Consider the following 50,516-nt stretch of genomic DNA (forward strand, 5'->3'; position numbering starts at 1 on the left):
AGCCGAACACGACCGTCTTCTCTTTCGAAAAAAGTGGTCTGCTCGAGAATGGATATCCCCATCAACTTGCACTCAAGGAGTTCACTCATCGGAAACGCATTCCGCCGGTCATCGGCGGCTAGAACGATCTCTTCGACTCTCATCCGCCGGCAGTAGTCTGCAAGGCGCCCTTTGGCAATATTTGCAACGTCTCTTTGCGGAAGCTGGGGCGTCTCCCTATTCGCCGGCATGAAGCCGGTAATCTTGAGCGCGCTTCCATGTTCGGTCTGCACGCTGCGGCGGATTGCACTGGCCGCCTTCCCAGCGCCAAGAACAAGCACCCGCTTGCGCAGACCTTGGACGTTTAGGACTCGAAAAAAGAGCGGACGTACGATCGAAACCGCAGCGACGGCCGTCAGGAGCGATACGAGCAGTACACTTCGGCCCGAGTAGAGGTCAGGAAACAGATAATAGAAGACAGCGAGACCGAGCCATCCGATCGCGAAAGCGGCTCCGAGCCGGAGACAAAACTCGCCAAGTCGTTGGGCGCGTTGGTACTGGTACAAGCCCATGGCGCTCATGCCTGTTACCATAAAAAAGGCGAAAACTACCGCTCGCGGCAGAACGTCGCCCATGTAGGCGTCGGCTTGGCCCAGGTCTCCAAAGCGAACAAGAGAGCCCGCGTAGAGACACGCGAAGAGCAGCATGCCATCGATCGCTGCTAGTAAAACGTACGGCAGTCGAACGTACTGCTTGAAAATCCTAATCGTCGGCATTTTTTCCCCGCATCACCCGAACATAAGGCGTGCATCTTCCCAATACGACAAATTCTGCCGCAGCACTCCCCTTCGGAGCCTCTGCGACCCCTAGACTAGCCCATTCCCCGACGGATAAAAGCCTAGGTACTGAAACAATTGTTACATCCCTACGACACTTCGAGACGAATGCTTACACAGGTCTATTAAACGAATGTGGCAGCCGAAAAAACACAGTCGACGGCGCACAATTTTTCGCTAAACTTCTGCCCTATTCATTTCGGGATGTACCCTAGAATGACCTCCCCCACAGCAATAGAAAACGCCCACCTTGCGGTAATCGGCCTCGGCTATGTCGGACTGCCATTGGCGGTTTCGTTCGGTCATCACTTCAATACCACGGGTTTTGACATCAGTTCCGACAGAATTGCTGAACTTCGCGCCGGTAATGACTCCACGCTCGAGGTCGATTCTGCAGAACTCGCTGAAAGTAAACGTCTCCGCTTCGCCGATTCCCTCAACGACTTAGAAGCCGCAGATGTCTACATCGTCACGGTCCCTACGCCAATCGACCACAACAAGCAGCCAGACCTCTCCCCCCTAGAGTCAGCCTGCCGCTCTATTGGAACCGTTCTGAGACCCGGGAACATCGTTATTTTTGAATCAACGGTTTACCCAGGTACCACGGAGGAGTATTGCGGACCGATTCTCGAGGAAGTGTCGGGACTGTCACTGGATAAGGACTTTTTCCTCGGCTATAGCCCGGAACGAATCAACCCAGGCGACAAGCAGCACCGAATTACCGATATCGTCAAAGTGACCGCTGGCTCAACGCCAGAAATCGCTAAGTATGTCGATGATCTTTACGGCACGATCATCAAAGCTGGAACGCACCTGGCCAGTTCGATCAAAGTCGCTGAGGCGGCCAAGGTGATTGAAAACACCCAGCGTGACCTGAATATCGCCCTCATAAACGAGTTGGCGCTGATATTTGATCGCCTGGACATCGATACCCTGGAGGTGCTCGAGGCCGCCGGGACCAAATGGAATTTCTTGCCTTTTCGACCAGGGCTGGTGGGTGGACACTGTATCGGTGTCGATCCTTACTATCTGACCCACAAGGCGCTGCAGGTTGGCTACCACCCCGAGGTGATTCTGGCCGGTCGTAAGCTGAATGACGGCATGGGCGTTCACGTCGCCAGCAAGGTGGTCAAGCTCATGACCCAGGCCCGTCGGCACGTATTTGGTGCCAAAATCCTGGTTTTGGGTCTCACTTTCAAGGAAAACTGTCCAGATCTAAGAAACAGCCGCGTTATCGACATCATCAACGAACTTCGCAGCTATAACGCCGAAGTTGACGTACATGACCCCTGGGTGGAACCGACCGCCGCGAAGCACGAGTTCGGTATCGATTTGCTACAGGATCCTCCGAAGGCGCACTACGACGCGATCATCCTGGCGGTCGCGCACAAGGAGTTTTCAGACTCGGGCATCGAAGCGTTGAGGGCTTTAGGCAAACCTGGGCATATCTTCTTTGACATTAAATCGGTTTTTCCGGCAGATCAGGTTGACGACCGCCTGTAGACGGTCGCAACATCGCTGACCTGGTAAATCCGTCAATCGGAGTCTTCCATGCGAATCCTGGTAACCGGCACCGCCGGGTTCATCGGCAGTCATGTTGCCCATCAGTTGCTCGACCGGGGCGATGAGGTGCTGGGTCTGGACAACGTTAACGACTACTACGAGGTCTCGCTGAAGGAAGCGCGCCTGGCTCGACTGCTGGACCGCGATGGATTTACGGAGGCACGAATCGCACTAGAAGATCGGGACGCTGTCGAAAAGGCGTTTGCCCACTTTCAGCCTCAGCGCGTTGTCCACCTCGCGGCCCAGGCGGGGGTCCGCTACTCGCTGGAAAACCCTCGCGCCTACATCGACACCAATCTGGTTGGGTTTCTCAACATCCTGGAGCCCTGCCGCCACCAGCAGGTTGAGCACCTGGTCTATGCTTCAAGCAGCTCGGTTTATGGCGCTAACACAAAGATGCCGTTTTCTGTGCATCACAACGTAGACCATCCGCTCAGCCTCTATGCGGCCACCAAAAAATCCAACGAGCTGATGGCCCACACCTACAGCAGCTTATTTGGCGTACCCACGACCGGCCTCCGGTTTTTTACCGTTTACGGGCCCTGGGGAAGGCCTGACATGGCGCTGTTCATCTTCACCCGCAACATCCTTGAGGGTAAGCCGATCCAGGTATTCAACCACGGTAAACACAAGCGGGACTTCACGTACATCGACGACATTGTCGAGGGCGTGGTGCGGCTAACCGACCACATAGCTGCCCCAAGCGATGCCTGGGACAGCAACGCCCCCGATCCGGCAACAAGCAAGGCCCCCTACCGAGTTTTCAACATCGGGAACAATCAGCCGGTCGAACTCATGCGATACATCGAGGTGCTGGAGGAGGAGCTAGAAAAAGAGGCTGAAAAGGAGTTCCTCCCGCTACAGCCTGGCGACGTCCCCGCCACCAGCGCTGACATTGACGCTCTATCCAATGCAGTGGGCTACCGCCCCGCCACTCCTGTCGAAACCGGCATTAAGAACTTTGTAGCCTGGTATCGCGACTACTACCAAGTCTAGCCGGCTAGTCCAGCCAGAATCGGAGCTGGTAGTAAGCCATTCCCACGACTTCGTGCAGTAGATGGTCGAGCCTGCCGACAGAGCGGTAATCCGGCAGCAACCCCCGCCAATTCTCAGTGACGTCTACGCCGACAGGGCAGACCTCAACGCCATGGTGAGAAAACGACGCGCGACTCCTTCGCATATGTAGCGCAGAGGTAACAAGCCAAACGACAGCTTCCTGAGTCTGTGGATGCTGCGCTGCTGCCTGAGCAGCCTGCAGCGTGTTCGCCGAGCCCGCCAAATCGACAAGTGCCGACTCCCTGCCCCACATTTGACTCACGCGTCGAAACACGGCGGCTTCTTGTTGTGTTCCGGATACCAAAATCGGCACATCGCCGTTTGACGCCGAAATTTCCAAAGCGTGCTCAAGGCGAAGTAGCGATTTGTGAGTGAGCGTCGAAAAACTACGGCTGCCCAGCGGCTTTCTCACCCCGGCTGGCAGGAGGACAATGATATCTGGACGGGTGTTCTGGCAAGGCAGCGGCGCGGCATACTCTGCCTCCCATAACCGCGTTATTCCGTACGCCACCGGCGGCGTCATACAAAGAAGGAGCAGGCCGATACAGAACGCCCCGAGAAATACACACCAGACTCTTCGCCTAAGGAGCCAACTCGCCAACGTGAGCGCAATCAGCCAAGCCAGCGGGTTGGTCATCAACAAGCGCACAGGCGCCGGCCCGGCTAGCCAGCCAGCTTACGCTGCTCCGCCAGCTTCTGCTCCCAGGCCAAAGCCGATTCAACGATCGTGGACAGGTTGTCGAACTGCGGCTCCCAGCCGAGCAATTCGCGCACCCGGTCAGCCTTTGCAATCAGCTCAGGCGGATCACCGGGCCGACGATCAACCTCGGTGATTTTGAGTCGTTTACCCAAGCTCTGCTCAACCGCCGCGATCACCTCGCGAACGGTAAAGCCGCGTCCGTAGCCGCAGTTCATCGTCTCGCTTTGGCCGCCCCGGCGCAGGTAGTCCAGCGCTCGCAGGTGGGCGTCCGCCAGGTCCTCGACGTGAATGTAGTCGCGGATGCAGGTGCCATCGCGGGTCTCGTAATCGGTGCCGAACAGCTTTACTTCCTGACGAATGCCCATGGCTAGCTCCGACAGCACCTTGATCAGCAAAGTGGCTTTGGGCGTGTTTTGGCCAATCCGGCCGTGAGGATCGCAGCCCGCGACGTTGAAGTAGCGCAGCACCACCGATCGCAGCTTGCCGGTTGCGCCCACATCTCGGAGCATCCATTCCGACATCAGCTTTGAGGTCCCGTAGGGGTTGATCGGAATCGTCGGCGTGTTCTCTGAGGCAATTCCGTCTGGCGGCATCCCATAAACCGCCGCCGTTGAGGAAAACACGAGCTGATCCACACCATGATCCACACAGCTTTGGATCAGATTGCGGGTCTGCATGGTGTTGTTTTCGTAATAGCGCAGCGGGTCTTCGACTGATTCCGGCACAATCGTGCGAGCAGCGAAGTGCATGACCGTATCAATGTCGTGCTCGCTGAAGATCCGGTCGAGCAGGGCCCGGTCGCCAACGTCTCCCTGAACCAGCTCGCCGTAGAGGACGGCGTGGTCGAATCCCGTCGACAGGTTGTCGAGCACCACCAGCTCCTGCCCGCGCTCGCCCAGCTGGCGCGCCACGTGGCTGCCGATATAGCCGGCGCCACCGGTGACGAGTACCTTTTTGGCCATCACAAAATCCCCCGTAAAGTCCGTTTACCCTAATAGTGTAGCTGTAGGAAAACGTTGCATGGCGTTCAGACTGTCAAAATTTCTTACGGGAGCAATTTGCCCCTCGCGCGCGGCTGGAACCGCCAACTACCGGCAGTGTCGTAACTGACTGTTACAGGATAAAATTAGCTCATGAGTTTTTTCCAGGAACTGCTGAAACGACGGGTGCCTCAGATCTGCGGCATCTACCTGGGCGCAATCTTCGCGGGCGTGGAGTTCACCGACATTATCGTCGAGCGCTACGGCCTGTCCGATCTGTGGGTCGACGGCGTGTTGATCAGCATGCTGACCCTGCTCCCGACCGTCATCATGGTGGCCTGGTTTCACGGGGCGCCGGGGCGAGACCGATGGCGGAAGCGCGAGCTGGTCGGCATCCCGCTCAATGTGATCATTGCTGGGGCCCTCGTGATGCTCCTGGCGCCCAAGCAACCGGTTGAAGCGGCCTCCCAGATCCGCACTGCCACCGACGAAAACGGTCAGACAGTGACGATGGAGGTAGCGCGCGCTGATCTGGTACGGCGAGTGGCAGTCTTTTTTCTCGATCCCGAGGGCTTCGACAGCGAGCAGCCCTGGGAATCCTACGCCGCGAGTATGCTGATTAAGGCTGGCCTGCGTGCAGACCCGTTTGTCGAGCCGTACTCTCTCTATAACCAGTACAGCAACGGCCTGATCTGGCGGCTGAAGCGCGCTGGCCATGTCAAGGGCCTCAACGCGCCCCTATCGCTGCTCAATGAAGTCGCGCAGAGCTACCACCAGGAGTATTTTGTCGCTGGCAGTCTTACCCCTCTGCCTGACGAGCGGTGGCGCGCCGACATCTCACTTTACCGCACAGAGACGTTGGAGCGGCTCACGCAGCTCACGCTGGAAGGTGACTCGCTGTTTTCAATCAGCGACAGCGCGATCGATGGAATCATCAGCAAGCTCGATCGTCCGAAGGACACCAACATGGTGGTGTCGCGGCTTCCGGCGAGCGAGCTTCTCACCAGCAATACCGAGGCGCTGCGGCTTTATGTTGAAGGCAGCAATGCGCTCCTGCTGAACAACGACTACGAAACGGCCCAGGCGAAGTGGAAGCAAGCGATCGAGCTCGACAACGGCTTCGCCGAGGCCTATGCGGATCTGGCGGACGCCCAGGGCAGCCAGGGCGATTATCGGTCGGCGCTGGCCAATCTGAAAGAACTCAATCGGCTGAGCCATAAGCTTCAGGAGCGGCGTCGGATTCTCATCAAGGCCTGGACCTATCAACTGCAGGAGCAGGAGGAAAAAGCAACGCGGGTTTACGAGATGTATACCGAGCTGGAGCCGGAGAAGGCACAGGCTTGGACCTCACTTGGGTACAACTACATGTGGACGGGAAACCGGGTTGAGGACGCGCGGCGCGCGTTTGAGAAGTCGCTTGAGCTCATGCCCAATCAGTATTGGCTGATCTATCAGCTCGCTGACATTTACCGTGTTCAGGGGGATACGGACGCTGCGATCGCAAAGTACAACGAATACCACGAGCTGCTGCCGACCACCTACCTGCCCATGGTCGCGATTGGGGATATCAAAACCGAGAGCGGCGATCTTGCGGCCGCGCAGGAGTTTTACGAGAAGGGCCAGCTCGCTCAAACCAACATGGTGACGCCCGTCATCAAGCTGGCCATGAACCAGGCGCGCCAGGGCCGGCTGGAAGAGGCCTTCGAGCTGTTTGAGGAGGCCGAATTTGTAGCTGAAGCGCCTCGCCAGCTCGCCACGCTCTACGCGGCGCAGTCGCGACTGTATTCAGCGCTGGGTCAACCAAAGGCAGCGCTCGACATGCTGAAGAGGCAGCTCAAGATGGAGGCGGAGACCCTAAATCGCGTGGACGCAATGGTCAATCACATGCGCAACCTCCAGCTCTACGTTTTCGCCGGCGAATCGGCCGAGGCAGAAGAATTTTTGGGCACCATGGACGACATGTTTGGCCCGCCCTTCGACTTCATTCCCCGTATTGGCTACATGATTCTGCGAATGGCTGAGGGCAACGTCGAGGAAGCCGCGGGACACAACCGATTCATCGCAAAAGTTCTTGAGAAATCGGGGCGCAAGGACCTGGAATACGTCACCGAATTCACGTTTGGGATGATTAAGCGGCGCGGTGGCGAGATCGATGAGGCGCTGCGACTGCTTGAAAATGCGGCCGACCTGTACCGCCAGTCGATTCAGCAAAACAACGATGAAGCAGAAGCTGAGTTCGTGCAAATCAGCATTGAACTCGCCCGAACGGCCATCATGGCTGACAAAGCCGAGCGGGCGCTTGCTGCCCTCCAGCCTTTACTCACCAGCTGGCCCTACCATCCGGAAGGCAACTGGCTGGCGGCACAAGCGCAGAAGCAGCTCGGCCGAAGCCAGGCGGCGGAGAAATCGCTCGCCATAGCGCGCGATATGTGGGCTGATGCGGAGGAAGGATTTGAGCTTGCAGAGGCCGCACGAGAGGGGCTGACTTCAGCAAGTCTTTGAGCCCTGCCATCGCCAACAAAGCTTCCCTGCCCTGAAGTCCAATAGTTCGGTATCGTCGCACGGCACCCTTCCCATGGATCCCAGAGCCTCTAATGCCCGACTCCTTTTCTGGCTTCTCCTTCTCGGATACATACTGTTTATCCTAAGCGCTAGCTTCTACTCGGCCGACTGGCAGCGCCTTGAGGCGCTTGACCCCAACAAAAATGGCCATGGGCTATGGTTCGGCGAGGAACTCTCCTTCCGTCGTCTCCGTGATATTGCAACAAACGTCCTCTTATATATGCCTCTGGGCCTGTTCACGGCGGTGGTGGTTTCGCTCGGGCGTAAAATCAGGATCACCAATCCAGCCATCGCAGCCGGCTTGGCGTTGAGTATCGCCATCGAGACCGTTCAGGCGTTTGTCGGGAGGTTCTCAGATCCGACCGACATCGTGAGCAACTCGCTGGGACATGTCCTGGGCTACGTCGTCATGATGATTTCCGTCAACCGTTTTCATCTCAGCCCACCCGTGTTGCTTGGACTCAGCTCAGATCAGAATGGCGCAAACCAACTGCAAACCCTGCAAGGCTTGCGTTTTCTTTATATCGCCATTTTTTACATCGTTGCCTTATTGCCGCTCGACTTTGCTGTCGGCCTTACCAACATTTTCCGCAAACTCCAGCCTGAGGCTGGCGGCGACCCTCGACTCATTTTGGATCTCCTCTACCACTGGAAGCAGCCAGGATTTCCGATCAGGTTTCTGACCTTGACGGTCCTGGCATACGTACCAGTGGCCCTTTTGACATCGCTCATCGATCAAGGCCGTGGTGTATTCAGCTTGTCCCGAACGGTTTTGCCGTGCGTCGGTTTAGCGTTGGCGACTGAGATCTCCCAGATATTTGTCGCAAGCGGACGCAGTGACGTGCTGGTCATTCCACTCGCTGCGGCCACCGGGTTGGCGGTTGGCCTGGCCGTAAGAGCTGCCAGGAAAAACTATCGCGCCCAAACCGACGCGCGGGGTCTCAGTCGATTCCTGATCCTGCTGATCGTCTGCTATCTGCTGTTCCTTTTCTCGCTCGCCTGGGCGCCCTATGAATTCGAATCACCTGGAACCTGGAAGCGAAAACTGCTGAGTGAAACAAACCTGATTCCGTTCCGCCTGCATTTCTCCAGCAGGTCGGTCGCAGCCGCGATCGATATCGTCCGAGAACTTGCGATCCTGGTGCCGCTGGGTGCGCTGATTGCACACTGGATGCAAACGGTCATTGGCTGTCAACGCTGGCTTGTGCGCGCCGCGGCAGGAGGAATTCTTGGGCTGGGCGTCGGTTTAGCTATCGAGGGGTCCCAGAGTTTGGTCGTGGGAAGATATATCGACGTTACCGATGCGCTACTCGCGGCAGCCGGCTGTATGCTCGGCTGCGTTGTTTGGAGTTCGTTTGCGCCGCGTGTCAGCTCTTCCCCTTCGATCGCACGAACCAAATAGCGCTAACCCTCTGGTCAAATATCGGGCACAGCAAGCAGAGTAAAAATGCTCATGCATACTCAACCGCGATCACTCACGGACTAGTTCGGGGCCAGCACCAGCTCAACCACCACCGTTTCGCCGCCGCTCAGCTCGACTAATCTTGGTTCGAGTACGTAAGCCCGCTGGATCAGTGATTCATCCGAAGCGGCCAGCGCAGACTTAATTGCAGAAGCGCGCGCGCTGGCTAGTTCGCGCAGGGCGTCGTCTGAGATTTCTATGGCATCCAGCAGCTGTTCTTCGACGGCGGCAAGGTCTGGCAGCGGTTCCGCGCCCTCCTCTTCTGTCGGCAGCGTGGGGAGTTCGCCGATTTGCGCCTGAAACGCCTCCAGCAGCGCACTGACTCCGGCTTCTTCATCCAGATCGGTGAGACCCAGGTCCGCTTCCAGGCGCTGTGCCTTCAGAGCCGGTGCATCCAGACCGCGGCTGGCGACGCCCGCGATGTCCAGGCGCAGCGTTGGGCGCTGCAGTAACGCTTCCGAGAGTTTTGAGAGTCGACCGGTGGCTTCGTCATCCAACTCGCCGGTGCCGGGCTGGAAGTTGACGTACTGCAGGTCTTCGCCGCCGCCGGGAATGAGCTTTCCGAGAATGAAGAACGGTGAGGCAGCGGCCTTTACGATTAGGTTCACGAATGCCTTGAACACCACCGAGCCGATGCGGAACTTTGGATCGTTCAGGTTGCCGGCGACCGGCACGCCGAGGTCGATGTTGCCGGAAGAGTCCTTGAGCAGCGCCAGGGCGAGATCCAGGGGGAGCGACACGGCATCTTCACTGTCTACCGAGCCGCCAAGGGTCAGCTGGCCGAGGACGACCTCGTTGCTGCCCTTGAGGCTGTCGCCGTCCAGCTCGTAGCCTAGTTCCAGGTCCAGCCGCCCGCGTTGGATCAGGCGTCCAACGAACTTGCCCGCGTATGCATTGGCTGATGTCAGGTCGATGTTCTTGGTGGACAGGGTAACCTTGTTGCGATTCTCAAGCGGGTTGAGTTCTCCGGCAATACCAATGTCGGCGTAACCCTCCAGCTTGCCCACAAAGTCCAACGATGCCGGCTTGTCCACATTGCTGTTGAGGCCTTTCAAGGTGCCGCCAAACTGGTTGATGCTGGCGCTGAAGGCCGGCTGAACCGACGCGTCGGCAAACCGCAGCGTGCCGCCGTCGATGGTGAGTTCACCCAGCTCGATGACGGGTCCCGGCGCCTCCTCGGCCTCAGCCGCAGTCTCCGGCTGCGTCTCCGCTTCCGTCTCATCGGGGGAACCGGTGAGCCGCGAGATGTTGCTGCTGCCGTCGGCGGCAATCGCAAACGTGGCGTTCGGTTCGCTTAAGGACACTCGATCGAAGTGAACCAGCGCCGGCTCATCTTCCGGCACGTTCACGTCGATGCCGTCCAGTGAGAACGACGCAAAACCCGCCAGCGGGCCTTCTTCGCTGCTGGTGGCGAGGTCGGAAACCTCCACCGAACCGTCCGCTTTGAGCCCTTCACTCAGGCTCACATTGAGCTGCGCGCCCAGTGCACCGCTCTCAACATTCACAGCGGCCGACTCGCGAACGTAACCCGTCAGCCAGGGCAGCGGAAGCTGGCTCAGCGTCAGGCCGCCGTCAACCGCAAGCGGCGTGAGCACATGCTGCCCATCCCAGAGAATCTGGCCGTCGCCCAGCGCTGCGTCCATCTTGACCGGAAACTGCGTGCCGGGCGACAGATCAAAGTCCGCCAACGACAGATCGTTGATAGTGAGCGTCTGAGCGGTTTCAGGCTGAACCGACTGGTCGGTCCAGTTGATTGGCAGATTGTTGACGGTCACGGAATTAATTGCGAACTGGAAGGCTTCGCCACTCTCGCCAGCAGGATCCTGGGAGGAGGCCTCCGCCTCTTCAGGATCAGAAACCTCACCGCCGGTCAGCGCCGCTGGCAGCATGAGCTTACCGTCGGGTCCGCGGGTCAGGTTGATGGTGCCATCGTTCAATGCAACGCTGCTGATCACAGCGCTGCGCTGAGCGAGCGACACGTCCGGCCCTTTCACCGTCAGGCTCGCTAGCTGAAAGAGCGACTGACCGTCCTCCAGCGTCATGTCCGTATCCGTTAACGACCAGCTGCCGTTGCTGGTTGCCAGCTCGAGTCCGTCTGCACCGTCGACGTTGATGTCGAGACTGCCGTTGAGCGTCCCGCTTTCCCACTCGATGCCGTGGAGATATCGCGCGTAGCGCCACGACGGCTTCAGCTGAAGCTCGCTGACCGTCAGCGCCCCATCGAACGTCAAAGGCGTCAGCGCAAAGGCCCCTTCCAGCCGAACCTCACCCTGGCCTTCGTGCGCAAAAGCAATCGAAAACGGTCCTGGTTCCCCTACCTGCGTTGTCAGCCCGCTGAGGGAGAAGTTCAGGCCTCCCAGTTCGGTGGTATACGTCTCGGGATGGGGTTCGTCCGCGTAACGAATCTTCCCGTCGATCACGTCCGTTTGGGTGAGGGTGAAGATCCAGGGCTCGGACTCCTCAGCGCTTGCCGGCGCCGAGTCTTCGGTGGGCGGCACCAGCTCCAGCCAGTGCGGATCGCCGGCCGCGGTCAGAATGACGTTTACGTCCGGCTTTTCAAGAATCAAACTCTTCAGGGTGATGTTGCGCCGAATCAGCGGCGAGAGCTGTGCGTTAACGTAGATGCGATCGGCGGCAATCAAATCCCGACCCTCGCGATCCTGACTGGCCAGCTTTTCCAGCGTGACCGACAGCACCAGCGGATTGACCTTCACCCTCTCAACCGACAGATCCACACCCGCCTGCTCTTTGGCCTGGCTGATCAGCTGCTTCTTGAGCTGCGAGGGGGCAATAAAAAACCCGGCTACGCAATAGAGGACAAACAACGACAGGACGACAACACCCGTCCACTTCCACCGGTTCATCGGGAGATTACCCTTCGGTCTCTAGAGGTTGGAATTATGCCCTGTCCATCGTTGTGGAAACATGACCAATGCACGTTCGTTAACGAATCGAATGACGCCGCCTCTATCGCGAAGGCAGCATCGCCGGTGCCTTAGCCGGTGACGAGCTCGTAGCAGGGCTCGTACTTCGTGCCCGGCAGCTTCATGCGCTGCTGCTCGACGAAAGATGCCAGCAGTCGATCGAGGCGGTCCATGATCTCAGGCTCGCCGCGCATCTGGAACTTACCGTGTTCCTGGATCGCACGCAGACCGTTCTCTTTGACGTTGCCGGCGACAATGCCGGAAAAGGCGCGGCGTAGATTGGCGGCCAGGTCGTGCGCCGGCTGATCGCGATGTAGCGGCAGGTTCAGCATGTTTTCGTGCGTGGGGTCGAACGGCACCTGGAACGCCTCCGGAATCCGGAGACCCCAGTTGTAGAAAAAAGCGTCTTTGGTGTTGCGGCGGTGTTCCCGAACCTCCGCCATCCCGGACATCATGCGGCGTGCCACACCTTCCGGGTCATCGACAAAAATCTCGTACTTGCGCTGCGCCTCGGCCCCGAGGGTGGCGGCAATAAAATCGTCGATCTGCTCGAAGTAGGCTTTGCTTTCCGCCGGGCCGGTGAACACCAGCGGAAACGGTGCGTGGCTGTTCACCGGGTCGAGCAGCAGGCCGAGCAAATAGAGGATCTCCTCGCAGGTGCCCACCCCGCCCGGAAACACGATGATGCCGTGGCCAAAACGCACAAACGCCTCCAGCCGCTTTTCGATGTCCGGCATGATCACCAGCTGGTTCACGATCGGGTTCGGCGCCTCGGCGGCAATAATGCCCGGCTCCGAGATGCCGACATACCGCGCCGGGTAGGTGCGCTGCTTACGGTGAGCCACCGACGCACCCTTCATTGGTCCTTTCATGGCGCCCGGGCCACAGCCGGTGCAAATCTCCAGGCCCCGCAGGCCAAGGTGATACCCCACCTTCTTGGTGTAGTCGTACTCGTTGCGAGAGATGCTGTGCCCACCCCAGCACACGACCATGCTGGGATCCTCACCGGGGATGAACACTCCGGCATGCCGCAGGATCGAAAATACGGCGTTGGTCACGCCGTCGGTGCTGTCAAAATCGAACTCATCTGCCGCCACCTGACTGTTCACAAACACAATGTCGCGCAGCACGTCGAACAGCATCTCGCGGATACCCTCAATCAGCCGCCCATCCACGAACGCCTCCGAGGGGGCGTTGGTGAGCTGGAGCTTGATCCCCCGGTCCTGCTGTAGCACCTGGATCTGGAAGTCCTCGAAGGCCTTCATCAGCTCCTGGGCGTCATCCTGGTCGTGCCCGCTGTTCAGAATAGCCAGGCAGCAGCGCCGGAACAGATCGTGGAGCCCACCGTGTCCGGCCTGACGCAGCCGCGCCACCTCCTGCTGGGATAGAACGTCCATGCCACGGGTGGGCGTGATGTTGACGGTATCGCTGAGTTGGTTCGACATAGGTGGGGCTCTTTGCGTGGACGAGCGATTATCGCAGAGGCGAACGGCGCACGACAGAGCTTAGGCTCCCGACCCGCGTCGCCTCAAAAGAAGGAAATCGCTCGAAAAGGAAAGGACAACGCCCGATCGCCCTACTCGGCGATGTCGAGCTCACCGGTATTGCGTTTGCCCGCCTGCTGGATGCGGTGCACCAGATCTGCCGTGCGCTGCGCGCGCTGCTGGTCTTCGCGGCGACCGCGATACCAGACGATAAACGTCAGCACCAGCAGCAGCAGGACGCCGAGCACCCATGGCCACCAGCCGAGGCCTGACGTGCGCTGGGCGGCTTCCGGCGTGTTGGTAGCGTTGGCGAGTTCCGACTCCACGGCCATGGGGCTGGGCGTGGGATCTGGTGTCGCCTGCGCAGTCGGCGCCACCGCCATGCTGGTGGGTTCGGTCGCTGCTTCTTCGGCAGCATCTTGCGCCGCTGCTCCGAGCTCCTGCTCAGCAGCCGCCACCTCAAGATCCTGCCCTTCCGCAGCTCGCAATGCGATGAGTTTCCGGAGCGTCTCAATTCGCCCTTCCAGCTCACCGACGCGGTTTTTCAGGACGTCGTTTTCTTTCCGGTAAGTCTCGATTTCGGCGGTGGCGTAAGCCAGGTCGCGGCGTGCCTCCTGGGCCCGCAGGCCGAGCTCCGTGTCATCTTCGTCAAGCCAGTTATTCAGCGAATTCAGGATCTCGCCGCTGGTGGGCGTGCCGACCAGCTCCAGGCGAGAGTCTTCGTCGGGGGCGCTCTGCCGCGACGGGGTTGCCGGCTGCGGAGGCGCTTCAGGCGTCACGACGGCGGCCGGCGCCTCGGCCATGCGTTCGGGGGCCGGTGCGGCCGGCCTCGGCGCGGGCGCCGACACGCGCGGGCTAAAGCCGGCCATCTCCGGCAACGTCAGGCTGACGCCAGCGCGCATCCGGTTCATATCGCCGCCGATGAACGCGTCGGGGTTCAAGTCGACAATCGCCTGCATGTATTGAAAGCCATTCAGAGGCTGATCCCCCGCAATGTCCGACACAATCTGGGAAAGCGTCTGGCCACTCTGAACCGGGCCATAGTTATTGCCGGAACTCACCGCCGCCACGCGACGCGACGTTGGCGTGCTGACCGGCTCGGCAATCTCGCGCGGCTCGGGTGCGCTCGGCGTCGGCACCGGCGTTGTCACCACGCCGTCAATCTGCGGTGCGAAGTCGATGATCACCGGGTAGTGCCGCATGCTTTCGCTATCGTCGGCATTCATGATCAGTACTAGGTCGATCACGAGGTCAGTAACGGGTAGCTTGGAGCTCAGGCGCACCACGTTTCTGCCGCCCACGAGCGATAGCGTGGCGGTGTAGTCACTCAAGTTTCTTGGCGGGTTGATGTCCATCCGCTGGTAGCGAGTAGGCCCGGCCAGCTCCACCGACAGATTTCGAACGTCGTCGGTGCTCAGGAGTTCGATCGTCGCGTCAAACGGCTGATTCAGGTACGAGTTCACGTCGAGCTCGCCGAAGCCGACCGCCCACAGCGCACTCGATGGGCACACCAGCATCGCAGCCAACAGGCCGCGCCAGCGAGACGTTGGCACTTTTTTCTGTCTACTAAACATTACGGGAAAGGAGTGTATCGACTGGGAGGGGCTGTCACAACTGATTGCAACGATCGTTCATAAAGCAAAAAGCCGGCCCGGATCAATGCCCGGGCCGGCTTTTTTAAAGGACTTACTTAAGTGAACTTAGAAGGTCACACGCAGACCCAGCTGCACCTGCCAGCGGGATTGGCCAATGCCATCCTGGCGACGGTTGAACTCGGTGCGCCGCAGGTCATAGATGTAGCGACCGTCGGCCGTCAGGCCTTCGAAGTCAACAGCCTCGGCCACGTATTCGAAAGGCACTTGGTCGATCCGGCCCCACTCATCGTTAATGAGGTTGCCGAAGTTCAGGATGTTGATGTAGATCTCGCTGCCACCCCAGTCGAAGAACGGCAGCTCCTGGCGGATGCTGATATCCAGAGAACCAACCGACTCGCTGCGGCAGTGGTTGCGGGTCACAACCGTTCCGCGAAACTCGCTCAGGCAAGGCGTGGCGTCAACCAGCGCGAAGAACTCGGCCTCTTCGGCCGGGTCGGTGAACTCGACATCGCCTGGGCCAGCCGGCACAAACAGCAGGTCATTGTCGAAGATACGATCGCCGTTGGCGTCATTGTCAAAGGTGAAGCTGAACGGACGGCCCGAACGGCGCTCGTAGAATGCGGTGACGGAGGTTTCCAGATCACCAAACAGGTTGTCGCGGAACTCGATGCTGGCCACGGTGCGGCTCTGGATCTCGTAGTTGGCGGTAGTTTCCTGCTCTTCGTTCGGGTTGAACGTCGCGCGGTTATTCCAGTTGGAAATCGCGCGGCTGGAGGTACCCGGATTAACGGCGTCCGAGCGGCTCCAGGTTTTGCCCAGCCTGACGGTCCAGTTGTCGTTGAAGCGCTTGCTGAAATCCAGCGTGAAGTTGGTTGATGAGCCCTCGCTGGTGTTTTCCAAGAGAAGAACATCGTTGAACGCGGCATCAGCGTTGCAGCGGAATCCACTGGCTGCTGTCGGGTCACACCAATAGTTGTTGCGGCCGTCCGGGAGCAAGCCGTTGGGCGTCGCGGCAGTTGCGTTGGGCGCCCCAAGATTCAGATGACGATACTGGATCGCGTTTTCCACCTCACTATGGACCAGCTCGGCGGTACCCTGAATACCCCAGGGCAGCTCGCGATCGTAGGCGAGGTTGGCGCGCCAGATTGTTGGCTGCTCCAGGTTGGGGTCAATCACGTCCACGTCCTGCTGAGCCGCGTCCGCGCCACCCGCTGGCAGCGGCTGGTTGTCCGGGTCAGCGGAGTAGCGAATCGTGTCGTCCAAACCGAAGACGTTAAGGTTGCCGCCCGGGTTGGTGAATGGATTGGATAGCCATACACCGGCGCTGGAGCCAGCGAAGAGGCCTACGCCACCGCGTAGCTGCGACGAGTACTCACCCTGGCTGATGTCCCAATTGAAACCCACGCGCGGCTGAATAATCTCGTTGCCATCGATCGTGGCGTCGTTTCGGAACCCGAACGTGTCGGTGAACAGCTGGTTGAACAACGGCGAGTCGTCCACGCTCGGGATATCGATTCGAATGCCGTAAGTTAGGGAGAAATCGTAGGAAACCTCCCAGGTGTCTTGGATGAAGAAACCGGTGTTCTCCAGCGCCCAGTCGGCCGCGGGAAACGGGTCAGCGGGGTTGCTGCCGATCCGGTATTCGTAGTCGCTGGGAATCCCGGCTTCGAAGTCTTCGATGCTGTCGAACTCATAGCTGCCAAGGCTCCCGAACACAAACGTGTTCGCAATGTCGGTTTCCTTGTAATCGAACCCGAACTTGATGTTGTGGTCGCCCCAGATGTATTCGCCAGCCGCGTAAAACGTCGTAACGTCAGTGTCCAGGCGGTTGGCATGACGGAACCGCTCCGTGCCGAACAGCACGTCACCGGCTTCGGTCATGACCAACGTCTGAGGTGCGCGAGAGCGCGTAATCGGCGTGCTCAGATAGCTGCTGGTCGAAAAGTTGACCTCGGTCGTCAGGTTGGGCGTCCAGTCGGAGTACCAGATCAGGTTTGTCGCATCACGTTCAATCGCGCTGGTGTACCAATAGCTGCCCAGTGAAAACTCACTCACGTTCCGATCGGGGATGATGACCTCTTCACCCGTGTTTTCCGTGTACGTCAGCTGGAGGCGATTGCTGTCGTTCACATTCCAGTCAAACTTCACGATGATGTTCTCGTCTTCGTCAGCAAGATCGCTCGGATCTTCGAAGGTCCCAACATCCAGACCGTACTGGCTCTGCGCGATGTTCGCGATCCGCTCGATCTCCGACTGGTCGAGCTCAAAAATGGTTGAGGCGTTGCTGCCCAGCAGGCCAACACCCGGGCCTGGCTCGGTGCGATCAAATCCTTCGTAGCCGACGAAGAAGAACAGCTTGTCTTTGATGATCGGGCCACCGACGGTGAAGCCGTAAACGTCTTCTTCAAACGTCGGGAAATCCTGTCCGTTTTCGTTTTCGCCGATCAGGCTATCGTCGCGGAACAGGTAGTAAACACTGCCGGAAAACTCGTTGGTGCCGCTCTTGGTCACAGCGTTGATGCTCGCGCCGTTGAAGTTGGACTGTGCGACGTCGTAGGGCGAGATGTTGATCTGAAATTCTTCGATGGTCTCGATGGAGATCACCTGGTTCCGGGCCGGCAGGCCGCTGGGGTTCAGGCCAAACTCGTCGTTGGCGGGCACGTTGTCGATAGTCAGGTTGTTGTATCGATTGTTTTGGCCGGCGACCGAAAGCTCCTGTCGGGCCTTGTCGACCACCACAACGCGTGGGTCGAGACGGGCAAAGTCGTTCAGGGAGCGCGAGATCGTCGGATAGTTTTCGATCTGGTCGCGGGTGATGGTGGTCATCGTGCCCTTCATATCCGGGCCAAACTGACCGGCGGTCGCGATGTCACCGACCACCTCCAGCGTGCCGAGCTGGGCCGAGCCGCTCTGCAGCTGGGCGTTCAGCGCATACTCGTCCGAGAGGTTGATATAAACCTCACCAAACTGATCGCCCTGGAAACCTTCTTTGGTTACGGTGACGGTGTAAGGACCGCCCACCCGCAGACCCCTAGCTCGATAGCGTCCGCTTTCCTGGGTCACCGCAGTTTTGGCGGTGCCGGTCGGCTCGTGAACCACCAGCACCTCAGCGTTAGCCACGGGAGCGCCGGTTTCGTCGGTAACAACACCCGCGATGCTGGATGTCGAGAACTGTGCGTAGGCTGGGGCTGCCAACAGGAATGCGGCCGCAGCGATAAGCAGCGATTTATAGAGTCTCATGGTGTGCCTCGTCTCTGAAAACAGGTCAGTTTGGGTTGCCCGTGACGCCTGGGGCGAAACCGGAGATAGGTTTTGTTATTGGTTCCGGTCCAGCTCAACCGAGGTTGAACGCCGCCATTTTACGAAGAAATGTTATCGATTTGTTAAAACGCGCGGAAGAATGTGCAATCGTTGCTCAAAGGGTCTGCAGAGCGCTGATTTTCCAGCAGAAAGCATGACCTATGGCCTACGAAAAAAAGTCCCCGCGATGAACCGCTGAAGCGCGCGCAGCCTACCCCATCACCCAATGGCCAGGCCAGCCACCCTGAGGCGGCCGAACGACCAGGCTTTCGCAGCGGCTCGCGAGCATTTCAGCGGTGGGATCTTGCTCGGAAAGCTGTGAAAAACCCGTCACGGCGAGCTGGAATTCTCCCTCCAGATACCAAGACAGGGCGCGGTCGAAGCGCCGCAGGTGACGCTCTTCCGCCAGGGCCGGGGAGTCCAGCACCTGGTAGAGGCCCACCGGCTGATCTTTGCCCCTGACCGCCACGCGGTCGATCTGCCGGATCGGATAGCTTCCGGTCAGCGCACCCAGCGTCAGCTCGGAGATCATGAGCCGTGCTCGGTACTGTTTGCTGGCGCTTTCAATCCGGGCCGCGAGGTTTACCGTGTCGCCGATCACGGTGTAGTCCATCCGCCGAGCGGATCCGATGTTGCCGACCACCACCTCACCGGTGTTCAGCCCGATGCCGATATCGATGGCGTGGTGGCCGCGGTCCACCCGGCGCTGGTTCAGAGCCTCCAGCCTGTGCAGCATGTCCAGCGCCGCCTTGACCGAACCGTCCGCGTCGGTCGGCCCGGGAAACGGAACGCCGAACGCCGCCATCACCGCGTCGCCGATGTATTTGTCGATCACCCCGCCCTGCTCGCTGATGGCCTCAGCCATCTCGGCAAAGTACTCGTTGAGCATGGCGACGGTCTGGCGAGCCCCGATGCGCTCCGACATCGAGGTGAATCCCCGGATGTCGGAAAACAGTACCGTCACCTTCTGCTGCGTGCCGCCGAGACTCGCTCCGTGGTCCGACAGCAGGCGGTCAGCCACCGTATGCGGCACGTAGCGCGACAGCGTGGCGCGCACCCGCTTCTCCTCGGAAAGATCCTCCAGCACCAGCATCGATCCAATGGTGTGGTCCTCCAGGTCCGCCAGCGGCACCCGTGCGAGGTTCACGGAGTGACGCTTGCCGTCGTCCAGCACGATCTCCTGATCCGGCAGATAAAGCTCCGCGCCACCGGCCACAATCGCCTCCAGCCACTGATTCTCGGCGCTCAGCACCGCGTCCAGCGATTGGCCCAGGAGTTCGTCCGACGTTGCCAGCAGGCGCTGCGCCGCCTCGTTGACTTTCACCACCACGCCATCACCGTCCAGCGTGATCACCCCGTTGGTGAGGCTACGCAGGATGGACTCGTTGTAGTTCTTCATCCGGTTCAGGTCGGCAAACAGCTGTGCATTCACCAGCGCCACCGACGCCTGCGCCGCAAAAGCCCGCAGCCGGCTGGCGTCATCCCGGGTGAACCGCCCGTCCAGCTTGTTGATCGCCTGAATAACGCCGATGGTGTCACCCGCCCGGCTGGTGATCGGCACACACAGAATGTTCCGGGTGACGTAGCCCGTCACCTCGTCAAACCGCCGATTAAACTTCGGGTGCTCATACGGGTCGTCGACCGTCAGGCTTTGACCGGAACGAAACACCTGCCCGGCAATACCTTCGTCCGCCGGAAACCGTAGCTCCTGAGCTTCGCCTTCCGCGACCTTCGACCACAGCTCGTCGGTGCGCGCGTCGTGCAAAAACAGGCTGACGCGGTCAGCGCCGACAAACGACCGGGTGGTCGCCACGATCATGGTGAGCAGCTGGCCGAGCTGCAGCTCGGTGGCCAGCGCCAGCGACACCCGGAACAGCTCCGCCTGCTCTTCGCTCGCCCGTTTGAGGGTGCCAATCATCTGGTTGGTCTTGCGCGCGATCAGGCTAAACTCATCGCGCGTCACCACCGGCACCACCGTGTCCAGCCGTCCGCGCGACACGTCGCTCAAACCGGCAATCTGCAGGCTCAGCATGTAGCGAAGGTTATTGCCGTACGACCACATCAGGCGGAGCGACAGCGCCAGCACCGTCAGCAGGATAAAACCAATGTCGATAAACACGGCACGGCGGAGAAAGGCGTGCGACTCGCGATCGACGTTGTCGATGATGAAGTCGATATCCTTGATCAGCACCAGCGCCGTGACCAGTCCGGTGAAAATCGCGATGCCAAAGAAGATCACCACCAGGCGACGGGTGATGGGGAAGATGCGCTGCTCTACGCCCGCTGATGCCGGCGGCGGCGGCGTTCGCCGCTCCCGCCGAAGGCCGTTATCCAGGCCAGCAAAGATGCCGAACGCAAAGCAGCCGATCAGCACCTTGAAACCCGACTCCAGCGGGAAGCCAAACCAGAAATGGTTGTATAGCGCGATGGCAATCCCGGCGACGGTGAACAGCGCCAGGTCGATCAAGAACTGCAGGACCGATCGGCCGAACGGGTCGTCCGGCCGCATCAGCTTTTCCTCGAGCAGCAGCTTCAGCGCCAGCACGCTGGCAAACGCCACGCCAAAGGTCGCCAGCACCACCAGCGGGTTGAGCGACTCCACAAACGGGCACACGCGGGTGCCGTAGAAGCTTAAGGTGATGATCGCCAGCAGGTAATACGCCAGCGCCAGCTTCTGGTCGAACGGTTTGACCTGCGCCGCCGCTTTGACAAATTCGCCGGTGACCGCCACGTGGCCTCCTAGGATCCCCTTCCACGACCAGTATAACGTTGCCCCGACGCAGGCTCCTCAGCGCCCGCAAGGCTGGCCGGATGGACCAGCCTCCGTCAGCCCAGGTCAGCTCTGCAGCGAAAGCTGCGTCAGCGTCTGCTGGTAGGCGTCGCGAAACGGCTGGAGCCGCTCGGCGTAGGGCGCAGACCGTCCTACTGAACCTTGATGGATCGGCTGGCGGACCTGCAGGTCGCTGCTAGTGAGCACTTCGTTGCGCCGCTCAAAAAAGCGGGCGCACTCATCCGACCACTCAAGCCCAACGGCTTCGAGCAGCTGACGCGCAACAACGTCGAAATCCGCGGTCAGCGCTTCGTAGCGGACGGGCACGATTGCCGACGGACCACAGCGTTCCTGCCACTGCCCCATCAGGTAATCGTGCAGCGCATGCAGTCGCCCGATGTCGTGCAGGTTGAGCAGCAGGTTAGGCAGGGAAAACGCCGCGGTGAACATCGACCACGCCGTGTCCTGCGGGTCGCGCTGCGTGTGGATCACGTGGCCGTTGGGAAACAGCGCGCACGCGGGCCCAACCAGCGAGAAGTTGAACGGCATTTTGTCGACCACGCGCAGCGACCCGGGTACCCCCAGTTCGTGCGCGCGGCGAAGGTAATCTTCGGCCGTCTTTTTGAGCGTATCGGGCGCCAGATCGAACGCGTCCAGCGTCGTGACCGCCGGGTTCGTGGTAGCGCCATCCGCAGCACTCGCCACCTGGGCGGCCGCCAGACGGGCGCTCACCAGGTTGCTCAGAATTCGGCGTTCCCCAACCGAATGCACCTCGGGGTGAGCGTCCAGCACCTGCGCCAGCAGCGTTGAACCGCTGCGCGGCATGCCGACCACAAAAATCGGTGCCGAGCTGGCGTGTTCCCGCTCACGTAGCTCGGCCATCCGCTCGGGCGTAAAGCTGGCCACGTAGTCGGGCGCCATCTCAATCTGGCGCGTCAGGGCCCGAGACTGCCCCGGATCGCGCAGCAGCTCACGAGCCTGCTCAAAGGCGGTAAACGCCTCGTCATGGCGGCCGAGCTGATCGAGACAGCGGGCCTGCGCCACCTTGAGATTGGCATGCTGAACCTTTGTCAGCTCGCCAAAGTCCTGCGCCATCACCTCGAGCCAGTGCGCCGGGTCAGCCTCCGGGTCGCGAGAGAAAAACAGATACACCGAGCTGAGGCGCGGCTCCGCGGCTTGAGCTTTGAGGTAAAGCTCCCGGGCCTGAGCCAGCTCCCCGATCGCGAGCGCCAGGTCGGCCTCCCGCGCGGTGAGCAGCGGTTCATCGGGGTTGGCGGCGCGGAGCGAACTGAGCAGCGAGCGGGCCTCCGCCGGCAGAGCGCTGGCCCGCAGCATGTCCACCACCGCCACGCCGGCCTGCCAGGTGGGAGGCGGCAGTTGCGCAAGCGCCTGCAGGGTATCCCGAGCCCAGGCCGGCTGTTCGATCCGCAGGGCCAGCTGCGCCGCGGCAAACTGGATCGAATACTCCTCCGACGCCGCGGCCTGAAGGTCCTGCATCTGCGCCATGGCGCTGGCAAAGCCACGGGTTTTGAGCGCCGTGTCGATGTTCTCCAGCGCCACCTGAACAGCAGCGGGCGTCATGCGTTACGCGATCCGACGTCGGGACAGTCCGTCGCAGACATCACAGCAGGCCGGCCACCGCTTCACGCTCTTCGCGCAGCTCAGCTTCAGTGGCGTCCATCCGGGAGCGGCTGAACTCGTCGATCTCCAGCCCCTGCACAATCTCGAAGTCGCCGTCGCGGCAGACGCAAGGATAGGAGTAGATGATGCCCTCTTCGATGCCGTAGCTGCCGTCCGCCGGCACCGCCATCGACACCCAGTCACCTTCCGGCGTACCCAGAGCCCAGCTGCGCAAATGGTCGATCGCTGCTGAAGCGGCTGACGCCGCGCTCGAGGCGCCGCGGGCTTTGATGATCGCCGCACCGCGCTGCTGCACTACCGGAATGAAAGTATCCCGATACCAATCCTGGTCCACCATGCCGGCTGCCGCCTGCCCGTCCACCGTCGTATCGCTAATGTCCGGATACTGGGTCGCCGAGTGGTTGCCCCAGATGGTCATGCGGTGGATCTTGCCGTGATGCGTGCCGGTCTTTTCCGCCAGCTGTGCCAGCGCTCGGTTGTGGTCGAGGCGGGTCATGGCGTGGAAGTTGCGCGGGTTGAGATCCGGCGCGGCGGCGCGGGCGATGAGCGCGTTGGTGTTGGCGGGGTTGCCGACGACCAGCACTCGTACGTCGCGGCTGGCGCCTGCGTTGAGCGCCGCACCCTGCGGCCCGAAGATTTTGCCGTTTTCAGCCAGCAGATCCGACCGCTCCATGCCGGGGCCGCGCGGCTTGGCGCCCACCAGCAGCGCAAAGTCGGCACCGGCAAAAGCCTCACCCGCCTCCGCGGTGGCAACCACACCCTCGAGCAGCGGGAACGCGCAGTCGTTGAGCTCCATGACCACGCCGTTCAGCGCGTCCAGCGCCGGCGGGATCTCCAGCAGCTGCAAAATCACCGGCTGATCGGGGCCGAGCATGTCGCCGGCGGCAATGCGAAAACACAGCTGATAGCCAATCTGACCCGCTGCCCCGGTGATGGCAACACGAACCGCCTGTTTCATGATCTTGAGCTCCTGGCAAAAGCCCCATTTTAGCACCGCCCTTCCCTTCTGGGAGTATCTGGCGATAGGTAAAGGGCCGCGATCGCCATGACCGCCACGGGGGGATGCATTATGCTAGCGCTCCATGAAAGGCCACCCGGGTCTCGACCTTGCCCTCCCACGATTCGTTCTCTCAACCCTGGAACCGTTCCAGGACCCGCTCACCGTTCAGCGCCTGGATTCTTTCGCTGGCGCTGCTGACCAGCCTGCTGCCCGGGGGCCACGTGGAGAGCGCTGACCGCGTTTCCGGCTCTCGTTTTGCGACCCGTTCCGAGGTGCTGGCTTTGAACGGCATGGCCGCCACCTCGCAGCCCCTGGCGACCCAGGTGGCGCTCGACGTGCTGAAAGCCGGCGGCAACGCGGTGGACGCAGCCATTGCCGCCAACGCTTTGATGGGACTGGTGGAACCCACCGGTAACGGCATCGGCGGGGACCTGTTTGCGCTCGTCTGGGACGCTGAGTCCAAAGAGCTGATCGGCCTGAACGCCAGCGGTCGCTCCCCTAAAGGCCTGACGCTCAAGTGGTTGCTCGACAACAACTACCGCTCCATCCCGTCGCGCGGGCCGCTGCCCGTTTCCGTTCCCGGCGCGGTGGACGGCTGGTTTATGCTCCATGAGCGCTTCGGAACACGCCCGATGCCAGAGCTGCTGGCCCCGGCAATCCGCTACGCCCGCGAAGGCTTTCCGGTGAGCGAGGTGATCGCCCGAAGCTGGGCCCAGTCGGTCCCGCTGCTGGACGCGTATCCCGGCTTCGTCGAACAGTTCACCATCGATGGCAAAGCACCCCAGACGGGCGAGGTCTGGCGCAATCCACATCTGGCGAAAACGCTGGAGATCATCGCGCGCGAGGGTCGCAACGGGTTTTATGAAGGCCAGGTCGCGAAGACCATGGCCGACTACGTCCAGGAACAGGGCGGCTTTCTGTCGGAAGCCGACCTCGCCGATCACCGCAGCACCTGGGAGACCCCACTCTCCACCAGCTATCGCGGCTATGACGTCTGGGAGCTACCGCCCAGCGGCCAGGGAATCGCCGCGCTGCAGATCCTGAATATTCTGGAGGGCTTTGATATCCGGTCTTTCGGGTTCGGCTCGGTGGATCATCTGCATTACTTCATCGAGGCCAAAAAGCTGGCCTTCGAGGACCGGGCGCGGTTCTATGCCGACCCGGCGTTCTCGTCGGTCCCAGTGAAGGGGTTGCTGTCCAAAGACTATGCGGGCGATCGGCGCGAGTTGATCAAAGCCAGCGAAGCCGGCGACCGCTACCGGGCCGGCAATCCGGTGCTGGAGGCAGGCGACACCATCTACCTGACCACCGCCGATCGACACGGCAATATGGTGTCGCTGATCCAGAGCAACTACCGAGACATGGGGTCGGGCATGACCCCGCCCGGGCTGGGCTTTATCCTGCAGGACCGCGGCGAGCTCTTCAGCCTCGATCCGGAGCACCCCAACGCCTACGCACCCGGCAAGCGGCCGTTTCATACCATCATCCCGGCGTTTATCACGCGCGACGGCAAACCCTGGGTCAGCTTTGGCCTGATGGGCGGGGCGATGCAGCCGCAGGGCCACGCGCAAATTGTCATGAACCTGATCGATTTCGACATGAATCTGCAGGAGGCCGGTGACGCGCCGCGGGTTCGTCATCGAGGTTCGTCGCAGCCCACTGGCGAGCTGCGCCGCGGGTCGGGGGTGGTGAACGTGGAAACCGGTTTCGGCAACGCCGTCATCCGCGGCCTGAAGCGCCGCGGCCACGACGTTCGGTTTGAGGCCGGCATCTTTGGGGGCTACCAGGCGATCGCCAGAGATCCGGACACCGGCGTGTACCGGGGCGCTTCCGAATCGCGCAAAGACGGGCACGCGGCCGGCTACTGATCCGGTTGATGCGAGCGCAACAAAAAACAACAAGAGGGAGACAACCGATGAATCATCAACCACGCGGATGGATGAGCGCAGCTGGAGCCGCGCTTCTCGCCTTGATCCTGGGCATCACCCAGGCCGTTGCGCAGGACAACAGCAAGCTGCTGCGCCGCTCCGATAGCGGTGAACGGATCCGGATTTTAGACGCCGTTTATGGTCAGGACGAACGCATCTGCCGCGCGCTGGATGCCGTCTCGCGGAGCTGCGATCGGCGGGAGAGCTGTGAGGTCACGGCGGACGACCGGCTCTGCGGCAACCCCTACGCCAACGTCCGCAAAGAGCTGTTTGTGGGCTACGACTGCGGCGACGGCCGCCGCTCCATCACGGTGTACGAGGGTGAGGTAGCGCGCATCTACTGCCGAACGGCTAGCGTTGCCGAGGTGGTTGAAGTAGTGGAAGACCCGGTGCCAGTTGACCTGCTGCAGGAGCCACCGCCCAACGCCCAGCGCGGCGCGCTCTACATTGCGGTGGCCGAGTACGGGGCCCGTGATCGGATTTGTGACGCGGCGCCCACCCTCGCCTACTCGTGTGACGGCATGGAGCGCTGCGACGTGCCCGTTGGCAACGACCTATGCGGCGACCCCGCGCGGGGAACGCCGAAGTCGCTATACCTGGCCTACTGGTGTGACGGCGAGCTGTCCGAGCGCGACTACCGCGAGGGGCAAACTGTCAGCCTTCGATGCCGCTAAAGTCTCGCAAACCCTAGATCATCCCGCTGAGCTTGAGTCCCAGCACGGCGGCGGCGATCACCAGCACCGTAATGATCGCCCAGCGGGCTGAGGACGACTTGGCCGGCTCTTCCGGAACGGCCGCGGTCTCGCCGGTGTTCTTTGGTTTGGCCGCGTCCACGCCAGGCATCTGAACGAGCAGCCGGACCATATCGAGCTTCAGCTCATCGCCGGTTTTGAGCTCCGCTTTGGTGACCCGCTCGCCGTTGACGAACGTACCGTTCGACGAATCGAGGTCTTCGACAAACAGCCCGGTGGGTGTGACCAGAATCTTGGCGTGTCGACGGGAAACTTCGTCGTTAGGCAGGCAGATGTCGCAGTCGGAGTGGCGGCCGATCACCTGGTCGGCATGCAGCGGATAGTTCTTGCCAAAGGTGGAGCCTGATACACCGCGCAGCAGGTATTTGGGTATGGCCGCCCGCATCACGGTCTGGCTCGCTTCGTTCTTCGGCTTACGCACCGGCTCGGGCTCCGGCGGCGGTGGGGCGGCCTGCTGCCCTTCAGCCCCGACAACCTGACACTGGATGCTGCCAAACAGCAGCGCGTCACCGGCTTTGATGGGCGTTCGCGCGGCAACCAGCGTGCCGTTGACCCGGGTGATGTTCGTGGCGTCACGCACCCCGATCATCGCTGAACCGTCGGCCACCGTGATCTGGGCGTGGTGGCCAGCAATGCCCTCTTGCTTCAGCACCACCTGGCAATCGTCGTCTGAACCCACCACGTTTTCGCCGGGCTTCAGCTCGACCTGCTCACTTTCACCGTTGGGAAAAACCAGCTTCATTCAGGTCCCCATTCTCATTATCGGGCGTTATTGCCGGCCGATTCTAGCGGATTTGGACGCGCTGCGCAGATCCGCCGATCACAGGCTGGGTGGGCGTCCGGAGACCCGGGAAATGGACTTAACGTTACGGGAAACGCGGGGCCTTAAGGCGAAGCGTCGACGTCTTCCTGTCGGACGACCCGAAAGCCGATGGAGTTATAGCGCTGCGCCGGGTCGTACCCTTTTGCCGCGGTCAGGAACTTGGGCCGCTCGCCGTCGAGCCAGGACGTGCCGACCACGCCGTACTGGCGGCAGGAGCCGCCGCGTTCGCGCAAGCAATCGGCGGTCCACTCCCGAACGTTGCCGTGCAGGTCGTGCAAACCGCCCGCGATGGCGGGAAAGCTCCCGCCGGGGGCGGTATAGGCAAACCCGTCTTCACAGTCCAGCACCTTGCGGCGTCGCAGCTGCGCCACCAGCGTTTGATCCCCCCAGTTAGCGCTGCAGTCGTCGGGGGGTGAGCCCGCGGTTTCCAGCCACTGCTCCACGCTCGGCAGCGCGTACACCCGGCCGGTCTGGTTGCTGAGCCACTGCGCGTAGGCGGTTGCATCTTCCCAGTTCACGCAAACGACCGGATGGTCACCATTCTGTTCAAAGCCGGGCTCCCGCCAGTTGCGTTTACGGCTCGCCCGCATCCAGGACTCGAGGTTGCGGCACGAGGATTCGGCAAGGTCGTAACCGGTGGCGGCCACAAACTGCTCAAACTCATCGACGGTGATCTCGCGTACCGCCATGGTGACGTCGTCAGCCACCAGCATCTCCGGGCCCTCGCCACCGTCGAGCAGCTCGTCGCGCTCCATGTACGGGCCTTCCGGCTCCGGCGGCAGGGCGAGGCGTGCCAGCGCGTCCTCGATCGTTGCGTCCTCCGGTTTGAACAGCGCCGCCGAGCGATACTGGCTGGCCGCACGGCTGCGGTCGCCAACCCTTTCGGCCTCAACAGCGCGCGCGATGGTCTGCTCATAGCCGTACTCCTCGACGCTGTCCAGGGCCTCGGCAACGCTGTCGGTCAGCGTAATCTGCCGCGCGACCTGCCTGGCCCGCTTGCCCAGCGTCACGGCGCTCTGATACCGGCCTCGGTCGACGGCCCGCCGCGCCAGCCTCACATAGCGCCGAATGATCTGCTCCATGCCGGCCTGCGCGACATCGTTGTCGGGATCCAGCGACAGCGCCGACTGAAACAGGTCAAACGCGTTGTCGTCAGCCGGCGTGGTGAGGCGGTTGGCCGCCAGCGCGGCACTCGCGTCATCCAGCAGCGACTGCAGCCTGGCCCGACCCTGCGGGGTGTTCAGCAGGCTTTCAACCAGCAGCGCTTCGTCCGACTCATCGAGGTCCACCAGCACCGGCTCATCGGGCTGCGTAGAGTCCACCGTTGGCAAAGCGGGCAGGCGTTCTTCCGGTTCGGCCATGGGCGTCTCGTCGGCGCTGTCGTCCACGGGAGCGGCGGCGCCAGCATCGTTGGACGGCGCGGTTGAGTCAGGCTCTTCGGAGGGTTCGGCGACCGCCAGCACCGCTTCATCATCGGCCGCCTCGTTGGGCTCGTCAGAGCCGGCGAAGAACACAGCCAGCCCGAGTAAAACGACACCGACCGCCAGCCCTCCAAGGGCTGCCGGAGGCAGGCGCTGCAGCTTGCCTCGTACCCAGGCGGTACCCCGGCGGGCGGCGGGACCGATACCGGACAGCCAGTCGCCCGGCCCTTTGCCGAGGGCCAGGCCCACCCAACGCAGCCGCCCCGATTTGTTCGGCGAAATCTTCGGAATCGGCAGCGGCGTGGTGACGGCCAGATCCGGCTTTTGCTGGTCCCGGCGGCGCCCGTCGCCGGTGGTTTTCTTGAGGAAACCCTCCAGCACCGCGGAGACTTCTTTCATGCTCGCGTAGCGGTCGTCCTGGGACTTGGCCATACAGCGGGCGATCAGCTCCTGCCAGCGCAGGAAGCGCGGCGGGAGCTTCGGCACCGGCTCATAAACATGGGCGTAGGCAACCGCAAAACTGTCGTCACCCTCGTAGGGCGGCTTCCCGGACAGCGCCTCATAGATCACGGCACCGAGGCTGTAGATATCCGAGCGGGCATCCACCTGCCGGCCTCGCGCCTGCTCCGGGCTCATGTAATAGCTCGTGCCCATGCTCAGACCCGTGGCCGTCATGCGCGAGGCTTCGCTGACCACCGTGGCGATCCCGAAGTCCGTCAGCACCGGCTGATCGGCCGCGTCGAACATCACGTTGCCAGGTGTTACGTCACGATGAACAAAACCCCGTTCGTGAGCGTGACCCAGCGCGCTGCAGATCGGCAGCAGGATACGCAGGAGCTCACGCTCCGGCATCCCGTCAGGAACACGCTGCTCCAGGTCACCGCCTGGCAGCAGCCGCATCGAGAAATAGTGCAGCCGGTCGGGCGTTACGCCAACGTCATGAATCGAAACGATGTTGGGATGGTTGAGTTCAGCGATGGTTCGGGCTTCGCCGACAAACCGGTCGGCGAAGGTTCGGTCAGCCGCCAGGGCCGGCGACATCACCTTCAGCGCAACCTCCCGCTGTAGCGAGTCCTGCACGGCGAGATAGACCGTCGCCATGCCACCCGTTCCCAGCGTTTTCTTCAGCGTATATCCGGGGATTTGAACCATGACGCCCGCAAAAAGTAATCGTTGATGGCGCCCTTAATGGACCGCTGGCATCGCCAGGGGTTCGCTAGCTTCCGTGGATAGGCGCTCTAGTCTGGTATTGTCACCAGTAATCCCCTGAATTCTAGCGCATCCACGAAGAGGATTTTACGCCCTTGGACACACTCACCCCGGCGCTGCTGCTTTTCCTTGGCGCGCTAGCCTATCTGTGGTTTGACGCAGTGCGGGCGCGCGAAGCGGCGGTGGCCGCCTGCCGGGACGCCTGCAGCCAGGTTCAGGTGCAATTTCTCGACCAAACCGTGCGGCTCAGCGGGCTTAAGCTGGCCCGGGCGCCCTCGGGCAGCCTCAGCCTGCGGCGGCACTTTCGGTTCGAGTTCAGTGAGCAGGGTTCGGACCGTCAGCCCGGGATGGTGATCCTGCTGGCCGGTCAGCCCACGCAGGTGATTTTGGACGGCGCCGCCAGCGGCCGGCTCGTCATTCCGATGGGGTCTATTTGATGACCTTGAGGTGACTCTTCCCGCCGTTGGGATCGTCGGTATCGTCTTTGCCGTCTGCGGTCTCAGTGAGCGAGCTGTCCGCCTCGTCGGCCGCAAACATCATGCCGTGGCCGTTTTCTTTGGCGTAAACGGCCAGGACCGCCGAGACCGGCAGATACACGTTGCGAGCGGCGCCGGAAAAGCGCGCGGAGAAGGTTACGGCGTCGTTGCCGAGCACCATATCCTGCACGGCGTGAGGCGCCATGTTGAGCACAATCCGGCCGTCCTTGATGCCTTGCGGCGGCACGTCAACACCGTCCACCGTCACGTCAGCCAGCAGATAGGGCGTCAGGTCGGAGTCGACGATCCAGTCGTAAAGGGCTCGGATCAGGTACGGGCGGGATGAGATCATCCGCGCATCTGGAGCTCTTCTTCTGACAAGCTGGCGCGGAACGAGGGGCGTTCGAACAGCTGCTCGGCGTATTTTTTCACCGATGCGGCCTGGCGCGGCAGCTTGATGCCGAAATGCTCCAGGCGCCAAAGCAGCGGCGCCACGGCGCAGTCGACCAAGGTCAGCTCGTCGTGCAGGAAAAAGGTAGCGGCTTTGAATACGTCGTTGGACGTGACAAGGGCTTCGGTCAGATGCTTGCGCGCCGACTCGTGTTTGCGCCGATCGCTGGCTTCGAGCTTCGCCGCCAGCGTGTACCAGTCTTTCATCAAACGATGCATGGCGAGACGCAGCCGAGCGCGCGACACCGGGTCCACCGGCATCAGCGGCGGATGCGGGTAGCGCTCGTCGAGGTATTCGGTGATGACCCCCGCGTCGTACAGCACGAGATCGCGGTCGAGCAGGGTGGGAATGGTCTGGTAGGGGTTGAGGTCGATCAGGTCTTCGGGCGGCTGAGCCGGGTCGACGTCGACCACCTCAACGTTGATGCCCTTCTCGGCCCGCACGCAGCGCACGCGGTGGCTCTGCAGTGACGTTGGTGAAGAAAACAGCGCCATCACCGAGCGGCCTCGGGCCGCAACTGACACATTCATTATTCTTTTCATCCCCTCGTTTGTGCCGCCGGCGATGCCTGCGCGGCGATGTAGGTAGCCTGCTTAACCGGCGCCGGCCTTGCCGACCCTGATTGTGGCGGTAACCTTTACTTGACGTCTTTCCAGAATTCCTTCTTGAGCAAGTATGCTACGAAAGTGAAGAGCGCCAGGTACAGTAGAACCCAGATGCCAAGCGACTCCCGCTGCAGCTTGGCCGGCTCACCGAGATACTCCAGGTAAGACACCAGATCGAGCATCGTTTGATCGAATTCCTCTTCGGTCATCGTACCTTCTGTGACCTGCTCAAAGCCAACCAGCTTCGTCTCTTCCACGCCTTCGTCATTTTCATGCGTCTCGTAGACAGCTTTCCGGACACCCTGCATTTCCCAAAACACGTTGGGCATGTTGGCGTTCGGGTATGCCTTGTTGTTCCAGCCAATCGGCCGTGACGGGTCGATATAGAACTGGCGCAGGTAGGTGTAGAGCCAATCCACGCCGCGAGACCGCGAGACCACCGAAAGATCGGGGGCCTTGGCACCCAGCCACACTTCCTGGTCGACCGGATCCATGGCTGACAGCATCACGTCCCCGACCTTAGCGTCGCTGAAGATCAGATTCTCTTCGATCTGCTCTTCGGTCAAGTCGAGGTCTTCGCCGAGGCGGCTGTAGCGCATGTACTGCGAGCCGTGGCAGCCCTGGCAGTAGTTGACGAACAGCTTCGCGCCGCGCTGCAGAGACGCAACGTTGCCGATGTCGGTCTGCGCATGGTCAAGCTCAGCGTTCCCGGCGGCCATGACGGCGCTGGCGGCGGCCAGGGCCAGCAGGGCGCTGCAAAGCAGCACCCGGCCGTTCACAAACGTACGGATCATGACGTAACCCTCTCCGGTACCGGCTTGGTTTCACCCATGGTGGTCCACCAGGGCATCAGCAGGAAGAACGCGAAGTAGTAAAAGGTGAAGGTCCGCGCCAGGATAGTCTGCAGCGTGCTGCCCGTTTGAGCGCCAAGCCAGCCCAGCCACACAAACGAAACGGCGAAGATCGCGTACAGCACCTTCGTCAGCATCGGACGATAGCGGATGGAGCGGACGGGGCTGCGATCCAGCCACGGCACCGCAAATAGAATCATCACCGCCCCGCCCATGACGAGCACACCCATCAGCTTGTCGGGAATGGCCCGGAGCATCGCGTAGTAGGGCGTGAAGTACCAGACCGGTTTGATGTGCTCCGGCGTGACCAGCGGGTTGGCCGGCACAAAGTTATCGTGCTCCAGGAACCAGCCGCCCATCTCGGGCGCAAAGAAGATGATGAAGGCGAACAGCAGCAGGAAGAAACCCACGCCCACCAGATCTTTCACGGTGTAGTACGGGTGGAAGGCGATGCCGTCGAGCGGCTTGCCGTTCTCGTCTTTGTTCTTCTTGATGTCGATCCCGTCGGGGTTGTTGGAACCCACTTCGTGCAGCGCCAGGATGTGCAGGGCGATCAGCGCGATCAGCGCCAGCGGCAGTGCCACGACGTGAAGCGCGAAGAACCGGTTTAGCGTCGCGTCAGAGACCAGGTAGTCACCTCGGATCCACTCAGCCAGCCCCTCACCGATAAACGGTATCGCGCCAAACAGCGAGATGATCACCTGCGCACCCCAGTAGGACATCTGGCCCCAGGGCAGGACGTAACCCATGAAGGCTTCGGCCATCAGCAACAGGAAAATCGTGACCCCGAAGACCCAGATCAACTCACGGGGCTTCTGGTAGGAGCCGTAGATTAGGCCGCGGAACATGTGGAGATAAACCACCACAAAGAACAGCGAGGCGCCGGTGGAGTGCATGTAGCGCACCAGCCAGCCCCAGGGCACATCACGCATGATGTACTCAACCGAAGCGAAAGCTTCCGCAGCGCTGGTTTTGTAGTGCATGGTCAGCCAAATGCCGGTCATCAGCTGATTAACCAGCACCAGCAGCGCCAGAGAGCCGAAGTAGTACCAGATGTTGAAATTTTTCGGCGCCCAGTACTGCCCCAGGTGTTTGTTCCAGGCGTCGACGACCGGCAGACGCTGGTCGACCCAGCTCAGGCCGCCGCTCAGGGCTCGAGCGACCGGTCCATTTGCTTCTTTCATTACGCGGCTCCTTCAGGGTTCACGCCGATCAGCAGGCGTGATGAATCAAGATAGGTATGAGGCGGTACCTTGAGATTCGCCGGCGCCGGAACGCCAGAGAAAACCCGACCCGCCAGATCAAAGCGGCTGTTGTGGCACGGGCAGAAAAAGCCGCCCTTCCAATCTGAATCGAAAGGCTGCGCGGTCATCTCGGGGATGAACTTCGGTGAGCAGCCAAGGTGGGTGCAGATCCCCACCAGCACGAGCATCTCCGGCTTGACGGAGCGGTACTCGTTGTTGGCGTACTCAGGCTGCTGGTCTTCGTTTTCTGAATCCGGATCCTGGAGCCGTTCGCGGACCTGCGGCAGTCCGTCCAGCATGGTCTTGGTGCGGTTCACAATCCACACCGGCTGCCCGCGCCATTCAACCTGCAGCATCTGGCCCGGCTCAAGCTTGTCGACGACAACCTCAACCGGCGCGCCCGCAGCTTTTGCCTTCGCGCTGGGCTCCCACATTTTGATGAACGGAACAGCAGCGCCCGCGGCCCCAATGCCGCCGACCACCACCATGGTGCCCGTCAGGAACTTACGTCGGTCCTGACTCACGTCTTCGTTAGACATGTTTTCTCCAGAAAATCGGGTAAAAAAAAGGGAAGCGCCAGCATCCCAACCGCCAATTGTAGCGACTCAAGACAGCTCAAGTCCACGCTATTAAAACGATTTAAGAGTCAATTTCGCGTAAAATCCCCCTATGGGTACTGCGGCAAAACTCTCACTTTTCTTCGGAAAAGCCGTCATTGTGGGTCTCGCGTTCGCCGCGGTGGCCATCCTGACCCGGCAATACGTGCTGGAGCCCCCTTTGGATGACTCCTCCACGGCAGCGGCAAACCCGCCGACAATCCGCTCTTTTTCCGAAGCGGTGACCATCGCCGCACCGGCTGTGGTCAACGTCTACGTCGACCGTATACAGCTCAGAGCCCGCCAGTCTTTGGTACCCCGCGATCCCCAATTTCGGCGCTTTGCGGGCGGAACTTTACTTTCCACCCAGCTCATTAATCGTCAGGTGCTCGGCTCCGGCGTCATCCTGCGCGAGGACGGCATCATCGTGACCAACTTTCACGTGGTGTTTGAGGCCGACAATATCAACGTGGCGCTGTGGGACGGGCGCGTGACGCAGGCTCGGGTCATCGGCGTGGATGAAGAAACCGATCTGGCGCTGCTCAAGGTGGATTACGACAACCTCCCGACCCTCCAAGCGCCCGATCAGCCCCTGCTGGTGGGCGACGTGGTGCTCGCGATCGGCAATCCGCTGGGCCTGGGCAAAACCGTCACCATGGGGATTGTCAGCGCCACCGGCCGGTCGGATCTGAAGGTGAGCCTCTATGAGACGCTGATCCAGACCGACGCGGCGATCAACGAAGGCAACTCGGGCGGCGCGTTGATCAATCCTGATGGAGACATCGTCGGCATCAACACGGCGGTCGGAACATTACGCAATAGCAACCCCAACGAAGAACCCCAGAACGCCGAGGGAATCAGCTTTGCGATTCCGATTGAGACCGTCATGTCCGTGGCCAACACGCTGATCGAAGACGGTGTGATCGTGCGCGGCTGGCTGGGAACGGTGCTGAGCGACAGCGGCAATCGCGCCGCGCGGCGGGCGGCAGGGCAGCCGGGCGTGACGGTTGTCGGCGTCTATCAGGGTGAACCGGCTGAGGCGGCGGGCCTGCAGGCGGGCGACTACATCACCCGCATGGACGGCCAGCCGGTGAGCGACCGCGTCACCGCCTACCGGCTGATTGCCAACACCCTACCGGGCACCCGCATGTCCATCGAATATTGGCGCGACGGCCAGCAGATTGTCAGCGAAGCCGACATCGTGCTCCGCACGCCCGCGACCAACCAGCTGCCGCCGTCGGGTTGACCCGATTGGCTTAGGTCTTCGGCAGCGTGACGCCGCGCTGGCCCTGATACTTGCCGCCCCGATCCTTGTACGAGGTTTCACACGGCTCGTCGGACTCAAAAAACAGCATCTGCGCCACGCCTTCGTTGGCGTAGATCTTGGCGGGCAGCGGCGTGGTGTTGGAAAACTCCAGCGTCACGTGTCCTTCCCACTCAGGCTCGAGCGGCGTCACGTTCACAATAATGCCGCAGCGGGCGTAGGTAGATTTGCCGAGACACACGGTCAACACGCTGCGCGGGATCCGGAAATACTCAACGGTGCGGGCCAGCGCAAACGAGTTGGGCGGGATGATGCAGCAGTCGCCGGTGAAGTCGACGAAGCTGGCCTGATCAAACGCCTTCGGATCCACTACCGCCGCATTGATGTTGGTGAAGATTTTGAACTCGGGCGCGCAGCGGACGTCGTAGCCGTAGCTTGAGGTGCCGTAAGAGACGATCCGGTTGCCGTCTTCTCCCTGGCGGATCTGGCCGGGCTCAAAGGGCTCGATCATCCCCTGCTCTTCCGCCATGCGGCGAATCCAGTGGTCAGCCTTGATGCTCATCAGGTGTCCTTAATCACGATGTTGGGGAACTGCACCTTCTTGTTCCGCGCCTGCACGGAGAGCTGCGCGGCGGTTTGCCGGGCGATTTCCCGGTAGGACTGGGCCAGCGCCCCGTCGGGTTCTGCGACCACCGTCGGGTTGCCGGAATCCGTCTGCTGCCGGATGCGAATGTCGAGCGGCAGCTGGCCCAGCAGCTTGACGTTGTACTGCTCAGCCATCGAGGCTCCCCCGCCCTCGCCAAAGATGGGCTCTTCGTGGCCGCAGTTGGAGCACACGTGGGTGCTCATGTTCTCGACAATCCCCAGCACGGGCACCGAGACCTTCTCAAACATGCGCAGGCCTTTCTTGGCGTCGAGCAGCGCAATGTCTTGAGGGGTGGTCACAATCACCGCGCCTGAAACCGGCACCCGCTGCGCCAGCGTGAGCTGGATGTCGCCGGTCCCCGGCGGCATGTCGATGATCAGGTAATCCAGGCCTTTCCAGCGAGTGTCGGAAATGAGCTGCTGCAGGGCCTGGGTCACCATCGGCCCGCGCCACACCATCGGCGTGTCCTCATCGATCAGGTAGCCGATCGACATGGTCTGCAGGCCGTGGCTCATCTTGGGTTCGATCGTGTGGCCGTCGTCGCTCTCGGGCTTGCCCGAAGCGCCTACCATGCGCGGCTGGCTCGGCCCGTAGATGTCAGCGTCCAGCAATCCGACGGTGGCGCCTTCCGCGGCCAGCGCCAGCGCCAGGTTCACCGACGTCGTGGATTTGCCGACGCCGCCTTTGCCGGACGCCACGGCGATCACGTTTTTGACCTCGGGCAGCGGGGTCAGCTCACCCTGCACCTTGTGGGCAACAACGCGGCTGGTGACCTCAACCGCCACCGCCGAGAACGACCCGCTCGCCTTGAGGTGGTTCTCGATGTCGGTGCCGAGCTGCTCCTGAATGCCCTTCGCCGGGTAGCCCAGCTCGATCTGTACAGCCAGCTTATCGCCGTCCAAAGCCAGCCCCGACAAGGCACCGGCGTCTGTCAGACTTTCACCGGTCAACGGGTCAACAAAACCCGCCAGCAGCGCTTCTACGGTAGATCGATCCGCCACAACAGCCATCCTGCGTAAAAAGGCGCGCGATTATAGCAAGGGGGTGAAGCAAACTGTGTCATAGCGGTCGATTTCCCGGATAATGCGCCTTTTGAATCCTGACCCGCTCGACCGATGACCGAAAAGCGCAAAATCCTTGTCACCTGTGCCCTGCCCTACGCCAACGGCGCGATCCATCTTGGGCACATGGTGGAACACGTGCAGGGCGACATCTGGGTGCGGGCCATGCGGATGCAGGGTCATGAGTGCTGGTTCGTTTGCGCCGACGACGCCCACGGCACGCCCATCATGGTCAACGCACAGCGGCTGGGCATCACGCCGGAGCAGCTGATCGCTGAGAGCCGGGAAGCCCATGAGGCCGACCTCAAAGACTTCTCGATCAGCTACGACTACTACTACTCGACGCATTCGGACGAGAACCAGGCGCTGGTCTACGACATCTACGAGAAGCTCAAGTCGAGCAACCTGATCGACGTGCGCACGATCGAGCAGTACTTCGACCCGACGGCGGAGATGTTCCTGCCCGACCGCTTTATCAAGGGCACCTGCCCCAACTGCGGCGCGAAGGATCAGTACGGCGACGCCTGCGAGGTCTGCAGCGCCACCTACAACCCCACCGACCTGATCGAGCCCTACTCAGCCGTCACCGGTGAGAAGCCCGTCCTTCGCGAGTCGGAGCATTACTTCGTCCGCCTGGGCGAGCGCCAGGCGTTCCTGGAGGAGTGGGTGAACGGCGGCCAGCTGCAGGCTGAGGTATCCAACAAGCTCGCTGAGTGGTTCGAAAAAGGACTCACCGACTGGGACATCTCCCGCGATCAGCCCTACTTTGGCTTCAACATCCCCGGAACCGACGACAAATACTTTTATGTCTGGGTGGATGCGCCGGTCGGCTACATGGCCAGCTTCCAGCGTCTCTGCGAGGAACGCGGCCTGGACTTCGACGAGTACTGGCGCCCGGGTGGGAATACCGAGCTTTATCACTTCAACGGCAAAGACATCGTGTATTTCCACACGCTGTTCTGGCCGACCATGCTGGAAGCCGCCGGCTACCGGCTGCCGAGCGCGGTGTATGTGCATGGCTTCCTGACGGTGAACGGTCAGAAGATGTCCAAGACCCGCGGCACCTTCATCATGGCCCGCACCTATCTTGAACACCTCGCGCCCGACTATCTGCGCTATTACTACGCCTCAAAGCTGGGGCCGGGCCTGGCTGACCTGGACCTGAATCTGGAGGACTTTGTTGCGCGGGTGAACTCCGACCTGGTCGGCAAGGTGGTCAACATCGCCAGCCGCTGCGCGGGATTTATCAGCAAGCGGTTCGAGGGTCGGCTGGCGGACAAGCTCCCCGAGCCCGCGCTGCTGGAAAAACTGCAGGCCGCCGGGCCGGATATCATCAGCCACTTCGAGGCGCGCGACTACAACCGCGCCGTCCGGGCCATCATGGCGCTGGCAGACGAAGCCAACCGCTACATCGACGAGCACAAGCCGTGGCAGATGATTAAAGAGCCGGGGCGCGAAGCTGAGGTGCAGGCGGTCTGTACCCAGGGCATCAACCTGTTCCGGCTGCTGATGATCTACCTCAAGCCCATCATCCCGGATACGGCGGTCAAGGCCGAAGCCTTTTTGCAGGTTGAGCCGCTGACCTTTGCGGACATCAGCGAGCCGCTGCTGGCGCGCGAGATCGCCCCGTTTGTGCCGCTGATCACCCGGGTGGACGAGCGCCAGGTGGCCGCCATTGTGGAGGCCTCGCGCGAGGACCTGCAGGCCACCGATCAGCCCGAGGCTGAGAACAAGAAAACGGCCAAAAAGGAAAAAGACACGAAGGCGGCGCCGGAGGAAAGGGCCACCATCACCATTGACGATTTCAGCAAGATCGACCTGCGCGTGGCGCGGATCATCAAGGCGGAGCACGTCGAGGGTGCCGACAAGCTGCTGCGCCTGGAGCTGGACCTGGGTGACTACGGTCCGCAGCGCCAGGTGTTTGCGGGCATCAAGTCGGCCTATCAGCCCGAGACGCTGACCGACCGGCTGGTGGTTGTGGTGGCCAACCTCGCCCCGCGCAAGATGCGGTTCGGTCTGTCGGAGGGCATGGTGCTGGCCGCTGGCCCGGGCGGTGACGAGCTCTTTCTGATGTCCCCGGACAGCGGCGCCAAGCCGGGCATGCCGGTGAAATAGCCGGCTGAGCCCTTCGGCTTCAGCCCAAACAAGATAACCAGACGCTGTTCGCCCCACTGGCGAACGCGCAGGAGAACAACAAACCATGAGTGACATGAATTCAACCGCGAACATGGCGGTGTTTTGCGACTTTGAAAACGTCGCGCTGGGCGTGCGAGACGCCAACTACAAACGCTTCGACATCCAGCAGGTGCTGGAGCGGCTGCTGCTGAAAGGCAACATCGTCGTCAAAAAGGCGTACTGCGACTGGGATCGCTACAAGGGTTTCAAAAGCACGATGCACGAGGCGGCGTTCGAGCTGATCGAAATTCCCCACGTGCGTATGTCCGGCAAAAACTCTGCCGACATCCGGATGGTCGTGGACGCGCTGGACCTCTGCTACACCAAAGCCCACGTCGACGTGTTTGTCGTGATCAGCGGCGACTCCGATTTTTCGCCGCTGGTGGCCAAGCTTCGCGAGAACAACAAGCTGGTGATCGGCGTTGGCGTCAAAAACTCAACCTCTGACCTGCTCATCGCCAGCTGCGATGAGTTTATCTACTACGACGACCTGATCCGCGCCGCTGACAAGCGCAAGCCGCGGGCGAAGAAATCGGGCAGCAAGAAGAAAACCCGGAGCAGCAAGGCCGCCGCGAAAGAGACTGAGGCTGAGACCGAGGTCGATCGGACCCAGGAGGCGTTTGATCTGCTGCTGGAGACGCTCGACGACATGATGGCCGAGCGGGGCGACAAGAAGGTCTGGGGTTCGATGGTCAAGCAGGCCATCAAGCGCCGGAAGCCCGGCTTCAACGAGAGCTATCACGGCTTCAAAGGCTTCAGCCAGCTGCTGGAGGAAGCCCAGAAGAAGGGTCTGATCACCATGCAGAACGACGCCGAATCCGGCGGCCACATCATCACCGCCGTCAACGCCGACGATTAGGGTCGCCTCAGCCTAACCCCTGGCGAATCAGCGCCTCGAAGCGGGCCTGATCAAATCTCTGAAGAATCCGCGCATTGGCCGGCCGGCCGGTGCGCTGGTTCCAATCCACCACGGTCATGCCGCGGGTCATGCCGGGCGCCAGCTCCACGGCCACGTGCCGCTCTGCTGACTCGAGCACCGATTCAGGCTCCAGCGCCAGAGCCATGGCAAGCGCGTCAGCCGCCCGCATCTTGGGATCGTCCGGCTCACTCTCAGCCACAAAATTGCGGACCTGACCACAGATACGTCCGTAGAGCGCCGCGCTCGGCGAACCAGATTCCAGCCACCCGTCCAGCGCAGCAAAGGTGAACTGGTGATCCATCGTCGCTTCCCAGTCAGCCAGCTCAAAGAACGGCCATTCGGAAAACACGATGTGCGCCGCTTCCGGGTCGGTATAGATGTTGAACTCAGCGCTGATATTCGACACGTTGCCGCGTCCGGTCACCGCCCCGCCCATCACCACCAGGCGCCGATAGAGCTCGGGAAGCCGCGGCTCCAGCCGCAGGGCCAGGGCAACATTGGTCAGTGGGCCGATGGTGATCAGCGTCAGCTCGCCGGGGTTTTCCTGCGCCAGCCGCACCAGCGCGCTCGCTGCGTGTTCACGTTCCGGGACGGCTTCGGGCTGTCCTTCAAGCACATCCCCAAATCCATCCTCGCCGTGCACAAACGCCGCGTTTTCCGGCTGCCAGCAAAGCCCGCGGCCGCAGCCGGGATAGATCGCAAAATCGGCCGCCAGCGTGTCCTTTAGGAAGCCGGCGTTTCGGAGCGTCATGTCCAGACCCACGTTGCCGCCCACCACGGTCAGCGCTTCGATCCGGCAGCCCGGGAACGCCTGCGCCATCATGATCGCCAGCGCGTCGTCCACCCCCGGGTCGGTGTCGATAACCAGCCGCATCAGCCCTTCTTGCCCTGCTGCTCTTCCTGCTGCTGTTGCTGCTCGATCTTGGCCCAGGAGTCGCGCAGCGTCACCGTGCGGTTAAACACCAGGGCGTCGGGGCTGCTGTCTTTTTCGTCGGCCACAAAATAGCCGTTTCGCTCGAACTGGAAGCGACTGCCGGCTTCGGTGCCGGCCATCGAACCCTCCAGCTTGCAGCCCTCCAGCACCGTCAGAGAGTCGGGGTTCAGGTAGTCCTTGAAGTCTTTACCCTCTTTGCCGTCGTCAGGTCGACGCCGGGTGAACAGCCGGTCGTAGACGCGCACCGTGGCGTCCACGGCGTGGGCGGCGGACACCCAGTGGATGGTCCCTTTGACCTTACGCCCGGAGGTGTCGCTGCCGCTGCGGGTTTCTGGATCCACCCGGCAGCGCACCTCCACCACGTTACCGTCGTCGTCTTTCACTACCGACTCAAAGTCGACGATGTACCCAAACCGCAGGCGAACCGCGCCGCCGGGCTTCAGCCGGAAATATTTGCCGGGCGGATCTTCCATGAAGTCGTCGCGCTCGATAAAGACTTCGCGCGTAAACGGGACGGGCCTTGAGCCGAGCTCCGGCTGCTGGGGATGAAACGGGCAGTCGAGCGACTCCGTCTTGTCCTCCGGGTAATTGGTCAGCACCAACTTGAGCGGATTGAGCACCGCCATGACGCGCGGCGAGGTGGCGTTCAGCGCCTCGCGCACCGAGTTTTCCAGCACCCCCATTTCCACCTTGTTCTCGGCTTTGCTGACGCCGATCCGCTGACAAAAATCGCGGATCGCCTCCGGCGGATAGCCCCGCCGACGCATGCCCGACAGCGTCGGCATGCGCGGATCGTCCCAGCCCTCGACGAGGCCCAGCGACACCAGCTCCGCCAGCTTGCGCTTACTGGTCACCGTGTACAGCAGCTCGAGCCGCGAAAACTCAATCTGCTGCGGCTGGTGCGGCACCGAGGTGTGTTCGATCACCCAGTCATACAGCGGCCGGTGGTCTTCGAATTCCAGCGTGCAGAGTGAATGCGTGATGCCCTCCAGCGCGTCGGAGATGCAGTGGGTGAAGTCGTACATCGGATAGATGCACCACTGATCGCCCGTGCGGTGGTGGGTCGCGCGGCGGATCCGGTACAAGACCGGATCGCGCATATTGATGTTGGGTGACGCCATGTCGATTTTCGCCCGCAGCACGTGGGCGCCGTCCTCGAATTCACCGTCACGCATGCGTCGAAACAGGTCCGCGTTTTCCTCGACGCCTCGGTCCCGGTAGGGGCTGGCTTTGCCCGGCTCAGTCAGCGTGCCGCGATACTCGCGGATCTGATCGGCGGGCATCGAGTCCACGTAGGCCAGCCCTTTCTGGATCAGTTCCTGGCCAAAGTCATAGAGCTGTCCGAAATAGTCGGACGCGTGGCGCAGCGCCTGCCACTCAAAGCCCAGCCAGCTCACGTCGCGCTCGATGGCGGCGGCAAACTCTTCGCTTTCCTTTTCCGGATTGGTGTCGTCGAAGCGCAGGTTGCAGCTGCCCGCGTAGTCCTGCGCCAGCCCGAAGTTCAGGCAAATCGACTTCGCGTGGCCGATATGCAGATAGCCATTGGGTTCCGGCGGAAAGCGGGTGCCCACCCGACCCTCATGACGCCCGGCGGCCCGATCTTTCTCGATGATCTGCCGAATAAAATGGCTGGCCAACGGCGAGGTCTTGCTCGCATTACTCATGAACGGTTTTTCCTTGTCTTTCGGAACCAGGGCCGCACGGCTGGCCAAATTCGCCAAGCGCTGGGGGCACCCGATCCCATCAAAAATTCGTGGCGTAGTTTACTGCAATCAGGAAGCGTTGAGCCCGCGAAGCAGACGCTGAGCCAGGTGGGCCTCGGACGTGGTCGGCATCAGGGTCAGAAGTGTCTCGGCAAAATAGGTGGCGCGATTGACGTTGCTGGACCTCGCGTAAGACTCCGCCAGCGCCAGCATGGCTCGGGGCAGCCCCTGGTGGCCGGGTTCCCGCTGGAGATAGACGTTGACGATGTTGGCCGCGTGGTCGGTCACGTCCCAGTCGGCAAAGCGCTGCGCGAGCGTGATATGCAGGCTGGAGGTAAGCGCCGGCTGCCCCTGCGCCACCGCCAGATAGTCTTTGTAGAGGGCAGTAATCACCTCCCGGTCGCCGCCCTCCCCCTCCTGCCGCATCAGCAGATTGCCCGCCGCGGCGTGGAATTGGGGTTTCTTGGGTTCAAACTTCCAGATGGAGTAGCGCAGCTGGCGAACGCGAAGGTCACCCGGCGCCGCCCGATGCATCGCCTCGATCGCGCGCTGCGCCGCCGGCAGCTTGCGCTCGTTCAGCAGGCCTTCCACCTGGTTAAGTGATTCCTCGAGCTTGTCGCCCTGAGCGGCAGCCCCGGCGGATGGATCGCTGGCAAGCCCCGCCAGCTTGACCAAAATTCCGAGCAGCAGCCCGCCGGCAAAGGCCAGCAGCGCGTAGACCGTCGGCGACAGGCCCAGCGTGAAATACATCACCAGCAGGCCGACACCGCCCAGGCCCGCCGGCAGCCACCACGGCACGGCCAGCGCGCCGATCGAGCCCGGCAGAAAACAGAACGGGCGGGTAGCGGCTCCCTGGAGGACGCCCAGCGCCACCCCCTGCATGGCAAACGCCACCATCAGGAGCGTGTCGGCGCCCAGCTGCTGACTGCCGTCCAGCAGCTGCGGAATACCCAGCGCCAGACCGACACAGCAGGCAACGCAGGCGCCCAGCAGCAGCGGGCCCAGCAGAATTTCGAGCGCGACCGCCACGGGCAGGATCAGCACCAGCGACGCGAGCGCGGGCAGGCTGAGACCGGGCGCGGGCCAGCCGCCCGCAGACGTACCCGCGAGTACCAGCAACGCAACCAGCAGCAACGCGCAAAGCGCGGGTACCCGCTGTTTGAGGGTATAGAACGGTCCGGGAACCGTTGTCATTCTGCCTCCCCAGGCAAAGAGATTATTTAAGTGATTGTGTCGATGCTCGCCGGCTTTTGGATGTCGCCACATCCATGAGGCAGCTTAAGCAAGACTGGAATTATAGCCGGCCGCCGTTTGAGATGTCGCGGCCGAGAAGGGTCAGGCGGTACGCCAGAAGACAGTGCGCAGAATTCTAACCGGTGCCGACAAATGGTGGCGGTGCCCCTCGGACGGATTCGCCGTGTTGCTCGGTGTTGCTGTCCTTCGCACGCTGCTCGGCGACCAGCGCCAGGGCAGCCAGCTCGCTTTGCCACCAGGCCAGCTGGTTCTGGTCGGTCTCGAGCATGATGAACTGGCGCAGCTGGCCAATCAGTTCCGATCTGGTCATATCTGGGCACTCCGTTTGCCCGGAAAATATCGGCAGGTTTTTCCGAAAACTTTAGCCGTCTTTCCATAAATTCGGTCAGCCCAGATCGTAGCAGACCCCATAAAGCGGGTGCCCGCTCGCCAGGTATTTGTTTTCAAAAGGTGACATTGGCGGATCGGGAGAAATTCGCGCCGCTTTCGCGCCGGTGCGGCCGTAAGCGCTCAAGGCCGCAGCAAATTCTTCCGCGTACGCCGCCCAGTTGGTGCGAAGCGTTAGCCGCCCACCTAGCTCGAGAACCGCCGCAAACGCGGGATGCGCGTGCCAGCGCCGCTGCAGCTGTGAAGGTTTGGGCCACGGATTGGGATAGAGAATGTAGTGATGCGCGAGCCTAATGCCCGCCCCGGCAAGCAGCCGCCAGAAATCTGTCAGCTCTGCCCGCAGCAAAATCACGTTGCCGTCTTGTCGGCCTGGCCCGCCCCACTGCTCGCTGCGAAGCCTGGCAGCCGACTGGTCGACACCGATAAACAGGGTGGGCGGGATATCCAGCAAGGCCGGATCTGCGGTTTCCCCCCTGGCGAGATGACGCGTAGACGCGCCGGTACCGCAGCCGCTGTCGAGCAGCAGACGATGCTGAGACAGGTTCACCTGGTCACAAAGCCAGCCAAAAGCCTCACGGGTGTGTTCGGCGACCGGCTTTTGGTATTCGGAGGCTCGGTAGCGAGCGATGAGTTCCGGTAGCCGATGATCCACGCCCAGCTGGCGGCTGTCGACGCGGCGGGAATTGCCGGTCACGCGGCGGCTCGCCGCGCTGTCGGCTTCGATCGTTTAGGTTGAATCCACCGATACCCGGGGCGCATCGATGGACAGATCGTCCATATAGGCATTAAACATCTCGGGCCGCAGGCGGCCCATCAGGTTCACCATCACCAGTTCGCGGCCGTCAGCGGCCAAAACCACCATACCGCGAACCGCGTCATGGCGATCGGTTTTGAGCAATACATGCACCGTCTCACCATCCTCACGAACGGCCACGACCGGCTCCCAGCCCTTCCGATCGAGTGTATCGAGCGTCGGCGCCAGCGAGTCCGCGCTGACCGGGTTGTTAAGTTCATACACAAAAACCCGCACCCCGCGCAGCCCCTTTAGAATCATCTTGACCTCCGGATCGTCGTCGTCCATGACCACCCGCGCCAGCTTCAGCGGCAGCGCCCCGAGACTGATGCCAACCACCCGATCAGCCTCCGGCGGCGGCGAAAAGCTGGCGAAGCCAGCGCCGCGGCCAGCGGTGATGCCGCAGCCCGTAATCAGGGTTAACAGACCGGCGGCGGCCGCAACGCGAATCCAGTGGCTCATCAGCTGTTCCTCGAGGTGTGTAGCTAGCTTACCCCTCGATACGATTCGATTGGCCTTAAGTTACAGCTCGCGCAGCAGAAGCTCTTTCTCCAGGCCACCCAACTGCTCCGCCGCCCGCGACACCGCGTCCCTGACCGCCTCACTCTCGTGACGATCGAGCACGTCGGACAGCAGCAGCCGAAGTTCCAGGTCTGAGCCGATCTGCTCGCCGGCCTTGCGCACCAGCATCACCGCAGTTTCCTGCTGGAGCTCCTTTTTGATCAGTTCAGACAGCAGCAGACGCTGCTCCAGGTCGGAGCCGATATCACCCGCGGCATCGATGAGCGTGTCGTGAACGGCCCGATCGAGGGCACCGCGCTCCAGCAGCGCCTCCAGCGCCAGGCGATGCTCAACGTCACTGCCCAGCTCGCGGGTGGCCCGCACGTACGCTTCGCTCAGTTCGGGCTTCTCGGGGAGAAGCCGGAGGCTGGATTCTAGCGCCAAACGCTGCTCAACATCTGATCCGATGGCGTTGGTGGCGGCGTAGTAGGTGAGCCAGTCGATCTGATCCGCCTGATATTTGGCCAGAGCCTCCATCGCCAGACGCTGTTCAACGTCGCTACCGATGCTCTCGCCGGCGATGCTCAGCAGTCGCGTGACCTCTTCGTCTGCCAACGCCTCACTCTTGGCCAGGCCGCTCAGATACCGGCGCCGGGTCAAATCGCTTCGGGTGAGCCGGACCTCTTCGAGCAACGCATCGATGCCGCCGGCGCGATAAATCCGCCCTGCCCGAGCCTCAGCGTCGATGCCCGTGATCCGAAGCATCTCGGGGAGCTGGTCGGCGAACCAGGCTTGCGCCTCGGCATCGTATGGTCTCTTGCGGCCGTCGACCCAGTAGGTGGTCTCGATAGCACCATCGTCGCCGACAAACCGGACGCGTCGCTTTTCACCGGGCCGGCTTGTCGTAAGATCAAAAAAGCCGTCGAGCGACTCCAGCGCCGATTCCGCTTCGTTAAACGCGAAGCGGCCCTCTGCCTTTAGCTTGAGCCTAAAATCATCGTCGCTGTGGGTGACCGAAATCTGGGTTGTGCTGTTGGAGTGGCTGGTGACTTCAACGCTTGTACCCCGGCGCTCCGTGCCCGTGGTCAGGGTTGGCAAAGCCAGCGCGCCGGCCAACGCGACCACAACAGCGACCGGCAGCACCAGCCGGCCGTTCGGCCCGACGCTCAGCCGGCCAGCCAGCAGGTTTTCGATCCGGGTGACCACCTCATGGCGACGACCGGCCATGGCGCTCGCCAGCAGCGGCGTGTTCATTGACCGCCGCGACGGGCGCCGCCCGGCGGCCGGCTTGTTGCCGAGTGCAAATGCCGCCAGTACCTCTACTAAATCGGAACGCTTCGCGCCGCCTCGCAGCGCGAGTGCGTCACTGCCCTGCTCCGCGGCGGCGGCAATTCGGCGCGACGCGAGGACATTGAGCGGCTGGAAAAACAGAACCGACTGCACCAGCAGGCAAAGCCAGCGCCACACGCCGTCTGCCCGCTGCAGGTGAGCCAGCTCGTGAGCCAACGCCGCATGAACCTGCTGCTGCGGCATGGTGGTCATCGTTTGCGGCAAACAGATCTCCCGAAGCCCAACGGCCATCGGCTGGCTGATGTCGCGACAGGCGCTGACCCGAACCCAGCCGGGCAGGTCTTCCGGCAGCAAACGGGAAGGGAACGGCCGGCGGTCGCGCAGCAGGTGGCGAAGCTGAAAGGCGGCCAGCTCGAGCCGTGCCAGCATCAAGGCCGCGCCGATCAGCCAGAGACCAATCCAGGGTGCGCTGGGCGCTAAGGCCGGCAGCATTGCGGGCTTTGCCAGCTTTGGCGCCAGGACTTTGGCCTTCATCTTGCTGCCGCCAGCCCCCAGGACCTCCGCCCGCGGCAGCGGCGTCGCCTGAGGTGCGGGCGTCGCCCGACGGGAGTCGACGGTGCTTTCCGCCGCGACGCCCGGCAGCAGCGCGTCGGGCACGGGCAGCTTCAGCAGCGCCGATCCGCCGGTCGCCACCTGCAGTGAAGCACTCAGGATGCCGCCCAGCAGTGCCGCCTTCCACACGAGTTCCTGCCAGAAGGAACGTCCCCGAAGGATGGTCCGATCCGCAATCGCCGCGGCGCTCAGCAGCACGGTGCTGTGTAGGGCGTACGTCAGGAGCCACTCGGTCAATAGGTTCAGGTTGAGGTCCATACTCATGACGACGCTCCGTCTCGATTCTCTTCCAACAGTTTGAGGATCCGCTCTCGGTCCTCGTCGTCGATCGGCTGGTCACCCAGCAGGTGATTCACCAGCGCCGCCGGGTCGCCGAGGAACATTTGTTTGATCAGGCCGCCAACCAGGTCGCGCTGCACGTCTTTCTGCTCCACCTCAGCCCGATAGATAAAGCTGCGTCCGTGCGTCTCGTGGCTGACCAGCCCCCGGTCCTCCAGGCGCTTCAGCAGCGTAGCGACCGTGGTCAGCGCCAGGGAGCGCTGCTCGGCGAGCGCCTCACAGACTTCGGCGCTGGTGGCGCTTCCGTGGTTCCAGAGCACCTGCATCACGTCCAGCTGCAGGTCGCTTAATCGGGTGTCGGCGGTCATTTCACTCGCTCCAGCAAACTATCAACTACATTTGTAGTACTACAGGTGTAGTTTGTCAACTGCTTTGCCCCAAGGTGGCCGTTTCCGCGGCCATTGAAGTTTTGACGAAAGGCGAACCGAAATGGTTACGCCAGACTGCGCTAGCCGCCTCGACCAAATTCGCCGACAATGCCGTCTGGTTTTTTCAGCCAGCGGTCCATGAGCGACGCACGCCAGTACTTCACCTACGACAAACCCTTCCGCTTTCGTCGCGGCGGGGGCCTGAGCCAGTTCACGCTCGCGTATGAAACGTGGGGCAAGCTGAATAGCCGCGGGGACAATGCGGTGGTGATCTGCACCGGGCTGTCGCCGGACGCGCACGTCTGCAGCTCGGATGAAAATCCCTCCCCGGGCTGGTGGGAGTTTATGGTCGGGCCAGACAAGCCCGTCGATACCAACCGCTGGTTTGTGCTCTGCATCAATTCGCTGGGCAGCTGCAAAGGCTCAACGGGGCCAGCGTCGATCAATCCGGAGACCGGCGAGCTCTATCGCCTGGATTTTCCCAAGCTGAGCATCGAGGACATCGCCGCGGCGGCGCATGAGCTGGTGCGGGCGCTGGATATTCCGGAGATTGCGGTGATGATCGGCCCGTCGATGGGCGGCATGACCGCCCTGGCTTACTCGCTGCAGTTCGGCCGGGTGCGCCACATGATCAACATCTCCTCGGGCATTTCCTCGACGCCCTTTGCGATCGCTCTGCGGTCCCTCCAGCGCGAGATGATCCGTGAGGACAGCGAGTGGGAAAACGGCAACTACGGCGACGGCGACGGCCCCAAGACCGGCATGCGGCTGGCGCGAAAGCTCGGCATGATCACCTACCGCTCAGCGGAAGAATGGCAAGACCGGTTCATGCGCGAGACCATCCCGCTCGATGAGCAGGGTGACGATCCGTTTGGGCCCAGCTTTGAGATCGAGTCGTACCTGCAGTATCACGCGCAGAAGTTCATCCACGGATTCGACCCCAACTGCTACCTGTATCTTTCCCGTGCCCTGGACTGGTTCGACGCCAAGGACCACGGCTTTGGCATGGCCGACTCGATCGCGCGCTTCAAATCAGCGCTGGTGGTCGGCGTTGGGTCCGATATCCTGTTTCCGATCTATCAGCAGCGCCAGATCGCCACGATCATGACCGAGGAACGTACCCCGGTGCAGTTTCGTGCGCTAGAATCGGTGCAGGGTCACGATTCTTTTCTGGTCGACGCAGAGCGCTTTGCGCCCGTCGTGGCCAGCTACCTGGAGCATTTATAAATGGCAGCACAGCCGCAGCAGAGTTTCCCCGGCTATCTGGAACTCATTGAATCCATTGATCATGCGGTGCGTTTCGAGGCGGAGAACGACATCGTTCGGGAGCTTCGCGGCGCGCTTTGCAAACTCATTCGCAGCGACAACGTGGAGCTCCCTCAGGAGGTTTTTCAGACCGCCGAAGGCCGCTATGCGCGGCGCGAATTGCACCGCAGCGAAGAGCTCGGCTACTCGGTGATCGCCATGACCTGGGGCCCCGGCCAGGGTACACCCATCCACGATCACTGCGGCATGTGGTGCGTCGAGGGCGTCTGGCACGGTGAGCTGGAGGTCGTTCAGTACGACCTGACCCAAGAGGACGGTGACCGCTTCAATTTCCGCGAGGTAGGCGCCATCCAGGCCGGCCAAGGTTCTGCCGGCAGCCTGATTCCACCTCACGAGTACCACACGATCAAAAACGCCCACGACGACCAGATCGCCGTCTCCGTGCACGTTTACTCCGGCTGTATGACCAACTGCAACGTGTTCATGCCGCTGAAAGGCGACTGGTACCAGCGCCAGCCCAAGTCCCTCTACCTGGACTCTTGATCAACGCCTGACCGGCCCTATACTGGGCCGCCCGGCCAGGCCGGGACACCTCTAGCCGGGGTGGCGAAATTGGTAGACGCGCCGGATTCAAAATCCGGTTCTGGCAACAGAGTGCGGGTTCAAGTCCCGCCCCCGGCAGAACCCCTACTTTTTACCCTGGATTATGGGGTATCCAATTGAAGGCAAACCCCCTCAAAACAACGACATAGCAATTCGGGTTGTACCTATAAGTACCCGACTGTAACCTGCCAAC

Annotated in this window: 39 protein-coding genes and 1 tRNA gene (1 of these 40 only partly in view); 13 read left to right on the top strand and 27 right to left on the bottom strand. The window is 61.6% G+C overall.

Annotation, left to right across the window (positions count from 1 at the left end):
- Positions 1-686, bottom strand: partial view of a TIGR03013 family XrtA/PEP-CTERM system glycosyltransferase gene (locus AAF358_19105; GenBank protein MEM7707669.1) — the 5' portion only. It extends 646 nt beyond the left edge of the window; 686 of the gene's 1,332 nt are visible here — the first part of the coding sequence; it begins with the start codon at positions 684-686; its stop codon lies off the left edge, out of view.
- 345 nt (positions 687-1,031) lie between these two features.
- Here AAF358_19105 and AAF358_19110 point away from each other — a divergent pair, with 345 nt between their 5' ends.
- A complete protein-coding gene (locus tag AAF358_19110) occupies positions 1,032-2,318 on the top strand; it encodes a nucleotide sugar dehydrogenase (protein ID MEM7707670.1) in 1,287 nt (428 codons plus the stop codon).
- Positions 2,319-2,366: 48 nt separating this feature from the next.
- Positions 2,367-3,374, top strand: a complete 1,008-nt coding sequence (locus tag AAF358_19115; protein ID MEM7707671.1) for an NAD-dependent epimerase — start codon at positions 2,367-2,369, stop codon at positions 3,372-3,374.
- Positions 3,375-3,378: 4 nt separating this feature from the next.
- Here AAF358_19115 and AAF358_19120 read toward each other — a convergent pair whose 3' ends face one another.
- Positions 3,379-4,071, bottom strand: a complete 693-nt coding sequence (locus tag AAF358_19120) for an ElyC/SanA/YdcF family protein (protein ID MEM7707672.1) — start codon at positions 4,069-4,071, stop codon at positions 3,379-3,381.
- Positions 4,072-4,097: 26 nt separating this feature from the next.
- A complete protein-coding gene (gene galE, locus AAF358_19125; protein ID MEM7707673.1) occupies positions 4,098-5,096 on the bottom strand; it encodes a UDP-glucose 4-epimerase GalE in 999 nt (332 codons plus the stop codon).
- Between the two features lie 171 nt (positions 5,097-5,267).
- Between galE and AAF358_19130 the strand changes: the two genes are divergently transcribed.
- Together AAF358_19130 and AAF358_19135 are read left to right on the top strand one after the other, a co-directional pair.
- On the top strand, positions 5,268-7,616 hold the full coding sequence (locus AAF358_19130) for a hypothetical protein (protein ID MEM7707674.1): 2,349 nt from the start codon (positions 5,268-5,270) through the stop codon (positions 7,614-7,616).
- A 73-nt stretch (positions 7,617-7,689) separates the two neighbouring features.
- Complete coding sequence (locus AAF358_19135; protein MEM7707675.1) at positions 7,690-9,078, top strand: VanZ family protein; 1,389 nt, start codon at positions 7,690-7,692, stop codon at positions 9,076-9,078.
- A gap of 80 nt (positions 9,079-9,158) precedes the next feature.
- Here AAF358_19135 and AAF358_19140 read toward each other — a convergent pair whose 3' ends face one another.
- The 7 genes from AAF358_19140 to AAF358_19170 form a co-directional block, all read right to left on the bottom strand.
- Entirely contained in the window at positions 9,159-12,002 is a 2,844-nt protein-coding gene (locus AAF358_19140; protein ID MEM7707676.1) for a DUF748 domain-containing protein, read from the bottom strand.
- A gap of 131 nt (positions 12,003-12,133) precedes the next feature.
- Positions 12,134-13,507 (bottom strand): nucleotide 5'-monophosphate nucleosidase PpnN, encoded by a 1,374-nt coding sequence (gene ppnN / locus AAF358_19145; protein MEM7707677.1) that lies wholly within the window; start codon positions 13,505-13,507, stop codon positions 12,134-12,136.
- A 131-nt stretch (positions 13,508-13,638) separates the two neighbouring features.
- A complete protein-coding gene (locus AAF358_19150; GenBank protein MEM7707678.1) occupies positions 13,639-15,099 on the bottom strand; it encodes a hypothetical protein in 1,461 nt (486 codons plus the stop codon).
- Between the two features lie 147 nt (positions 15,100-15,246).
- The gene (locus tag AAF358_19155; protein ID MEM7707679.1) at positions 15,247-18,381 is read right to left on the bottom strand and encodes a carboxypeptidase regulatory-like domain-containing protein; all 3,135 of its coding nucleotides are present in this window, start codon (positions 18,379-18,381) and stop codon (positions 15,247-15,249) included.
- 271 nt (positions 18,382-18,652) lie between these two features.
- Entirely contained in the window at positions 18,653-21,172 is a 2,520-nt protein-coding gene (locus AAF358_19160; protein MEM7707680.1) for an adenylate/guanylate cyclase domain-containing protein, read from the bottom strand.
- Positions 21,173-21,277: 105 nt separating this feature from the next.
- Positions 21,278-22,792 carry a sulfotransferase gene (locus tag AAF358_19165; protein ID MEM7707681.1) on the bottom strand — a complete coding sequence of 505 codons (1,515 nt, stop codon included), beginning with the start codon at positions 22,790-22,792 and terminating at the stop codon, positions 21,278-21,280.
- Positions 22,793-22,832: 40 nt separating this feature from the next.
- Positions 22,833-23,810, bottom strand: coding sequence for a malate dehydrogenase (locus AAF358_19170; GenBank protein ID MEM7707682.1), 978 nt, complete (start codon positions 23,808-23,810; stop codon positions 22,833-22,835).
- Positions 23,811-24,028: 218 nt separating this feature from the next.
- On the opposite strand from AAF358_19170, the gene ggt reads away from it, so the two are divergent.
- Together ggt and AAF358_19180 are read left to right on the top strand one after the other, a co-directional pair.
- Positions 24,029-25,720 (top strand): gamma-glutamyltransferase, encoded by a 1,692-nt coding sequence (ggt, locus tag AAF358_19175; protein MEM7707683.1) that lies wholly within the window; start codon positions 24,029-24,031, stop codon positions 25,718-25,720.
- Between the two features lie 47 nt (positions 25,721-25,767).
- Entirely contained in the window at positions 25,768-26,454 is a 687-nt protein-coding gene (locus AAF358_19180; GenBank protein ID MEM7707684.1) for a hypothetical protein, read from the top strand.
- A 13-nt stretch (positions 26,455-26,467) separates the two neighbouring features.
- Here the strand turns inward: AAF358_19180 and AAF358_19185 are convergent, their stop codons facing one another.
- Positions 26,468-27,274, bottom strand: a complete 807-nt coding sequence (locus AAF358_19185) for an FHA domain-containing protein (protein ID MEM7707685.1) — start codon at positions 27,272-27,274, stop codon at positions 26,468-26,470.
- A gap of 143 nt (positions 27,275-27,417) precedes the next feature.
- On the bottom strand, positions 27,418-29,928 hold the full coding sequence (locus tag AAF358_19190; protein ID MEM7707686.1) for a bifunctional serine/threonine-protein kinase/formylglycine-generating enzyme family protein: 2,511 nt from the start codon (positions 29,926-29,928) through the stop codon (positions 27,418-27,420).
- 152 nt (positions 29,929-30,080) lie between these two features.
- On the opposite strand from AAF358_19190, the gene AAF358_19195 reads away from it, so the two are divergent.
- Entirely contained in the window at positions 30,081-30,422 is a 342-nt protein-coding gene (locus tag AAF358_19195) for a DUF3301 domain-containing protein (protein ID MEM7707687.1), read from the top strand.
- On the opposite strand, the gene AAF358_19200 is transcribed toward AAF358_19195, so the two are convergent.
- The 5 genes from AAF358_19200 to petA form a co-directional block, all read right to left on the bottom strand.
- Positions 30,415-30,813 carry a ClpXP protease specificity-enhancing factor gene (locus tag AAF358_19200; GenBank protein ID MEM7707688.1) on the bottom strand — a complete coding sequence of 133 codons (399 nt, stop codon included), beginning with the start codon at positions 30,811-30,813 and terminating at the stop codon, positions 30,415-30,417. The two genes, AAF358_19195 and AAF358_19200, sit on opposite strands and share 8 nt — an antisense overlap.
- A complete protein-coding gene (locus AAF358_19205) occupies positions 30,810-31,436 on the bottom strand; it encodes a glutathione S-transferase N-terminal domain-containing protein (GenBank protein MEM7707689.1) in 627 nt (208 codons plus the stop codon). Before AAF358_19205 ends, AAF358_19200 begins: the two co-directional genes overlap by 4 nt.
- A gap of 113 nt (positions 31,437-31,549) precedes the next feature.
- The gene (locus AAF358_19210; protein ID MEM7707690.1) at positions 31,550-32,311 is read right to left on the bottom strand and encodes a cytochrome c1; all 762 of its coding nucleotides are present in this window, start codon (positions 32,309-32,311) and stop codon (positions 31,550-31,552) included.
- A complete protein-coding gene (locus AAF358_19215) occupies positions 32,308-33,519 on the bottom strand; it encodes a cytochrome bc complex cytochrome b subunit (protein MEM7707691.1) in 1,212 nt (403 codons plus the stop codon). The genes AAF358_19210 and AAF358_19215 overlap by 4 nt, the downstream gene beginning before the upstream one ends.
- 32 nt (positions 33,520-33,551) lie before the next feature.
- Positions 33,552-34,151: a ubiquinol-cytochrome c reductase iron-sulfur subunit gene (gene petA, locus AAF358_19220; GenBank protein MEM7707692.1), complete on the bottom strand. Its 600-nt coding sequence runs from the start codon at positions 34,149-34,151 to the stop codon at positions 33,552-33,554.
- Between the two features lie 130 nt (positions 34,152-34,281).
- On the opposite strand from petA, the gene AAF358_19225 reads away from it, so the two are divergent.
- Complete coding sequence (locus tag AAF358_19225) at positions 34,282-35,454, top strand: trypsin-like peptidase domain-containing protein (GenBank protein MEM7707693.1); 1,173 nt, start codon at positions 34,282-34,284, stop codon at positions 35,452-35,454.
- Positions 35,455-35,464: 10 nt separating this feature from the next.
- Here AAF358_19225 and dcd read toward each other — a convergent pair whose 3' ends face one another.
- Positions 35,465-36,034: a dCTP deaminase gene (gene dcd, locus AAF358_19230; GenBank protein MEM7707694.1), complete on the bottom strand. Its 570-nt coding sequence runs from the start codon at positions 36,032-36,034 to the stop codon at positions 35,465-35,467.
- Positions 36,034-37,128: an iron-sulfur cluster carrier protein ApbC gene (gene apbC / locus AAF358_19235; GenBank protein ID MEM7707695.1), complete on the bottom strand. Its 1,095-nt coding sequence runs from the start codon at positions 37,126-37,128 to the stop codon at positions 36,034-36,036. The genes dcd and apbC overlap by 1 nt, the downstream gene beginning before the upstream one ends.
- A gap of 105 nt (positions 37,129-37,233) precedes the next feature.
- Between apbC and metG the strand changes: the two genes are divergently transcribed.
- Both metG and AAF358_19245 read left to right on the top strand, forming a co-directional pair.
- Positions 37,234-39,294, top strand: coding sequence for a methionine--tRNA ligase (gene metG, locus AAF358_19240; GenBank protein ID MEM7707696.1), 2,061 nt, complete (start codon positions 37,234-37,236; stop codon positions 39,292-39,294).
- A gap of 85 nt (positions 39,295-39,379) precedes the next feature.
- On the top strand, positions 39,380-40,213 hold the full coding sequence (locus tag AAF358_19245) for an NYN domain-containing protein (GenBank protein MEM7707697.1): 834 nt from the start codon (positions 39,380-39,382) through the stop codon (positions 40,211-40,213).
- 7 nt (positions 40,214-40,220) lie between these two features.
- Here the strand turns inward: AAF358_19245 and AAF358_19250 are convergent, their stop codons facing one another.
- The 8 genes from AAF358_19250 to AAF358_19285 form a co-directional block, all read right to left on the bottom strand.
- Positions 40,221-41,147: a nucleoside hydrolase gene (locus tag AAF358_19250; protein MEM7707698.1), complete on the bottom strand. Its 927-nt coding sequence runs from the start codon at positions 41,145-41,147 to the stop codon at positions 40,221-40,223.
- Complete coding sequence (locus tag AAF358_19255) at positions 41,147-42,871, bottom strand: glutamine--tRNA ligase/YqeY domain fusion protein (GenBank protein ID MEM7707699.1); 1,725 nt, start codon at positions 42,869-42,871, stop codon at positions 41,147-41,149. The genes AAF358_19250 and AAF358_19255 overlap by 1 nt, the downstream gene beginning before the upstream one ends.
- A 108-nt stretch (positions 42,872-42,979) precedes the next feature.
- Positions 42,980-44,104, bottom strand: a complete 1,125-nt coding sequence (locus tag AAF358_19260) for a hypothetical protein (protein MEM7707700.1) — start codon at positions 44,102-44,104, stop codon at positions 42,980-42,982.
- Positions 44,105-44,279: 175 nt separating this feature from the next.
- Positions 44,280-44,474, bottom strand: coding sequence for a hypothetical protein (locus tag AAF358_19265; protein MEM7707701.1), 195 nt, complete (start codon positions 44,472-44,474; stop codon positions 44,280-44,282).
- A gap of 75 nt (positions 44,475-44,549) precedes the next feature.
- The gene (locus tag AAF358_19270) at positions 44,550-45,245 is read right to left on the bottom strand and encodes an SAM-dependent methyltransferase (protein MEM7707702.1); all 696 of its coding nucleotides are present in this window, start codon (positions 45,243-45,245) and stop codon (positions 44,550-44,552) included.
- A gap of 33 nt (positions 45,246-45,278) precedes the next feature.
- Positions 45,279-45,806, bottom strand: coding sequence for a DUF4252 domain-containing protein (locus tag AAF358_19275; GenBank protein ID MEM7707703.1), 528 nt, complete (start codon positions 45,804-45,806; stop codon positions 45,279-45,281).
- A 60-nt stretch (positions 45,807-45,866) separates the two neighbouring features.
- Positions 45,867-48,011: a M56 family metallopeptidase gene (locus AAF358_19280; protein ID MEM7707704.1), complete on the bottom strand. Its 2,145-nt coding sequence runs from the start codon at positions 48,009-48,011 to the stop codon at positions 45,867-45,869.
- Positions 48,008-48,394 carry a BlaI/MecI/CopY family transcriptional regulator gene (locus AAF358_19285; GenBank protein ID MEM7707705.1) on the bottom strand — a complete coding sequence of 129 codons (387 nt, stop codon included), beginning with the start codon at positions 48,392-48,394 and terminating at the stop codon, positions 48,008-48,010. The genes AAF358_19280 and AAF358_19285 overlap by 4 nt, the downstream gene beginning before the upstream one ends.
- 198 nt (positions 48,395-48,592) lie before the next feature.
- On the opposite strand from AAF358_19285, the gene AAF358_19290 reads away from it, so the two are divergent.
- From AAF358_19290 to AAF358_19300, 3 genes are all read left to right on the top strand, one after another.
- Positions 48,593-49,681, top strand: coding sequence for a homoserine O-acetyltransferase (locus tag AAF358_19290; protein MEM7707706.1), 1,089 nt, complete (start codon positions 48,593-48,595; stop codon positions 49,679-49,681).
- On the top strand, positions 49,682-50,263 hold the full coding sequence (locus tag AAF358_19295) for a cysteine dioxygenase family protein (GenBank protein ID MEM7707707.1): 582 nt from the start codon (positions 49,682-49,684) through the stop codon (positions 50,261-50,263).
- Positions 50,264-50,317: 54 nt separating this feature from the next.
- A tRNA-Leu gene (locus AAF358_19300) sits at positions 50,318-50,401 on the top strand.
- Positions 50,402-50,516 lie beyond the last annotated feature (115 nt).

It is taken from the genome of Pseudomonadota bacterium (genome assembly GCA_039033415.1).
Classification (GTDB): Bacteria; Pseudomonadota; Gammaproteobacteria; order Xanthomonadales; family SZUA-38; genus JANQOZ01.

Bases quoted from the DNA above. Each gene is read 5' to 3' on its own strand.
- AAF358_19110 (MEM7707670.1), top strand. From the start codon at position 1,032: ATGACCTCCCCCACAGCAATAGAAAACGCCCACCTTGCGGTAATCGGC.
- AAF358_19115 (MEM7707671.1), top strand. From the start codon at position 2,367: ATGCGAATCCTGGTAACCGGCACCGCCGGGTTCATCGGCAGTCATGTT.
- AAF358_19120 (MEM7707672.1), bottom strand. From the start codon at position 4,071: ATGACCAACCCGCTGGCTTGGCTGATTGCGCTCACGTTGGCGAGTTGG.
- galE (MEM7707673.1), bottom strand. From the start codon at position 5,096: ATGGCCAAAAAGGTACTCGTCACCGGTGGCGCCGGCTATATCGGCAGC.
- AAF358_19130 (MEM7707674.1), top strand. From the start codon at position 5,268: ATGAGTTTTTTCCAGGAACTGCTGAAACGACGGGTGCCTCAGATCTGC.
- AAF358_19135 (MEM7707675.1), top strand. From the start codon at position 7,690: ATGGATCCCAGAGCCTCTAATGCCCGACTCCTTTTCTGGCTTCTCCTT.
- AAF358_19140 (MEM7707676.1), bottom strand. From the start codon at position 12,002: ATGAACCGGTGGAAGTGGACGGGTGTTGTCGTCCTGTCGTTGTTTGTC.
- ppnN (MEM7707677.1), bottom strand. From the start codon at position 13,507: ATGTCGAACCAACTCAGCGATACCGTCAACATCACGCCCACCCGTGGC.
- AAF358_19155 (MEM7707679.1), bottom strand. From the start codon at position 18,381: ATGAGACTCTATAAATCGCTGCTTATCGCTGCGGCCGCATTCCTGTTG.
- AAF358_19165 (MEM7707681.1), bottom strand. From the start codon at position 22,792: ATGACGCCCGCTGCTGTTCAGGTGGCGCTGGAGAACATCGACACGGCG.
- AAF358_19170 (MEM7707682.1), bottom strand. From the start codon at position 23,810: ATGAAACAGGCGGTTCGTGTTGCCATCACCGGGGCAGCGGGTCAGATT.
- AAF358_19180 (MEM7707684.1), top strand. From the start codon at position 25,768: ATGAATCATCAACCACGCGGATGGATGAGCGCAGCTGGAGCCGCGCTT.
- AAF358_19185 (MEM7707685.1), bottom strand. From the start codon at position 27,274: ATGAAGCTGGTTTTTCCCAACGGTGAAAGTGAGCAGGTCGAGCTGAAG.
- AAF358_19190 (MEM7707686.1), bottom strand. From the start codon at position 29,928: ATGGTTCAAATCCCCGGATATACGCTGAAGAAAACGCTGGGAACGGGT.
- AAF358_19200 (MEM7707688.1), bottom strand. From the start codon at position 30,813: ATGATCTCATCCCGCCCGTACCTGATCCGAGCCCTTTACGACTGGATC.
- AAF358_19210 (MEM7707690.1), bottom strand. From the start codon at position 32,311: ATGATCCGTACGTTTGTGAACGGCCGGGTGCTGCTTTGCAGCGCCCTG.
- petA (MEM7707692.1), bottom strand. From the start codon at position 34,151: ATGTCTAACGAAGACGTGAGTCAGGACCGACGTAAGTTCCTGACGGGC.
- AAF358_19225 (MEM7707693.1), top strand. From the start codon at position 34,282: ATGGGTACTGCGGCAAAACTCTCACTTTTCTTCGGAAAAGCCGTCATT.
- dcd (MEM7707694.1), bottom strand. From the start codon at position 36,034: ATGAGCATCAAGGCTGACCACTGGATTCGCCGCATGGCGGAAGAGCAG.
- apbC (MEM7707695.1), bottom strand. From the start codon at position 37,128: ATGGCTGTTGTGGCGGATCGATCTACCGTAGAAGCGCTGCTGGCGGGT.
- metG (MEM7707696.1), top strand. From the start codon at position 37,234: ATGACCGAAAAGCGCAAAATCCTTGTCACCTGTGCCCTGCCCTACGCC.
- AAF358_19245 (MEM7707697.1), top strand. From the start codon at position 39,380: ATGAGTGACATGAATTCAACCGCGAACATGGCGGTGTTTTGCGACTTT.
- AAF358_19250 (MEM7707698.1), bottom strand. From the start codon at position 41,147: ATGCGGCTGGTTATCGACACCGACCCGGGGGTGGACGACGCGCTGGCG.
- AAF358_19255 (MEM7707699.1), bottom strand. From the start codon at position 42,871: ATGAGTAATGCGAGCAAGACCTCGCCGTTGGCCAGCCATTTTATTCGG.
- AAF358_19260 (MEM7707700.1), bottom strand. From the start codon at position 44,104: ATGACAACGGTTCCCGGACCGTTCTATACCCTCAAACAGCGGGTACCC.
- AAF358_19265 (MEM7707701.1), bottom strand. From the start codon at position 44,474: ATGACCAGATCGGAACTGATTGGCCAGCTGCGCCAGTTCATCATGCTC.
- AAF358_19275 (MEM7707703.1), bottom strand. From the start codon at position 45,806: ATGAGCCACTGGATTCGCGTTGCGGCCGCCGCCGGTCTGTTAACCCTG.
- AAF358_19280 (MEM7707704.1), bottom strand. From the start codon at position 48,011: ATGAGTATGGACCTCAACCTGAACCTATTGACCGAGTGGCTCCTGACG.
- AAF358_19285 (MEM7707705.1), bottom strand. From the start codon at position 48,394: ATGACCGCCGACACCCGATTAAGCGACCTGCAGCTGGACGTGATGCAG.
- AAF358_19290 (MEM7707706.1), top strand. From the start codon at position 48,593: ATGAGCGACGCACGCCAGTACTTCACCTACGACAAACCCTTCCGCTTT.
- AAF358_19295 (MEM7707707.1), top strand. From the start codon at position 49,682: ATGGCAGCACAGCCGCAGCAGAGTTTCCCCGGCTATCTGGAACTCATT.